Annotated in this window: 57 protein-coding genes and 1 riboswitch (1 of these 58 running past the window's edge); of the genes, 25 read left to right on the top strand and 32 right to left on the bottom strand. The window is 38.8% G+C overall.

The window, feature by feature from the left end; translation table 11 throughout:
• On the bottom strand, window positions 1-1,872 hold the 5' portion of the coding sequence (htpG, locus tag BT797_RS06060) for a molecular chaperone HtpG (protein ID WP_045109913.1). It extends 39 nt beyond the left edge of the window; 1,872 of the gene's 1,911 nt are visible here — the first part of the coding sequence; its start codon is at window positions 1,870-1,872; its stop codon lies beyond the left edge, outside the window.
• Window positions 1,873-2,146: 274 nt separating this feature from the next.
• Here htpG and BT797_RS06055 point away from each other — a divergent pair, with 274 nt between their 5' ends.
• The gene (locus BT797_RS06055; protein ID WP_045109912.1) at window positions 2,147-2,626 is read left to right on the top strand and encodes a glutathione peroxidase; all 480 of its coding nucleotides are present in this window, start codon (window positions 2,147-2,149) and stop codon (window positions 2,624-2,626) included.
• 182 nt (window positions 2,627-2,808) lie between these two features.
• Window positions 2,809-4,752: an exoribonuclease II gene (locus tag BT797_RS06050; RefSeq protein WP_075471350.1), complete on the top strand. Its 1,944-nt coding sequence runs from the start codon at window positions 2,809-2,811 to the stop codon at window positions 4,750-4,752.
• Between the two features lie 93 nt (window positions 4,753-4,845).
• Here BT797_RS06050 and BT797_RS06045 read toward each other — a convergent pair whose 3' ends face one another.
• Entirely contained in the window at window positions 4,846-5,418 is a 573-nt protein-coding gene (locus BT797_RS06045) for a GTP cyclohydrolase (RefSeq protein ID WP_075471349.1), read from the bottom strand.
• A gap of 216 nt (window positions 5,419-5,634) precedes the next feature.
• The gene (gene folE / locus BT797_RS06040; RefSeq protein ID WP_045109910.1) at window positions 5,635-6,285 is read right to left on the bottom strand and encodes a GTP cyclohydrolase I FolE; all 651 of its coding nucleotides are present in this window, start codon (window positions 6,283-6,285) and stop codon (window positions 5,635-5,637) included.
• Window positions 6,286-6,468: 183 nt separating this feature from the next.
• On the opposite strand from folE, the gene moeA reads away from it, so the two are divergent.
• Both moeA and moeB read left to right on the top strand, forming a co-directional pair.
• Complete coding sequence (gene moeA, locus BT797_RS06035; protein WP_075471348.1) at window positions 6,469-7,701, top strand: molybdopterin molybdotransferase MoeA; 1,233 nt, start codon at window positions 6,469-6,471, stop codon at window positions 7,699-7,701.
• Window positions 7,701-8,498 (top strand): molybdopterin-synthase adenylyltransferase MoeB, encoded by a 798-nt coding sequence (gene moeB, locus BT797_RS06030; protein ID WP_075471347.1) that lies wholly within the window; start codon window positions 7,701-7,703, stop codon window positions 8,496-8,498. The genes moeA and moeB overlap by 1 nt, the downstream gene beginning before the upstream one ends.
• 47 nt (window positions 8,499-8,545) lie before the next feature.
• On the opposite strand, the gene BT797_RS06025 is transcribed toward moeB, so the two are convergent.
• Window positions 8,546-9,346: a hypothetical protein gene (locus BT797_RS06025; protein ID WP_244534144.1), complete on the bottom strand. Its 801-nt coding sequence runs from the start codon at window positions 9,344-9,346 to the stop codon at window positions 8,546-8,548.
• 467 nt (window positions 9,347-9,813) lie between these two features.
• On the opposite strand from BT797_RS06025, the gene BT797_RS06020 reads away from it, so the two are divergent.
• Both BT797_RS06020 and BT797_RS06015 read left to right on the top strand, forming a co-directional pair.
• The gene (locus BT797_RS06020; RefSeq protein ID WP_045109906.1) at window positions 9,814-10,080 is read left to right on the top strand and encodes an acyl-CoA-binding protein; all 267 of its coding nucleotides are present in this window, start codon (window positions 9,814-9,816) and stop codon (window positions 10,078-10,080) included.
• A 686-nt stretch (window positions 10,081-10,766) separates the two neighbouring features.
• Window positions 10,767-10,976, top strand: a complete 210-nt coding sequence (locus BT797_RS06015) for a cold-shock protein (RefSeq protein ID WP_006030497.1) — start codon at window positions 10,767-10,769, stop codon at window positions 10,974-10,976.
• Between the two features lie 171 nt (window positions 10,977-11,147).
• Here BT797_RS06015 and can read toward each other — a convergent pair whose 3' ends face one another.
• The 5 genes from can to BT797_RS05985 form a co-directional block, all read right to left on the bottom strand.
• Window positions 11,148-11,771 carry a carbonate dehydratase gene (gene can, locus BT797_RS06010; protein ID WP_075471345.1) on the bottom strand — a complete coding sequence of 208 codons (624 nt, stop codon included), beginning with the start codon at window positions 11,769-11,771 and terminating at the stop codon, window positions 11,148-11,150.
• Between the two features lie 204 nt (window positions 11,772-11,975).
• On the bottom strand, window positions 11,976-13,169 hold the full coding sequence (gene nhaA / locus BT797_RS06005; protein WP_045109904.1) for a Na+/H+ antiporter NhaA: 1,194 nt from the start codon (window positions 13,167-13,169) through the stop codon (window positions 11,976-11,978).
• 555 nt (window positions 13,170-13,724) lie between these two features.
• Window positions 13,725-14,444: a 6-phosphogluconolactonase gene (pgl, locus tag BT797_RS06000; protein ID WP_045109903.1), complete on the bottom strand. Its 720-nt coding sequence runs from the start codon at window positions 14,442-14,444 to the stop codon at window positions 13,725-13,727.
• A 22-nt stretch (window positions 14,445-14,466) separates the two neighbouring features.
• Entirely contained in the window at window positions 14,467-15,948 is a 1,482-nt protein-coding gene (gene zwf, locus BT797_RS05995; RefSeq protein WP_045109902.1) for a glucose-6-phosphate dehydrogenase, read from the bottom strand.
• A 297-nt stretch (window positions 15,949-16,245) separates the two neighbouring features.
• A complete protein-coding gene (locus BT797_RS05985; protein WP_045109901.1) occupies window positions 16,246-16,752 on the bottom strand; it encodes a type II secretion system protein in 507 nt (168 codons plus the stop codon).
• Window positions 16,753-16,939: 187 nt separating this feature from the next.
• Between BT797_RS05985 and BT797_RS05980 the strand changes: the two genes are divergently transcribed.
• Window positions 16,940-17,605, top strand: coding sequence for a glutathione S-transferase (locus BT797_RS05980; protein ID WP_075471343.1), 666 nt, complete (start codon window positions 16,940-16,942; stop codon window positions 17,603-17,605).
• Between the two features lie 61 nt (window positions 17,606-17,666).
• On the opposite strand, the gene udp is transcribed toward BT797_RS05980, so the two are convergent.
• Window positions 17,667-18,434 carry a uridine phosphorylase gene (gene udp / locus BT797_RS05975; RefSeq protein WP_045109899.1) on the bottom strand — a complete coding sequence of 256 codons (768 nt, stop codon included), beginning with the start codon at window positions 18,432-18,434 and terminating at the stop codon, window positions 17,667-17,669.
• Between the two features lie 335 nt (window positions 18,435-18,769).
• On the opposite strand from udp, the gene BT797_RS05970 reads away from it, so the two are divergent.
• Window positions 18,770-19,798 carry an endonuclease/exonuclease/phosphatase family protein gene (locus BT797_RS05970; protein ID WP_075471342.1) on the top strand — a complete coding sequence of 343 codons (1,029 nt, stop codon included), beginning with the start codon at window positions 18,770-18,772 and terminating at the stop codon, window positions 19,796-19,798.
• A gap of 95 nt (window positions 19,799-19,893) precedes the next feature.
• A riboswitch (yybP-ykoY riboswitch) is annotated at window positions 19,894-19,997 on the top strand.
• 82 nt (window positions 19,998-20,079) lie between these two features.
• Window positions 20,080-21,102, top strand: a complete 1,023-nt coding sequence (locus BT797_RS05965; protein WP_045109897.1) for a calcium/sodium antiporter — start codon at window positions 20,080-20,082, stop codon at window positions 21,100-21,102.
• 29 nt (window positions 21,103-21,131) lie between these two features.
• Here BT797_RS05965 and BT797_RS05960 read toward each other — a convergent pair whose 3' ends face one another.
• Genes BT797_RS05960 through BT797_RS05950 form a run of 3 tightly spaced genes read right to left on the bottom strand, consistent with a single transcriptional unit; the run spans window position 21,132 to window position 23,253 of the window.
• On the bottom strand, window positions 21,132-22,508 hold the full coding sequence (locus BT797_RS05960; RefSeq protein ID WP_045109896.1) for a hypothetical protein: 1,377 nt from the start codon (window positions 22,506-22,508) through the stop codon (window positions 21,132-21,134).
• On the bottom strand, window positions 22,508-22,819 hold the full coding sequence (locus tag BT797_RS05955; protein WP_139291642.1) for a DUF2249 domain-containing protein: 312 nt from the start codon (window positions 22,817-22,819) through the stop codon (window positions 22,508-22,510). Before BT797_RS05955 ends, BT797_RS05960 begins: the two co-directional genes overlap by 1 nt.
• The gene (locus BT797_RS05950) at window positions 22,819-23,253 is read right to left on the bottom strand and encodes a hemerythrin domain-containing protein (protein WP_075471340.1); all 435 of its coding nucleotides are present in this window, start codon (window positions 23,251-23,253) and stop codon (window positions 22,819-22,821) included. The genes BT797_RS05955 and BT797_RS05950 overlap by 1 nt, the downstream gene beginning before the upstream one ends.
• Window positions 23,254-23,452: 199 nt before the next feature.
• Here BT797_RS05950 and BT797_RS05945 point away from each other — a divergent pair, with 199 nt between their 5' ends.
• Window positions 23,453-24,268 carry a sterol desaturase family protein gene (locus BT797_RS05945; RefSeq protein WP_075471339.1) on the top strand — a complete coding sequence of 272 codons (816 nt, stop codon included), beginning with the start codon at window positions 23,453-23,455 and terminating at the stop codon, window positions 24,266-24,268.
• A 46-nt stretch (window positions 24,269-24,314) separates the two neighbouring features.
• A complete protein-coding gene (locus tag BT797_RS05940) occupies window positions 24,315-24,722 on the top strand; it encodes a hypothetical protein (RefSeq protein ID WP_075471338.1) in 408 nt (135 codons plus the stop codon).
• Between the two features lie 3 nt (window positions 24,723-24,725).
• Here the strand turns inward: BT797_RS05940 and BT797_RS05935 are convergent, their stop codons facing one another.
• The 9 genes from BT797_RS05935 to BT797_RS05895 form a co-directional block, all read right to left on the bottom strand.
• A complete protein-coding gene (locus BT797_RS05935) occupies window positions 24,726-25,970 on the bottom strand; it encodes a tetratricopeptide repeat protein (protein ID WP_139291641.1) in 1,245 nt (414 codons plus the stop codon).
• 44 nt (window positions 25,971-26,014) lie between these two features.
• Entirely contained in the window at window positions 26,015-26,629 is a 615-nt protein-coding gene (locus BT797_RS05930) for an energy transducer TonB (protein ID WP_075471336.1), read from the bottom strand.
• Window positions 26,629-27,033: an ExbD/TolR family protein gene (locus BT797_RS05925; RefSeq protein WP_045109889.1), complete on the bottom strand. Its 405-nt coding sequence runs from the start codon at window positions 27,031-27,033 to the stop codon at window positions 26,629-26,631. Before BT797_RS05925 ends, BT797_RS05930 begins: the two co-directional genes overlap by 1 nt.
• A 2-nt stretch (window positions 27,034-27,035) precedes the next feature.
• On the bottom strand, window positions 27,036-27,578 hold the full coding sequence (locus BT797_RS05920; protein WP_075471335.1) for a MotA/TolQ/ExbB proton channel family protein: 543 nt from the start codon (window positions 27,576-27,578) through the stop codon (window positions 27,036-27,038).
• A gap of 3 nt (window positions 27,579-27,581) precedes the next feature.
• Window positions 27,582-29,051: a MotA/TolQ/ExbB proton channel family protein gene (locus BT797_RS05915; RefSeq protein WP_075471334.1), complete on the bottom strand. Its 1,470-nt coding sequence runs from the start codon at window positions 29,049-29,051 to the stop codon at window positions 27,582-27,584.
• Window positions 29,048-29,854, bottom strand: coding sequence for a DUF3450 domain-containing protein (locus BT797_RS05910; RefSeq protein ID WP_075471333.1), 807 nt, complete (start codon window positions 29,852-29,854; stop codon window positions 29,048-29,050). Before BT797_RS05910 ends, BT797_RS05915 begins: the two co-directional genes overlap by 4 nt.
• A 115-nt stretch (window positions 29,855-29,969) precedes the next feature.
• Window positions 29,970-32,066, bottom strand: coding sequence for a TonB-dependent siderophore receptor (locus BT797_RS05905; protein ID WP_075471332.1), 2,097 nt, complete (start codon window positions 32,064-32,066; stop codon window positions 29,970-29,972).
• Window positions 32,067-32,315: 249 nt separating this feature from the next.
• Window positions 32,316-33,713, bottom strand: coding sequence for an ATP-binding protein (locus BT797_RS05900; protein WP_045109884.1), 1,398 nt, complete (start codon window positions 33,711-33,713; stop codon window positions 32,316-32,318).
• A complete protein-coding gene (locus BT797_RS05895) occupies window positions 33,710-34,381 on the bottom strand; it encodes a response regulator transcription factor (RefSeq protein ID WP_075471331.1) in 672 nt (223 codons plus the stop codon). Before BT797_RS05895 ends, BT797_RS05900 begins: the two co-directional genes overlap by 4 nt.
• A 229-nt stretch (window positions 34,382-34,610) precedes the next feature.
• Here BT797_RS05895 and BT797_RS05890 point away from each other — a divergent pair, with 229 nt between their 5' ends.
• Complete coding sequence (locus tag BT797_RS05890; RefSeq protein ID WP_045109882.1) at window positions 34,611-34,961, top strand: hypothetical protein; 351 nt, start codon at window positions 34,611-34,613, stop codon at window positions 34,959-34,961.
• Here the strand turns inward: BT797_RS05890 and BT797_RS05885 are convergent.
• Both BT797_RS05885 and ohrR read right to left on the bottom strand, forming a co-directional pair.
• On the bottom strand, window positions 34,958-35,710 hold the full coding sequence (locus BT797_RS05885; protein WP_075471330.1) for a DUF4377 domain-containing protein: 753 nt from the start codon (window positions 35,708-35,710) through the stop codon (window positions 34,958-34,960). The genes BT797_RS05890 and BT797_RS05885 overlap by 4 nt on opposite strands.
• Before the next feature lie 310 nt (window positions 35,711-36,020).
• A complete protein-coding gene (ohrR, locus tag BT797_RS05880; RefSeq protein WP_045109880.1) occupies window positions 36,021-36,464 on the bottom strand; it encodes a transcriptional regulator OhrR in 444 nt (147 codons plus the stop codon).
• A 312-nt stretch (window positions 36,465-36,776) separates the two neighbouring features.
• Between ohrR and BT797_RS05875 the strand changes: the two genes are divergently transcribed.
• Both BT797_RS05875 and BT797_RS05870 read left to right on the top strand, forming a co-directional pair.
• Entirely contained in the window at window positions 36,777-37,673 is an 897-nt protein-coding gene (locus tag BT797_RS05875) for a methyl-accepting chemotaxis protein (RefSeq protein WP_045109879.1), read from the top strand.
• 19 nt (window positions 37,674-37,692) lie between these two features.
• Window positions 37,693-37,989 carry an MGMT family protein gene (locus BT797_RS05870; RefSeq protein WP_280173709.1) on the top strand — a complete coding sequence of 99 codons (297 nt, stop codon included), beginning with the start codon at window positions 37,693-37,695 and terminating at the stop codon, window positions 37,987-37,989.
• Window positions 37,990-37,993: 4 nt separating this feature from the next.
• On the opposite strand, the gene BT797_RS05865 is transcribed toward BT797_RS05870, so the two are convergent.
• Window positions 37,994-38,266 (bottom strand): acylphosphatase, encoded by a 273-nt coding sequence (locus BT797_RS05865; protein WP_075471329.1) that lies wholly within the window; start codon window positions 38,264-38,266, stop codon window positions 37,994-37,996.
• A 210-nt stretch (window positions 38,267-38,476) separates the two neighbouring features.
• Complete coding sequence (locus BT797_RS05860; RefSeq protein WP_075471328.1) at window positions 38,477-39,604, bottom strand: M14 family metallopeptidase; 1,128 nt, start codon at window positions 39,602-39,604, stop codon at window positions 38,477-38,479.
• A 319-nt stretch (window positions 39,605-39,923) separates the two neighbouring features.
• Here BT797_RS05860 and BT797_RS05855 point away from each other — a divergent pair, with 319 nt between their 5' ends.
• Together BT797_RS05855 and BT797_RS05850 are read left to right on the top strand one after the other, a co-directional pair.
• Window positions 39,924-40,511 (top strand): TetR/AcrR family transcriptional regulator, encoded by a 588-nt coding sequence (locus tag BT797_RS05855; RefSeq protein ID WP_045109875.1) that lies wholly within the window; start codon window positions 39,924-39,926, stop codon window positions 40,509-40,511.
• 108 nt (window positions 40,512-40,619) lie between these two features.
• Window positions 40,620-41,465, top strand: a complete 846-nt coding sequence (locus tag BT797_RS05850; protein WP_045109874.1) for an alpha/beta hydrolase — start codon at window positions 40,620-40,622, stop codon at window positions 41,463-41,465.
• A gap of 92 nt (window positions 41,466-41,557) precedes the next feature.
• Here BT797_RS05850 and BT797_RS23805 read toward each other — a convergent pair whose 3' ends face one another.
• The gene (locus BT797_RS23805; protein WP_170860724.1) at window positions 41,558-41,713 is read right to left on the bottom strand and encodes a hypothetical protein; all 156 of its coding nucleotides are present in this window, start codon (window positions 41,711-41,713) and stop codon (window positions 41,558-41,560) included.
• A gap of 185 nt (window positions 41,714-41,898) precedes the next feature.
• On the opposite strand from BT797_RS23805, the gene BT797_RS05845 reads away from it, so the two are divergent.
• Entirely contained in the window at window positions 41,899-42,276 is a 378-nt protein-coding gene (locus tag BT797_RS05845) for a MaoP family protein (RefSeq protein ID WP_045109873.1), read from the top strand.
• A gap of 111 nt (window positions 42,277-42,387) precedes the next feature.
• Here the strand turns inward: BT797_RS05845 and BT797_RS05840 are convergent, their stop codons facing one another.
• From BT797_RS05840 to BT797_RS05825, 4 genes are all read right to left on the bottom strand, one after another.
• The gene (locus BT797_RS05840) at window positions 42,388-43,419 is read right to left on the bottom strand and encodes an arginase family protein (protein ID WP_244534143.1); all 1,032 of its coding nucleotides are present in this window, start codon (window positions 43,417-43,419) and stop codon (window positions 42,388-42,390) included.
• Window positions 43,420-43,593: 174 nt separating this feature from the next.
• Entirely contained in the window at window positions 43,594-44,130 is a 537-nt protein-coding gene (locus tag BT797_RS05835; protein WP_082293676.1) for an Hsp20 family protein, read from the bottom strand.
• Window positions 44,131-44,298: 168 nt separating this feature from the next.
• On the bottom strand, window positions 44,299-44,751 hold the full coding sequence (locus BT797_RS05830) for an Hsp20 family protein (protein ID WP_075471327.1): 453 nt from the start codon (window positions 44,749-44,751) through the stop codon (window positions 44,299-44,301).
• A 294-nt stretch (window positions 44,752-45,045) separates the two neighbouring features.
• Complete coding sequence (locus BT797_RS05825; RefSeq protein WP_045109870.1) at window positions 45,046-45,237, bottom strand: hypothetical protein; 192 nt, start codon at window positions 45,235-45,237, stop codon at window positions 45,046-45,048.
• A gap of 244 nt (window positions 45,238-45,481) precedes the next feature.
• Here BT797_RS05825 and BT797_RS05820 point away from each other — a divergent pair, with 244 nt between their 5' ends.
• The 5 genes from BT797_RS05820 to BT797_RS05800 all read left to right on the top strand — a co-directional run bounded on the left by BT797_RS05820 (window position 45,482) and on the right by BT797_RS05800 (window position 49,810).
• Window positions 45,482-45,859: a MaoP family protein gene (locus tag BT797_RS05820; protein WP_045109869.1), complete on the top strand. Its 378-nt coding sequence runs from the start codon at window positions 45,482-45,484 to the stop codon at window positions 45,857-45,859.
• 194 nt (window positions 45,860-46,053) lie between these two features.
• Window positions 46,054-46,275: an envelope stress response membrane protein PspB gene (gene pspB / locus BT797_RS05815; protein ID WP_045109868.1), complete on the top strand. Its 222-nt coding sequence runs from the start codon at window positions 46,054-46,056 to the stop codon at window positions 46,273-46,275.
• Complete coding sequence (gene pspC, locus BT797_RS05810) at window positions 46,272-46,661, top strand: envelope stress response membrane protein PspC (RefSeq protein WP_075471326.1); 390 nt, start codon at window positions 46,272-46,274, stop codon at window positions 46,659-46,661. Before pspB ends, pspC begins: the two co-directional genes overlap by 4 nt.
• Before the next feature lie 175 nt (window positions 46,662-46,836).
• Window positions 46,837-48,804, top strand: a complete 1,968-nt coding sequence (locus tag BT797_RS05805; protein WP_075471325.1) for a bifunctional 2',3'-cyclic-nucleotide 2'-phosphodiesterase/3'-nucleotidase — start codon at window positions 46,837-46,839, stop codon at window positions 48,802-48,804.
• A 151-nt stretch (window positions 48,805-48,955) separates the two neighbouring features.
• On the top strand, window positions 48,956-49,810 hold the full coding sequence (locus BT797_RS05800) for an alpha/beta fold hydrolase (RefSeq protein ID WP_075471324.1): 855 nt from the start codon (window positions 48,956-48,958) through the stop codon (window positions 49,808-49,810).
• Between the two features lie 5 nt (window positions 49,811-49,815).
• Here the strand turns inward: BT797_RS05800 and BT797_RS05795 are convergent, their stop codons facing one another.
• A complete protein-coding gene (locus BT797_RS05795; RefSeq protein ID WP_075471323.1) occupies window positions 49,816-52,065 on the bottom strand; it encodes an ATP-binding protein in 2,250 nt (749 codons plus the stop codon).
• A 306-nt stretch (window positions 52,066-52,371) separates the two neighbouring features.
• Here BT797_RS05795 and BT797_RS05790 point away from each other — a divergent pair, with 306 nt between their 5' ends.
• From BT797_RS05790 to BT797_RS05780, 3 genes are all read left to right on the top strand, one after another.
• Window positions 52,372-53,226 (top strand): PfkB family carbohydrate kinase, encoded by an 855-nt coding sequence (locus tag BT797_RS05790; RefSeq protein ID WP_075471322.1) that lies wholly within the window; start codon window positions 52,372-52,374, stop codon window positions 53,224-53,226.
• Window positions 53,227-53,356: 130 nt separating this feature from the next.
• Complete coding sequence (locus tag BT797_RS05785; protein WP_075471321.1) at window positions 53,357-55,012, top strand: Lcl domain-containing protein; 1,656 nt, start codon at window positions 53,357-53,359, stop codon at window positions 55,010-55,012.
• On the top strand, window positions 55,012-57,627 hold the full coding sequence (locus BT797_RS05780) for a cytochrome c peroxidase (protein ID WP_075471320.1): 2,616 nt from the start codon (window positions 55,012-55,014) through the stop codon (window positions 57,625-57,627). The genes BT797_RS05785 and BT797_RS05780 overlap by 1 nt, the downstream gene beginning before the upstream one ends.
• The last annotated feature ends 44 nt before the right edge of the window (window positions 57,628-57,671 follow it).

Genomic DNA, 57,671 nt, shown 5'->3' with positions numbered 1-57,671 from the left:
TGGATCATCTAAACTACCACGCTCGGTAAGCTGAGCTTGCTCTAGCAATAATTGAACCCAGTCAGTGAATACTGTTTCATCTGCTTCATCAGCAACACGTTTGATCATTTCATGTTCAGGATTTAGCTCAAAGATATACTTTTGTGACGGTACAGCTTGACCTGCAGACTCCATTAACTTAATCATTTGGCTGCTCATGCCATTTTCGTTTGTAACAACACAAGACGGGGTTTCAGTTAGACGATGAGTTAAGCGAACATCGGCTACTTTTTCACCTAGCGTTGTTTTAACACGCTCAATGAAACTTGCAAATTCTTCCGTTGCTTCTTCTTTCGCTTTTTTAGCGTCTTCATCATCTAATGCACCAAGGTCAAGATCACCCTTAGTAACAGATACAAGTTGCTTACTATCAAAGTCTGTTAAGTGTGAAAGTAACCACTCATCAATACGATCAGTTAATAATAGTACTTCAATGCCTTTTTTCTTGAAGATTTCAAGGTAAGCACTGTTTACAGCTGTTGTGTAGTTGTCTGCTGTGATGTAGTAAATCTTATCTTGGCCTTCTTGCATGTTTTCGATGTACTTATCGAAACCAACTTCTTGTGCAGGACCACCCACTGATGTTGAAGAGAAACGTAATAAAGAAGCAATTTTTTCTTTATTTGCCATATCTTCTGCTGGACCTTCTTTCAGTGCTTGACCGAATTCATTCCAGAATTTGAGGTATTTCTCATCATCATTTTTAGCCATGCGCTCAAGCATCGTAAGTACACGCTTAGTACAAGCAGTACGTAAAGATGTGGTGACTTTATTATCTTGTAAGATTTCACGAGATACGTTTAGTGGTAAATCGTTTGAATCTAACACACCCTTCACGAAACGTAGGTAAGTAGGCATAAACTGTTCTGCGTCATCCATAATGAATACACGCTGTACGTACAGTTTTAGACCGTGTTCTTTTTCACGGTTCCACATGTCAAATGGGGCGCGAGCAGGAATATAAAGTAGGCTTGTATATTCTTGCTTACCTTCTACACGGTTATGGCTCCATGTTAGTGGATCTTCAAAGTCATGTGCAATGTGCTTATAGAACTCTTGATATTCTTCATCTTTCAATTCATTTTTCGATAATGTCCACAATGCGCTTGCACGTGTTACTGATTCCCATTCACCTGGTACTGCTGGTGTTTTTTCACCGTCTGGACCTTCTGACTCAGGTTGTTCTTCTTTCCACATTTCAACAGGGATGCTGATATGATCAGAGTATTTATTTACAATTTGACGCAGTTTCCATTCATCTAATAAATCATCTTCACCTTCACGTAAGTGTAAGATAATTTCAGTACCACGACTTTCTTTGGTGATATCAGCGAGACGGTAGTCGCCTTCACCTTCTGATTCCCACTGTACTGCTTGGTCAGCTGCTGCGCCCGCTGCACGTGTATTTACTGTCATCATATCTGCTACGATGAAACCAGAATAGAAACCAACACCAAACTGACCGATTAATTGCGAATCTTTCGCTTGGTCACCAGATAGATTGTCAAAAAATTCAGACGTACCTGAACGTGCAATCGTACCTAGGTGTGAGATAACATCTTCACGTGACATGCCGATACCGTTATCAGCAATAGTAATTGTACGCGCTGTTTTATCCAACGATACACGTACACGTAATTCACCATCATTTCCATATAAACTGTTGTCTGATAATGCTTTAAAACGAAGTTTATCGGCTGCATCTGCCGCATTAGAGACGAGTTCACGTAAAAATATTTCTTTATTTGAATATAAAGAGTGGATCATTAATTTAAGCAGTTGCTTAACTTCAGCTTGAAAGCCGTGAGTCTCAGTATTAACTGTATCAGTCATTACTTGTTCCTTTGTTCTAATGGGTGATTCAGATTAAAACTATCTGAATTTATTCGTTAATAGATAGATGGGTTTGTTATCAGTGTTTTCAAGGGCAGTTTATAATTTTTATCTGTGACCTTTAACGCAACAACTATAAAATACACTACAAAATAATATTAAACATAAGAAAGTCCTTGCATATTAGTATACTAACCACCAATATATTGTGCGCAACTTAAATTAATTAATACACATTAGCACTCGTGCTCATTCTATTATTAAGGTACTTAAAATGACTAAACTTTATGATTTCGAAGTAACTACAATCACAGGTGAACAAAAAAAACTCAGTGATTATAAAGGTCAAGCAGTGTTGATTGTAAATACAGCAAGTAAATGTGGATTTACTAATCAATATGCTGAACTAGAAGAGTTACACCAAAAATATGGCAGCCAAGGATTAGCGATTTTAGGCTTCCCTTGCAACCAATTTAAACAACAAGAGCAAGGCTCAGATACAGACATCAACTCATTTTGCCAACTTAACTTTGGCGTGACGTTCGATATGTTTAGTAAAATAGATGTTAACGGTAATAATGCAGATCCTCTTTATAATTGGCTTAAAACAGAAGCTAAGGGCATATTAGGCAGTAAAGGCATCAAATGGAATTTCACTAAATTCCTCATAAACCGTGATGGAGATGTTGTCGATCGATTTCCACCAACCTTGTCACCAAAAGGCATGGTTAAAGACATTGAAAAACTACTATAGATTTCCAATTAAAAATAAAGTATTTAATATTTACAATAACTTAGTTTAATAGCCAACCTTTTTTTTAGATAAAGCTAACTATTTAACCTCGTTTATTTTTACATTAAACAACCCTCATAAGGGGTGGAACTTAACCTTCCTCTGTCGTATAGTAGGCGTAATTCATTACAGGAAGGTTTTACATGTTTCGCGACAATCCACTACTATCTCAATTAAAACAAAATATGCGCCAAAATACGCCTAGTGTAGAAGGCACAGTTAAAGGCACAGAACGTGGTTTTGGCTTCCTTGAAGCAGATGATGGCGAGAGCTATTTCATTGCGCCGCCTCACATGAAAAAAATCATGCATGGCGATAGAATTAAAGCGTATATCGAAACTAACGGTGATAAAACATCAGCAGAACCAGATACCTTAGTTGAAGCTAAGTTAACGCGTTTTATTGCGCGTATCAGTATTACTAAAAATAAACTAACAATTCTTGCAGATAGCCCTGTTATCAACATGCCAATCAAAGCAAAATTAGTCGGTTTGGATGGCCAAAAAGTAAATGAAGGTGACTGGGTTGTTGCACAACTTAAATCTCATGCATTAAAAGACGGTAATTTTACTGCAGAAATAACAAGCTTCGTCGCGACTGCAACCGATCCCAATGCACCATGGTGGGTAACATTAGCACGTCAAGACTTAGCTAAAGATGTACCAGCTATGCCTGATTCGGTTGAATTCAAAGATGACACAACACGTGTGGACCTGACAGATAAAGCCTTTTTCACTATCGATTCAGCATCAACGCAAGATATGGATGATGCACTGTTTATTGAAAAAACAGCGGAAGGTAATTTAAAAGTAACTGTCGCAATCGCCGATCCAACATCATATATCCCTGCCGATTCAGAACTAAACAAAATTGCAGCAGAACGTGCTTTCACCGTTTATCTACCGGGGCGTAATATCCCAATGATGCCACGTGAACTCAGTGACAGTGTTTGTTCACTTGTTGCTGGTGAAAAACGTCCAACATTATGCTGTACTTATACCATCCAAGAAGACGGTGCATTAGCTGAAGAGTTTGAATTTTTCACAGCCTGGATCACATCACAACACAAACTGTCTTACACACAAGTTTCAGATTGGATTGAAGAAGTATCAACTGAATGGCAACCTGAAGCAGAATTGGCTGAACAGTTACAATCACTGGCTACTTTTGCACGTCATCGTCAACAGTGGCGCAAGAAGAATGCAATCGTATTCCCAGACCAACCTGATTACAGCTTTGAACTAGATGAAACCGGTAATGTACTTGCTATTCATGTTGAACACCGCCGAATTGCTAATCAAATGATTGAAGAAACAATGGTTGCGGCAAACATTACAGCTGCACGTTTATTCCGTCAAAATGGTGATGTTGGTGTATTTAATACGCACGCAGGGTTTGACCCAGAGAAAATTGATCTGGTTGTCGAATTGTTAACCGAGCATGGTATTGAATGTACCAAAGAGCACATCCAATCACTACCAGGTTATGTTGAATTACAGCGTACACTCGCTGAAAAAGCCAATCCAGCTTTAGACAGTCGTTTACGTCGTATGCAAAGCTACAGCATAATCAGTGCAAGTGCAGAACGTCACTTCGCGATGGGCTTAGACGGTTATGCAACATGGACTTCACCTATTCGTAAATATGGTGACATAATTAACCACCGTCTAATCAAGGCAACATTGACAAATGGTTCAGCACCGTCAGCGACTGAAGATGAAGTGATCTTAATGTCAGAACGTCGTCGTCAACACAGAATGGCTGAACGCGATATTTCATCGTGGTTATACGTTGATTACCTAACACCTGCAGTAGAAAGCAAACAAGCATTCGAAGCAAGTATTATGGATGTTAACCGTGGTGGTTTACGTGTGCGTTTACTTGAAAATGGCGCGGTTGCATTTATTCCTGCTAGCTTATTACATGATAATAAGAAAGAAGTTAAATGCTTAATTGAAACTGGCCAAATCAGTATTAAAGATCAAGTCGAATACAGCCTAGGTGATGTGATTTACGTTAACATTGCTGAAATTAACAAAGAAAAACGTAACATTGTTGCTAAACCGATAGAAAAAATCGCGGGTTAATCGCTACCACGATTAATAACAAATAGTAGTCACGTATTCGTTGTTATTGTTTTTATACAATGCCGTTAACGAGGGTAAGGTCATTTGCCCTCGTTAAATAATAAACCCTGCCTCACCCCAATGTCGTTGTCGTTTAGTGTTCAATTGCACAATTAATTTAAGCGCATTATTTGGATCTACCTGCCAGTTGGCACTAATATCCGGATTTAACGCCGTAAACTCCGCCAGCATGTTTTTTAAATGTGTCAGCATTACCATCGTGACTTGCTCACGTTTCGGCATATCAATCACAAACTTAAATGCTTGTAACTCCATCATTTGGTATTGCTGTAACACAAATTCTAAATCTGCTAACTTTTCTTCAAATTTAAGCTGTTCGTACTTTACCTGTTCCTTCACCAACGCGACATCCACCATAGCTTGGTTATCAATATTGATTGCATCGGCATAAATACCCTCCATATTAACGAGTCCCTGTGTTGAGTTGTCATCATAAATAGACAATAAAGCCATGTTTTTAGCGTTGGCGCTATTTGAATAGGTCAGGATTAAATTTGTTGTTGCCGTTAGGCAAACTAGGAAGCAACTCAGTAATAATAACGGCGTAAATTGTTGGTGCCCGTCGTGTAATGTCCATAATGTATTTAGTTTTAATATTGGGTTCATTTAAAGCGGCTCATTAATCATCAATGAGGCTATTAAACCAAACAAGTGTGGCGATAAAATTTCATTAAAGTGATGAAGAAAGATGAATTATGACTAAATGTGGCAAAGTGCTCATTAGAAGATGTGCTAAAAATGATGAACAAGCCCGAACTACAGAGTGGAAGCACTCGAGAATTGTAGTTCGGGTTAACGTAATAAACTGTTAATAATCAATTTCTATCGGCAGTGCAAGAACTCAGCTCTTGTTTCTGGACGTGATTTAAAGATACCACCCAGTGATGTAGTTGTCGTTTCACTAGTTGCATCCATCACACCACGAGCCTTTACACAATAGTGCGTAGCAGTAATGCTAACAGCAACATCTTGCGAATCAAGCAAGGTTTGCAGCGCAACTAAAATTTGTTGCGTTAAGCGCTCTTGCACTTGTGGTCGACGTGAGAAAAACTGCACAATACGGTTAATCTTTGATAATCCAATCACTTTGCTACGAGGAATATAAGCAATCGTAGCCTTTCCATCGATAGTCACAAAATGGTGTTCACACGTACTCGTTAACGTAATATCACTCACCTTAACCATTTCATCCACTTGCATTTTATTGTCAATTAAAGTGATTTTAGGGAATGACGCATAATCCAATCCTGAGAATATTTCATTTACATACATTTTTGCAATACGGTGTGGCGTTTCAACCAAACTATCATCGCTTAGATCCAGCTCTAATAATTTTAGAATCTCGGTAAAATGCGATTCAATGCGTTCTTTCTTTTCTGAGCTTGTGAGTCCAGTTCCGATCATCGGTGTTTCTAACCCTCGCTCTTCCAAGACTGAACGGACTAATAAAGCTTCTTTACTTAGGCAGGTCATTAATTACTCCACAAACGGATCGACTTAAGATAAGGGCGCATATTAACATCTAACAATTAATAAGATAAACAAATTAGCATAAATAGCGTTAATTAAGCTTTTTATTGTTATAGATCCTATCGTCGACCTGCTGAGTTTGTCATAATTACCGATATATTAAAAAATAACCAACAAGGGTATACAATGGGATGTTGTGACGTACAAGGGCTAAAGCCGCTGGATTTAGCGATGCAAGAGATGTTAGCCGATATTGATGCAATAAAAGAAACACTCACATTAGATTTAGCTGATGCTCTCGATTATATTCTTGCTGAAGACATCGCCTCACCAATAAATGCCCCACCTTTTGATAATTCAGCGATGGATGGCTATGCCGTTCGAATCACAGATCTAAACCAATCAATGACTCTACCACTTGCTGGCAAAGCCTTTGCCGGTCAACCCTTTAATGATGAGTGGCCAGTCGGTACTTGTATCCGCATTATGACTGGCGCACCAGTACCAGCAGGTTGTGAAGCCGTTATCATGCAAGAAAGAACACAAGTAGACGGTGATCAGGTTACCTTCAAAAGTTTACCGCCAATGCATGACAACATTCGAAATGCCGCAGAAGATATCGCCATCGGTCAAGCTGTATTAACTAAAGGTCGTCGTCTAACACCCCGTGATATCCCAATGCTAGCCACCATCGGCATTGATAAAGTAACCGTTTATCGCCGCCTAAAAGTCGCTGTATTCTCAACTGGTGATGAACTAAAAAGCTTAGGCCAACCACTTGCAAACGGTGAAATTTACGACAGTAACCGTTATAGCATCAATGCGATGTTGTCGCGTTTAAATTTAGACATTATCGATTTTGGGATTATTCCTGATAACGAAGACCGACTTCGCGAAACATTTATCAAGGCAGATGCAGTTGCCGATGCAGTGATCACCTCAGGGGGCGTATCAGTTGGTGAAGCTGACTACACCAAAATATTGCTTGAAGAACTGGGCGAAATTGGTTTTTGGAAACTCGCGATAAAACCAGGCAAGCCATTCGCATTTGGTACATTACCAAGCAGTAAGTTCTTTGGCCTACCAGGTAACCCAGTATCAGCAACCGTGACATTCCATCAACTTGTGGTACCTGCATTAGCCAAAATGACCAATCAAGTTTACACACCAACACCACGTTTCAATGCTATTGCGGCAACAAAATTGAAAAAGGCACCAGGTCGTATGGACTTCCAACGAGCCGTTTATAGTGTCAATGCAAGCGGACAACTTGAAGTTGTATCAACAGGTAGTCAAGGATCTGGTGTATTTAGCAGCATGAGTCATTCCAATTGTTTTGCCATCATTGAGCAAGACCGCGGGAACGTTGAGATTGGCGAAACCGTGACTATCGAACCATTTAACGAGATCTTAAATTAATGACAACCCCATCTCCTGATGGCGACTCTTCTTCCGAAGACATCTTATCTTCGGAAGAAGAGTTACGCTATAACCGCCAAATCGTCTTACGCAACTTCGATTTCGATGGTCAAGAAGCATTAAAGCAAGCCAAGGTATTAATTATTGGTGCAGGCGGTCTTGGCTGTGCAAGTAGCCAATATTTAGCGTCAGCCGGTATGGGGCGGATGACATTAGTCGATTTTGACCATATTGAATTGTCGAATTTACAGCGTCAGTTACTCCATCGTGACAGCCGAATCGGTGAATTTAAATCACTTTCAGCTAAGTACGAGCTGGAACAAATAAACCCACACTGTAAAGTTCAGGCTATTACTAGAAGGCTGTCTGAAGATGAGTTAACAGACTTAATAAAACAACATGATATAGTGCTTGATTGTACTGATAATGTCGATACACGTGAACAGATAAACCGTGCTTGTTTCGCTTTACGCACACCATTAGTATCAGGTGCAGCAATACGTATGGAAGGTCAAATCAGTGTGTTTACTTATGCCGATGATGAGCCTTGCTACCAATGCCTAAGCCAATTATTCGGTAACGGTACATTAAGCTGTGTAGAATCAGGTATTATGGCGCCGATGGTGGGTATTATTGGTGCGATGCAGGCCATGGAAGCAATTAAGGTTATTGCTGATTTTGGTCAACCAATGACCGGAAAAGTATTAATTATTGATGGTCTCACACTTTCATTTCAACAAATGAAACTACCAAAACTACCAACCTGTACCGTTTGCCACACTTCAAGAACAGCATAACCGTTATATTCTAGCGCAGTTATCAACCAACAGTTAATCGCGCTAGATTATAAGAAGATATTTGCCAGATAAGACACTAATAAACAATATACCACGTTGCCAATGATACTCGCCTCCAACCCTACAAACCAATATAACAAACTTAAAGCCATGGATGTAATTACCGATATAGTGACACTAAACAGGATAAGATTTATTGAGAGCGTGGACGTGATAATAGCAATCAAAAGTGCGACAAAGAGCGAGGCGATAAGTGATGACGTAAGAATAATTCTAGTTGCGAGTTTAACCGGCGTCACGTTCCCTTCCCGCTTAGATAGCTGAGATAGAAAAATAGATAGCGGTAACATGAATAAGCCCAAATAAAGAACACTTAAGACGATACCGCTAAGTAGAATTAATGCGATATCTAACGAACCAAATAATTGATGATATTTAAGAAATTCCTGTGGTAAATATGGTTCTGCAACCACAAAGATTAAGCTACACAAAGTCGCCGTTAATAAACCAAAGCAAGCACCAAATACCAGAGAAAGCTGTAATTCAGATAAAAAACATGAACGTTCTGTTTTTTGATGGGTAGGCGCAGACATTTTAGTTACGTAAACAATGCAAAAATAAGCCGCACTAGATAACATAAGTAGGCCAAGCACCACCAACGGTGCCACAAAAGTATTCGTTAAACCAAGTCCAATAGGTAAGTTCGAGAAAAAAAACGATGATATATTTGATTTTTCGGTAAACATAATGGCAGCCATAACTAAAAAAGCGCAAGTAAATACCACGCAACGTTGTAAAGTTGAGCCATTATTTAATGCCGTCTCGAGTAATGTTGTCTGTCTCTTCAATTGCTGCCCGATCATATTTTATTTACAATAAATGAGTTTAACGCTACTTCTCTCTCGTATTATAAGGATAAACATATCCCTAACACCCAAAAGGACGTAACTACAAATGGGTAATGATATATTTTATTCCGTATATATCAAGTTTAATTATCGTTTTTAGCCTAGATTCCTAGTATTTATGCGTTAAATCAATATTTGTAATACTCTTAGGTATCACATTTTGAGCACATGATGGTTCTAAAATTTAGAAAATTCATACTTATTATAAATTTACTAGTTTGAAATATAAGGATTTTTCATCATTTAATTTAATACTTAAAATTGAAATTAAATGATGTATTAATACCGAAATAAATGTAATATTCGAATTGTGACCTAACTACTCATTAGTAGGTGTATTACAACATTGCTAGTTGTAATTATATTTAAGTACTTATTGATTCAACAATTAGATAAAGGAATATAAAATGACAGACCTACGCGCTAAATTCGAAGCTACAGTAGACCAAGTTCAAAATGGCACAGCTAAGAAAAAGCCTTCACAAGAACTAAAATTAGAGTTTTATTCATTATTTAAACAAGCAACTGAAGGTGATGTGACATCTAAGAAACCATCTATTTTTGATATGGTTGCTTTCGCGAAATGGACTGCATGGGATAAAGTTCGCGGTTTATCTACAGAGCAAGCGATGGAAAAATATATTGCTCGTGTAGAAGAAGAAAACGCAGCTTAATTAATAAAAAATGACATTTTGTCAGTAAATAAGCCTATTTACTGACAATTTTTAGAGTAGATTATCTATTCATTAAGAAATAGACTTTAAATCTCAGGCCTATTATCTATTAATGAAGCGTTTCACAACTTCTTTTGGCTAAAAACCACTGCCTGCGGACACGATCACTCATAATTATTCCTTAAATTCACCTTGTAAATATCGATTACCTGCCAAAAAACAATCCAGCTACATCGGTCACCGACACCAGATACAAACCTTTTATATCAAAAACTTACAATTAATGAATGTAATATAACACACAACTAGGTTGCAATTATCAATAACTAATCAACCATTAAAAATTTAAATTTACTGAAAAACTAGGCCACAATATAAAGTGGGTGTAATATGAACGCATATTGCACGAAATAAGTGTTACAACGCCTAAAAAGGCACCAAATAAGCCTTGGGAATGTTGATTTTGTTAATGAAAACAACAATTTTATAAAAATAACGAGTGGGTGTATTGCTATGAGCCTTCAACCATGTATAATTCGTCTTAAGAAATTAGGCTAGTTTATATCGGTAGAATAAGCTTTAGTTAATACTTGTATTGATTATTGTGTTTTGTATTGTTTATATAAGTTACACCCTGGTTTTTTAACAAATTTTTTAATAACGTATATATATACAGGGTTTTTAATATGTCTAATACAGTAATCGGTAAAGTAAAATTCTTCAACGAAGCTAAAGGTTTCGGTTTCATCGAGCAAGAAAATGGCCCAGATGTATTCGTACATTTCAGCTCTATCTTAGTTGATGGCTTTAAAGTACTTACTGACGGTCAAAAAGTTGAGTTCACAGTAGGTCAAGGCCAAAAAGGTCCACAAGCTGAGAACGTTAAACCTCTTTAATAGTTTACTATTAATCGGTTAAACAGTTATCAAAAAAGGTGAACTTAGTTCACCTTTTTTATTACCTAAAATTAATGACACCTGATGTGATTTATATTTAGGTACTAAAAAAGCCAATGAGGTATCTCATTGGCTTTTTTATCGCTATAACTACACGCTTAAATACTGAAACTATTTAACAATAACTTCTAATTGCTTCTCTCTCGAACTAATACTCTCAGTTAAGCTTTTCAATACACCATTACTGATATTAAAAATCCAACCATGAATCGTTAACTCCTCCCCCTTGCGCCAAGCTCGCTTCACAATGGTCGTATTACAGACATTCCTAACCTGCTCTACAACGTTTAATTCACACATACGGTCAATTTTATCTTCTTCACTGACATCCTTTAAGTCGTCTATGTGGAAGCGTTCTACATCTTTAATATGACGTAACCAATTATCAATTAAACCATGCTGCTCATCGCCCATAGCGGCCTTAACACCACCACAACCATAATGTCCACACACAATAATATGCTTAACTTTAAGCACTTCAACAGCGTACTGGATCACTGATAAACAATTTAAGTCTGTATGCACAACAACATTAGCAATATTACGATGCACGAAAACTTCCCCCGGAGGCAGGGCCATAATCTGGTTTGCTGGTACGCGACTATCGGAGCAGCCAATCCAGAGATAGTCAGGTGATTGTTGCTTAGAAAGTTGTTCAAAAAAGTCAGGGAACTGTTCATTAATCTGTTCTGACCATGCGCGATTACGTTCAAATATCGATTTAATAGTACTCAAGGCTACGCTCTCTGATTAAATAACTACATTTTGAACCCTTAAACTAGCTTGTTTAATCAATATATTCAACTGATAAATAAGTAATCTCCGGATATAAGCCACTGGACTTATGAGTGCAATTATTAAAAAACACGGTACAAACTGGCTATAAAAAAGCACCCAATCAAGGGTGCTTTTTATTATCACAAGCTGAACACTAAATTGTTATTTAGCGACTTCCTCTTGTTTTGACAGGCATGATTTCAACATAAAGAAACCAACAATACCGGACAGTAATGAACCTAAGATAATACCAAGTCGCTCATCAAATAATGAATTTGAACCTGTATCCCCAAAGGCTAATGAACCAATAAACAAGCTCATTGTGAAACCAACACCACATAGAATGGCTGTACCGTATAAAGAACACCAGTTCATACCTTTTGGCATTTGTGCGACTTTACATTTAATTGCTATCCAACACAGACCAAAGATGCCTACCTGCTTACCAATAAATAAGCCTAATGCAATCCCCATAGGTACAGGGTGTAAAATTTGCTCTAGACCAACACCTGATAAATTAATACCCGCGTTCGCAAAAGCAAAGATAGGCAAAATAACAAATGCAACAACAAAGTGCAGGCCATGTTCCATCGTCTTCAGTGGTGAATGTGACTTATCTTTTGACTGCATCGGAATAAACAGCGCAAGAATAACACCCGCCAATGTCGCATGAACACCAGATTTCAGCATAGCAACCCACATGACTATACCTACGATGATATACAATGCTTTTGAATCAACATTACGTTTATTGAAATAGGCCAACACAGGAATACATAATGCCGTAACAATAAGCGCCAAAATCGAAATCTTCGATGTATAAAAGAAAGCAATAATTAAAATCGCACCAATATCATCAAAAATAGCGAGCGATGTTAAGAATATTTTCAAACTTACAGGTACTCGAGAACCTAATAGACTCAAGATACCTAACGCAAATGCAATGTCTGTTGCCGCAGGGATAGCCCAGCCGCTTAACGCAGCAGGATCATCCATATTAAAGTAAACATAGATAAGCGCAGGGAATAACATACCACCGATAGCACCCACGCCCGGCAGAATAATATTTCTAGGATCCGATAACTCCCCTTCTACTAACTCTCTTTTTAGCTCAAGTCCAACTAAAAAGAAGAACACAGCCATTAAGCCATCATTAATCCAAAGTAACAGTGGTTTCGCTATCTCTAAACCACCAAGCTTGATCTCTACTGGAATTTCCAGAAATGATGCATATAGATCTTGTGCAGGGCTATTAGCTAAAATCATAGCTAATACAGCTGAGAACATTAAGATAATGCCACCTGCTGATTCTAGTTTAAAGAAACTAGATAAAAATGATTCTTGTGTGTTGTTCATATTTTTCCTTTATATCAACATTTTCATTTATAAGGGGTAAGCTCAATGCAATGATGCCTATTACACCCAATATAGAATGAAGATATTTCAGTATTATCAATTTATATAAATTAAAGCATAATTATATTTAATGCTATTAAGACGCTCTTCTAATGCTATCGCCTCCGTCTTACTCGACATAATATGACAAGTAATATGACACATAATAATAATAAATCACACATATAAATATCAAACATGATTCTAAAAAATAGTCATAAATAGCGAAAAACAGTGATAAAACCGATTAAAAAATAAAAACAACACAGAATGGAAATAAAAGCCTTTCCACAAGCCACTTATTAAGCTCTATAAGAAACGATCTGAGTACAACTAAAACTAATATCAGCTGATTTTTTAATGGCGCTTTAATGGCCTTTTAGGATAATTTAATGAAGAGTTAAATATTTAAGCTAAGTATGAAAAACAAACAAATGAACAAAAAAAGACCTGTTAGTATAAACTAACAGGTCTTTTACTCTAAGCTCAATGAGCAATCGTAATTACTTATAAGGATTAACCGTTAATTAACCTAGCTGCATCCGCATCTAAAAACCACTCAGTTTTACCTTGGCTGGCTTTTACTTGTGCTGCAGGGTATGCAAGTGCAGCATCATCATTATCATGAATTTGCTTGATCACTTGTGCTTTACCTTCACCCATTACTAAATAGCTAATACGCTTTGCATTTGCTAACAGGCGTGCCGTTTTAGAGATACGATACTGTCCTGACTCTGGGTGCTGCGCAATAATTGCAATATTTTGATCATTATAATCAGTTTGGCCTGGAAATAATGATGCAGTATGTCCATCACCACCCATGCCAAGCAAGATCCAATCAAAACAAGGTAATCCATTATTGGCAGGAATACATGCTTTCATTTCTTGTGCAAAACGAGCAACTTCTTGCTCTGGCGCATCTTCACCTAAAATACGATGAATATTCTCAGCAGGTAATGCAACTTGAGAAAATAATAACGTTTGAGCTTCACCAAAATTACTTTCAGCATCATCAGGTGCTACACAACGTTCGTCACCCCACCAGAAGTGCAAATTGCCCCATTCAATACTTGTAGCAAAGGGTGCCTTTGCTAATACTTTGAATAGTAGCTTTGGCGTACTGCCACCTGATAATGAGATATGCACAGGCTTATCTTGTTTACTGTATTCAACGAGCGAATTAGCCAATGACTCAACAACTTGTTGAGGTGTTTCAAAAGTACGATAATCCATCATAGTTCCACTTCTAAAGTTTAAATTAATTAATCACTTCTTCGCTAGAAAAGCGCCACTCACGACCATCTTTCTCTAACATTTCATCGGCTTTGTTCGGACCCCAAGTACCACACTTATAACCAAATAAAGATTTCGCTTCTTTTTTATAGTCTAAGATTGGTTGTACGTATTCCCAACATGCTTTAACCGCATCAGAACGAGCAAATAGCGTTGCATCGCCCTTCATACAATCTAGCAGCAAACGTTCGTAAGCAGTGAGCAGATTATTCTCTTCTAAGCTATTATAATCAAAACTCATTGATACTTGTTGAGCGGTGAAGCCTGCACCTGGTTTTTTCAAACCAAAGTCCATCTGAATTGATTCGTTTGGCTGAATGCGTAAAATCATTTTATTCTCAGGTGCATTCTGACCAAAAACTGGATGTGGTGTTTTCTTAAAGTGAACAACGATTTCAGTTAAACGTTCAGGCATACGTTTACCGGTACGTACATAGAAAGGCACACCGTTCCAACGCCAATTATCAATCATCATCTTCATACCAACATACGTCGGTGTACGAGAATCTTCATCTACGTCATTTTCACTACGATAACCAGGTAATTCTTCGCCATTTACAACACTCTTAGTGTACTGACCTAATACGAGATTATCACGTAAGTCTTGTTCTTCAAGTGGACGTAGACTTTGGATCACTTTAACCACTTCATTACGCATTGCATCCGCGTTAATTACCGCCGGTGGTTCCATCGCAACAAGTGCTAATACTTGCAACAAGTGGTTTTGCAGCATGTCGCGTACTGCACCAGAGTGATCGTAGTAACCACCACGCTCTTCTACACCTAAGCTTTCAGCAGCCGTAATTTCAACATAGTCGATAAAGCTACGGTTCCAAAGCGGTTCGAATAAGCCGTTAGAGAAGCGATATACCAATAAATTTTGAACTGTTTCTTTACCTAGATAATGATCAATACGGTAAACCTGACGTTCACGGAAACAAGCATGTAGATGCTCATCTAACTCATTTGCCGACTTAAGATCATAACCAAATGGCTTCTCAACGATTAATCGTTTCCAGCCATCACGGTCTTTATTTAATTTATATTTTGCTAAATTAGATGAGATTGCAGCGTATAGACTCGGAGGTGTGGCCATATAATAAATAGCATTACCAACCGTATTATGCGTTTCAGATAATGTCTCTAAGCGCGCTTTAAAAGCACCATAACTATCAGCATCGGTCATATTCATCGAGATATAGTATAAGTGCTTACAAAAGTCTTCAGCTTGTTGCTTATTGACACCTTCACTTTTGATCAAATCATTAGTTACTTTTTCACGGAATGAATCATCCGTATATGCAGTTTTACTCGCACCCAAAATAGAAAAATCTTCAGGTAACAGTTCGTTGACATAAAGGTGATAAAGCGCGGGGAGTAGCTTTCGTTTTGTTAAATCACCCGAAGCACCAAAAATGACAATACTGTTATTCTCAGGTTTTACCATGGTTTTATTTCCTAAAGATTTTATCGAAAAGATTAGAATATATGGCTTTAGTCCGTTTGTACTACGCACAGATAACAGACTAAGGCGCGGCATTATCACTCAAAATGATCGAAAACTAAAATGGTTTCAGCAATATATTACTCAAATACCTACAAGTGAGTACCCAAGTGAAAGTACATCTCGAATAAAACCTCAAACCACTTTCGAATGAAACGAAGAAACGAAAGTTTAGAAAGTAAGGACTCAACGTTAAATATTAAAATTGTGCAATTTATCTACGCTACAAACAGGGATTCACTATTCTAGGCATTCTCCGACAAGTTTAATGTCTACAGAGGTGATAATGTCTTCGTTATATCGTGCCCTATAAGATAATGTGCAATCTGTCGATTCAAGTTTATTCATCTTTACCCAAGAATAACTTTTATTTTCATTTTTGCAGGTATAAGTGGCATCGATAGAATCCACTTCAATACCTTCGACAAGAGGACGTGTCGTTAAACCTAAAATATGGCATATTTCTGTTGGATAAAGTAATTTTCCTGACACCCGGTAGCTTTTGTGGGTATCGTATTGAACAAAGGTTAGTCCATTCGGGCGCGTTTGTTTTCGCGAATCGATATTTGAGGCTGTTTTTAAATTATCTACCGCGTTGTTCAACTTGCCACGCATATCATTAAGCACTGCAATTTTAGCTTCTCGATGTGTCTTTGTATATTCAGGTATGGCGAACATAGCGAGGATAGAAAGAATTACAATAACAAACGTTAATTCGATCAATGAAAAGCCCATTTTATCTTTCATCTTTATGTAAAACCTTAATTAATATCAATTAACAGGGCAATATTAACACACATAAAAATGATAAGGGTGGATAAATCAAACTAATTAATCCATCATCTTAATATAAGTTACATGAGTATTTGATACTGTAACTAAATCGAGATATCTTAAGTTATTGACCTTAAACATTTGATGCTGGAACCTATTTATGAGAGCCAACCGCCCTGCTGTTTTCTATTCATTCCGACGTTGCCCATATGCAATGAGAGCACGACTAGCTATTCGTTATAGCCAAGTTGAAGTTGAGCTAAGAGAAGTTGTTTTAAAAGATAAACCAACAAGCTTGTTGGCTTATTCTCCAAAAGGAACAGTGCCTGTTCTTGTCACTAACGACAAACAGATTATTGATGAAAGTCGCGATATTATGCAATGGGCGCTATCACAAAACGACAGTAATAATTGGCTTCGTAAAAACCTGCCTCAATTACAAAAACAAATCACCGCACTGATCGATGAAAACGATAACGAATTTAAAGCCATTTTAGACAAATATAAATACGCGGATCGCCATCCAGAATATACTGAAGCAGCATATCGCGAACAAGGCTGCCATTTTCTAAATCAATTAGAGCTCCTGCTAACATTGCACAGTAACCTTATTGACGAAGAAACTAGCCTGGCTGATATTGCTATTTTTCCTTTTATCCGCCAATTCGCAAGTGTGGACAAAGATTGGTTTGCACAGTCACCCTACCCTAAATTACGCGCATGGTTAGCACAACACACAAGCTCTCCTTTGTTTACTGATATTATGTACAAATATCCACAATGGTCAGCTGGCGATAAAGCAGTATATTTAGCATCAGTAAGTTAGGCATATAAAAAAGCCAGAGCTACCTAAGTAGTCTGGCTTTGAAATTTAATTAATGCGATTATTATATAGCCAACATACGACGTGCTGCATCGACTACAACTTTAATTGATGATGTTTCTACCGCCTTCATCGCAGCCTGATCCGGGATCTCTTTTTGAGTGCGGTTAATGATAACACCAGCAACACAACCTGCTTTTAAACCTTGACTTGCACACATAGTAAAGAGAGTTGCTGATTCCATTTCAAAGTTCAGAACCCCCATTTCTTGCCACTCTTGCATTGAACCTTGGAAACGACGAGTAACACGACCCGAAAATGTGTCATAGCGTTCTTGCCCAGGGTAGAAAGTATCACTTGATGCGGTTACGCCCATGTGTACTTTAATGCCTTCTGCATCAACAGCAGCTTTCATTTCTGTTGCAACAGCAAAGTCAGCAACAGCAGGATATTCCATAGGTGCAAAGTGTGAACTTGCACCATCAAGGCGTACTGATGCAGTTGTAACAATCATATCGCCAACATTAATGTGTTCTTGAATTGCGCCAGTAGTACCCACTCGTAAGAATGTAGTCACACCTAGCTGAGCAAGCTCTTCAACTGCAATCGATGTCGAAGGGCCACCAATGCCAGTTGAGCATACAACAACCTTCTTACCTTCTAATTCTGCTAAATAAACAGTGTATTCACGATGACTTGCTAAAAACTGTGGGTTTTCCATTTGCTGTGCGATCTTTTCAACACGCGCAGGATCACCTGGAATGATAGCCAATTCGGCACCTTGTAAATCTGATTTGTTGATACCAAGGTGAAAAACATTTGCAGTCGTCATAGCGTATTCCTTAAATTCGGAGAGTTCAGTTATAATAAGAATTATATAATGGTATTAAAATAACTGGAAATATTAAGAAATAATCATAATGCAGCATGTATCTCTATAAAGTGATAGTAATCACATATCTCATACATGGTGCCTTTATATAACGACATTGATGAATTTATGAACAATACATATATTTATTTCAAGTGAAACCAACTTTAAATACATAACACTAAAGATTTTTCTACTTCAAACGCCTAGAGGTATTGTGAATACTTACTTGCTCCATACTGTTAAGCTTGTTATAACCTAAACTGTTATTTCATATACTCTGGTATTTCTTACCTATGCTAAAAATTGCCACCTTTAATCTTTTTAATTATATTGAACCACCGTTTGCTTGCTATGATTTTGACCGAATCTATGACGAGCAACAATGGCAGAAAAAGCAGAAGTGGATACGTGATTATCTTGCCGACCATCAGCCTGATGTCATCGGTTTTCAAGAAGTGTTTAGCCCTGACTCTTTAAAAGCATTAGTAGCGGAATGTGATTACCCGTATTTTGAAGTAGTCGATAGCGCCGACGTTATCGAAGACTATATTTTTCGCAGCCCAGTTGTGGCTATCGCATCTCGCTATCCGATAACAGACATCACAGCAGTCATGCCTGATACCGACCTTGCCATCAGCATGGGCTTATCATCAGAGTATCAGTTTAGCCGTAAACCACTGCGCGCCAGTATTGAATTACCGCACCTAGGCACAACAGATTGTTATGTCGTGCACTTTAAATCTAAACGACCAATGCTAGAAAGTGAAGATAATGAACTGGCGACAACCAAAGCTGTGCTCGATGCTTTTACCAAACAAATGTGCGGAAGTTGGGGATCATCAATGCAGCGTGGTTCCGAAGCAGCATTATTATTCCAACAGATGATTCAACGTCGTCTAGAAACCAATAACCCGATGATACTAATGGGCGATTTTAACGATGTACTCGATAATAATAGAGATGGCGTATTATCACACCTAACCATGAATACATTACGTTTCAATTCAGATCCTCAAGCGCAAGAAATTGTAAAACAATATAGTTTGCAAGACAGTTGGCATTTATATCAACACGCAGCAAACGGTTCGGTGGCAAGTTGTACACCAGCGCCCCGCCCCGCGACACATTACTTTTGTAATAAAGGCTCAGTCCTCGATTACATCTTATTATCGTGTGAGTTTAATACCGAATACCAACGAAGCCTTTATGAAGTCAGCGATTACCACACGTATGATCGTCATCTGATTAACCCTATCTATGAGCGTGATAGCGAAAGTACCGATCATGCAGCTGTACAAATCAATTTACAATTGAGAAATTAGCACTTACATAAGGTGATTTAAATCATTCTGTAATTAAATTACATATTCTACTTGCGTTAACCCGATTCTATTTTATAATGCGCCAATCTATTCGAGGGAGTAGTCGCTTCACGCAAGTGAGGGAGTACATCAACATAACTGACCCGCAGGTCATGGTGTATTCAACTTAGTTCGAGATTAATAGTCCGAAGCTAAGTTTGATGAGACTTGAACAAGTAAACACCTACTTTCGAGGGCCGGTGTCGCTTGTTTATGTCTAAATGCCCTCGTACGAGAACGTTATGTCTTTATTACTACCTATCATTGCAGTGTTAGTTGGCTTTATTTTACTGACCCTAAGTGCCGATCGTCTTATCTTAGTATCATCAACATTAGCGAAACAGTTTGGTGTTTCGGTTATGTTTATTGGCATGACTGTTATTGCATTTGGTACTTCATTTCCAGAACTCGTTGTCAGTGCTATTGCATCATTTAATGGTGCAGAAGGTCTTGCTGTCGGTAATGCTATCGGTTCTAACATCATCAACAGTGGTTTAGTATTAGCGCTTTGTGCCTTATTTATGCCGCTTGTTATTCAAGTGCGCTTCATTAAACGCGAATTACCGATTCTAGTTATCGCTCTTATTGCTGTAATCGCGTTAATGTCAAATGGTTCAATTACGATGTGGGACAGTATTATACTGCTCATATTACTCGCGCTGTACTGTGTATACCTCGCTAAATCGTCATCAGAGGAAGATGTTGAAAATGAATTAGAGTTTTTGGATGTTAGCCAGAAACGAGCGTTGGTCGAAACGATTGCAATGCTTGTTATGCTGGTAATCAGTTCACAAATCATGGTTTGGGGCAGTATTCAACTTGCGAAAGCAATGGGTGTTAGCGACTTATTAATCGGCTTAACTATTGTCGCATTTGGTACAAGTTTACCTGAATTAGCAGCCGCTATTGCAGGTGTTCGTCGTGGCATGCCTGAAATTGCATTTGCGACGGTTATTGGTTCAAACACTTTTAACCTGTTAGGTGTATTAGCATTCCCAGGTCTAATTGGTGACGGATTACAACTGCCAGCAGAAGTACTCAATCGTGATGTCCCAATGCTTTCAATCATGACTGCATTTATGGTTATCTCATTTACCATGACTTACATGGCAGTGACTAAACGTCGCTCAGCTTTGACACCAGCACAACAAACAGATAAGGCAATCGCAACAGACTGTAAACTAAACTACCGTTTTGGTCGCCTTTCAGGTGCTGTACTGTTAATTATGTTTATTGGTTATACTTGGGTACTGTTTACGGCTTAAGGCTGTTTGCAGTTCAACATTATTTATAACTAAAATGAGACCTTATCAATAGCTTTAGCTATGCCATGATAGCGATAACTAACATTAGCCATCAACAAAAACAAATATCCAAACTGCCCTATTATCGCTAATGATAATAACCAGTAATACGCAGGGTTATATAATGTGGCCAGCAAGGTTATTAAGCTAAACACATGACTATATAATAAATATTGCATACGCGACTTGCTTAATAGCTCGTGCATATTAGGCAATAACGCAAATGCTTGCATATGAAAACCACATTGGCGTTGTAGGTGCAGGTATGCCAAAAAAGGCACAATTTTTATAATCATGGCCATGATTACACTTAATATCCAACCATAGATAAATACTGACGCTAACGTCAACGGTGACCACCCGAAACGCAGCAAAAAATCTTCAGTACCCGGTATAAAATTCATCATTAAGCTCATAATAAAACTAATAGAACAGCAAAGTAACAAACAACTTAACGCGATTAACCAACAGGTTACACTGATATCACTAATCTTTCGCTTACGTCTGGATAAACAGCTAATGGCTGTCACGGCATATACCATTAGAACTAACTTTAATAACCCAATGCAAATAGCTTGTGTTAGATGCCACATAGCAACATTGACAAGATCAAGTTGTGTCATACCGAGTGTCAGTAATGTATAAAACAGTAATACGATGAACATAAAACCGGGTAAATAACGAGTACACCATAATGGGAATGCAGGTGCTACATGAAACATGGGTAAGACTTGAAAGCTAACACCAATAATCACTAAACTAATCCAGCCGATCAAACCCCAACTAGCATGATTATCGGTAAGTTGTTTAGCCATATTGAATTGGCTATCGAATAAATAATCCGCTAAAAGTAAACTTGCAATAACGCCAACAATTAGCATAGCAATACAGCCTAGTCGTATCGTATTTATTGAAAAACGGACCTGACTACGCTGCCTAATCAACCATAATATCCCACAGATAAAACCACCCAATCCAAGTGTAAACAACACGCCAGCAAGAGCAAAGAATAGACTATTGTTAAACCCAAACACACTCGCTAAAAATGCAATAATTAACGAGATGGTTCCCACAGACATCATCACTAACGTAAATACTGATATAAGCTTTACTTTAGGCAGAGACTTGCCCGCCAATACCGGTAATAACTGTAAAATTGCCCCGCACATAATCATAGAAATAACCCCCAGCACAATAGCATGGGTAACAGCGAGCGTTGCAGGGTGCCATCGTGTAAACCACATAGACTCCCCTGCAAAGCCAATAATCAATGCGCTGATGATTGCAAATAAAGGTGCGACAAAAAAGAACCGCATGGGTACTGAGAATTCCGGTATTTTATCAAAATCTAATCCCACGAGGTTCATTATTTTTTCATCCTAGTCAATGCAGCTAATTCCAATTCATCTGCTTTAAAAGCGATCTTAATAACAACTGATAAATCTTCACAATAGTCATCTACACAGGTCTTTGTACTGTTTTTATTATCAATATCAACTCGGTAGACAAACCCTAGCGCTGTTAATTTGGGGTATAATGGGACTGGATTTTTACGGTGGTAAATAACCAGACACTGTCCATGAGATAATGCAGCCAAGGCAACTAATGCTTGTCGCATTGGCTCTGGCGCTTCTAACTCGCTGACATCAAGGTGAAGAAGGTGTAAATGACTCGTCATTATGAGTATGCTTTAACTTGCTTTAGCACCGAATCTGCATCTGGAAGGTGAGCCTGTGTCATTGGATATAACATCTGCTCTTCTTTCATATTATGCTGTTGCATTAGAATCATTAAGGTTTCAGATAATCCTAAGAATTCATTTCTATTTTGCGAAGACAGTTGTTGACTCATTTCAGCGACCAATTGACGCATTTGAGCATGCTCAGCACGCATGACTTGTGTTGGTCCCATCGTCATGCCAGTCGCTTGCTCAAACGCTGGAAATAAAATATTTTCTTCTTGTTCTAGATGTGTTTTAAAATCGGTTGTAAATATAAGCCACTGGCTAGCCGCTTCCGTCCAATTTGTTGCCGATACTGCCGATTCAGCAGCAATAAAAGAATCATCACAATGGCGGTGCTGTGCGGTCATGAAATCAGGAATCGTGTGCATAAAAGCCTCAAAATAAGAAACAGTAACAATATAACGACCATAGTACTGATCGAGCGTGTAGCTGTAATTGATTTATGTCTATTTTAAGGAAAAGACTGGACTCATTTTACTTTAAGAAAGAAGTCACTATCATCGGACTTGGCAAGCCCACTTTTATCACGCACAATGGCAACTTCAGAGGTACTTAGCAGGAATTAAGATGAACGACTGGTTTATTGTTAACGGCAATGCGCTTCGCCTAACTGCTTTTATCGGCTTATTTATACTATTATCTATTTGGGAACATTATCAACCCAGACGACCGCTAACAGTTTCAAAAATCCAGCGTTGGGGAAACAACATCGCGATCGTGATGCTTAATAACCTAGTACTAAAGTTACTTATGCCATTTCTGGCTATCGATGCGGCCATGCTTGCCGAGCGACAGCTGTGGGGGTTAACATATTTTACCAACCTAAACGGCTCAATAGGCACATTTATAATTATAATTTTCGCGATAATATTGCTCGATGCCGCAATTTATTTCCAGCATAGATTATTTCATCGAGTTCCCGCACTATGGCGTTTACATCGTATGCACCATAGTGATCTTGATATTGATGTCACCACCGCTATCCGTTTTCATCCAATTGAGATAATCCTATCGATGCTAATTAAAATTGCAGTGATCATAACACTTGGTGTACCCGTTATCGCTGTCGTTTTATTTGAGTTATTATTAAATCTGACCGCTATGTTTAATCACAGTAATATTAGGCTACCAGCTAAGATTGACCGCTACATGCGCAACATTTTAGTCACGCCTGATATGCACCGCGTTCATCATTCTGTAAATGGTCACGAAACCAATCATAATTTTGGTTTTTGTTTACCATGGTGGGATCACCTGTTTGACAGTTATCAAGCTCAGCCCAAATTAGGTCATCAGCAAATGCAAATAGGTCTACCTTATTTTCGTGGACCGAAAGAATGCCAGGTGCAGCGGATGCTAACCCAGCCGTTCAGAAATAAATAAACGATATTAAATAATAGTAATAGCAACATTTAAAGGTACTAATTACGTGACTCATTCTAAAAACACTTCAACAACATCGACTATTTCTAACGATGACGCACGTAAGCTCAGTCGTAAGGTGACTGCTGATGTCGCAACCAAACAGCTCGATGAGATCTTTATCGACAATAACGTATCTATTGATATTCAAATAGCCGTGACAGAATACCAAGGCAAAGAGCCTGTACAGTACTTGGAAATATTAGCAGCTCACCTACGCCCTGCTTATTTACGGATTATCATCGAATCATTACAAACACAAAACTTAGCCGCTTTAGATCCCAATAGCCACTACCTCAAGCTCAGTAAAACGCACAAAAATATGCTTGAGACATTGAAACAACATGAGAAGTATAAACAGCTCAATGATACCCAAATCATTGAACTGGCATTATTAGCGTTATTAAGACAGTAGGTACTAACTATTTATTTTACGTACTTGTTGTAAGTATTTAACCCAGCCTTTTGCACTTGCAGATGGGGCTATATGCAGAGCTAACTTCGCATGGCTAATCGCACGATCAAATTGCGCTAATTTGTAGTAAGCTCGAACTTTGGCTAACTCAATTTCCGCTTGTTCCTTTTTACTTTTATCTTGTTTAATTTGGTGGTGGTTTAGCTCTGCCAGTGCCGCCTCAAAATTCCCCTGCTGTAATAACAGTTGTGCTAATGGCCAGCGATATTCTGCTGTGTCATCTGTAGACAAGTTAATCAGATCACGCCATGTACTAATGGCCTTGTTCCACTCTTTCGCCATCTGCCAATATTGCGCTTGCTCAGCTAACATTTTTTGTCGTTTATCATTCTCAGTGATATCTTTTACTAACAAATTTAATTCACGCGCGGCCTGTTCAGGAATACCTTGCTGTGCATATAACTGCGCTAGAGTACGACGCTCTTGCACACTTAGTACAAGCCCTTGGCGCTGCGCTAAAATTAATGTGGTTAATGCAGCTTGTGGCTGTGAAGTACGCAGTTGCAAACCTGCTAACTGCTGCCACCACAATAACTTATCTGGTTCCACAACAATAATACGATCTAAAGTATGAATTGCAGCAGGCCATCGCTGCAATTGTGATTGTGCAGCCAACTGTAGATTTAGCACCTGAACTTGGTCCCCTTGCGTATTTAACTCTTCATATGACTCCACCGCACTGAGTACCTTCTCCCATTCATGTAAGTGATAATGGGTTTGGGCAATACGTAACCACAACACCGTGAATTCTTTGGTCTTAATATCTGATGCTTTTTTCTTGCGTTTCGTTACCGCTTTATGGCTCTCTTTGTCACTGTCTGCAGCCGTATTAACAAGAACATAGTAATGCGGCAACGCTTGTTGATATTTTTGCTGACTAAGTAAAATATCCGCCACCATTCGCTGCGTAATCCAAGCCTGCTCCGTTGGTAATAACTTACTTTCAACGGCCAATGATAAGTACTTAACCGCTTGGTCGGTGTTTTCTTGCTGCCAATGAAATATACCCAATACCCGTTGTACAAAAGCTTGGTCGTACGCTTGTCTCGGGGTAAGTTCAGTTAACAACTCAATTGCATCTGTATAGCGTTCTTGCTGCTGTAACGCTTGCGCGGCCTGGATCTTACCCGCAATAAATTGTGTTAACTGTGGCTGATTAGCATAGGCAGATGAGGTAACAAAGCACATTAGGACAAACAACCAACTGCTTTTCAGCTTATTTAAATAATGAATCATCGTTCTAATTTAAACTCCAAGGTGACCGTCTGATTAACTTGCATGATCGCTTTCCCCTCTTCCAACTTTGGCTGGTACTTCCATTTTCGTAATGCTTTCATTGCCGACTTTTCAAATAAACGTCTTGGTTTCGCATCAATTACTTTGATATCAATAGGACGGCCCAAAGTATCAATGGTAAATGACAGTTTGACCCAGCCCTGTGCGCCTTGTTTCATGGCGCGTGATGGGTAACGCGGTTCAACACGATACAAAGGCATTGCTTGCTGGTTAGCACTAAACTCACCAATTGCAGGCAAGCCAACTTCGACACCAATACTGGCCATATCAATACCAAGTACAGGCATAACAGGTAATGCTAGCGCTTTAACCTCTGCATTCGCAACGGATATACTGTCTGTGGGTGGCGGTGCATTTTTTGGTTGTTCGGGCAACGCACGTTGACGGCGGTTAACATCACGCTCTTGATCGATCATAACAATGTCGAACGCTTGTGCAGTCGATGCTTCAGGTTTACCTGAATGGCCGTTATCCACCATCCACGCCATTACGGTGAACAAAACTAATGTCATCGCTAAAGCCAGCGGTACAGCCAGTAAAAAACGTAACATTAAGACTTCTCCACCGCCAATGCGATACCGCTCACACCCGCACCATTCGCCGCATCCATCACTTTAACAACAGTGCCATTGAAGGCATGTTCATCGGCTTGGATAACTAAAGAGGCATCAGGTTGAGACAGTAACAAGTGCTCTAATGTTGCCTGTACACGCTCAACATCTACCATACGTTTATCAATATAGATGTCATTGTTCGCGGTAATAGCAATAAAGATACCAGCACCCGCTTGGCTAACCACATGACTTGCCTGAGGACGGTTAACTTCCACACCTGATTCACGTACAAATGAACTTGTTACGATAAAAAATATCAGCATGATAAACACGATATCTAACATCGAGGTCATATCAATTTGCGCATCTTCACGCGCGGCTGAACGACGATTAAATCTCATATTCATTCCTTAATAGATTGTCTTAATAATTTTTCTAATCTGCTATAGCGTGTGTCACAAGCCTTCGTTAAGCGGGCGTGAGAAAACATACCTACAAGTGCTGCAACCATACCCGCCATTGTTGGTAAGGTTGCTAACGAAATCCCTGCTGCCATTAACTTAGGTTCACTGCTACCTAATGTCGCCATAACATCAAACACACTGATCATCCCAGTTACAGTACCTAACAACCCTAACATAGGGCAAATAGCCACCAGCACTTTCAAAAAACTGAGGTTTTGCTGCAATGCTTGCTGCGCCTGTAGCAACCAACCAGCCCGAATGGCTTGAGCATGCCATGACCCTTGCTCTGAACGTACTTGCCAACGTGTCAACAAGTCACTTTGTAACGCAGGGAAATAGCAATACAAATACAACAACCGTTCCATCACGCAGAACCAACACAACATAACAATAGCAGCAAGCCAATACAGTATTGGTCCCCCCTGTTGCATAAATTGATTGACGCTTTCAAGCCAATCAACTGACGTCATATCAAAATGCATAACTTAGCCCATTTGCTGTGTAAAAGGAGTCACGTTCGTGTCATTAACGGCTGCAACAGTGAGTTTTTCAGCTTCTTCTGCAACTAAGCTAATGCCCTGCTTTTCTAAGATATCGCGAATATTATCGGCTTGCGTACTCAGTATGTTATGCGCAAGTAATAACGGCATTGCTGCAACTAAACCTAATACCGTCGTGATCAGTGCCATTGAAATACCACCGGCCATTACTTTTGGATCGCCATTACCAAACTGCGTGATCACTTGGAAGGTTTCAATCATGCCGGTTACTGTACCCAATAAGCCAAGCATAGGTGCAAGTGCAGCCAGCAATTTCAGCATCGACAAGCCTTTCTCTAACCCTTGTTGCTCATCGACCACGACTTCCATCAAGCGCAGTTCTAACGCTTCAGTGCTATTATGCAATGCCGATTTAACATTGCTATCTACGTATACTTGTAGAATACGGCCTAATGGGTTGTCACCTATCAGACTAGGGTTCGCTAGTTGTTGTCGGATCTTACGTCGAGCAAGCATTAGCTTCACGCCCTGTACCAGTGCAATCAACAAACCAACCGTCAACAATGAAATGATCACGTAGCCCACTGTACCACCATTTTCTAAGCGGTCTTTCAAGGTAGGGGTATTTTCTAATTGCGTTAGCATCACACCGCGCGAGGGGTCCAATACAAGGATATTACCGATTACATCAGCATTGATAAGATCTGCCGCAACAGGACCTTTTTCTGGCTGCTTTAGGTAAGCTGTCGCAGTTTGTTTTTCACCATTCCAAGTGAGATAACCTTTCTCACCCACTAGTCCAATACTACCGATTCGCACGGCTTGTTTATCTGCTAATTGCCCTGCGCCATCAATCACAGCAACATTCACCGTTTTGATTTCGCCACTTGCTTTAATTTGTTCTGATAACGCTGACCACAGTCCTGCTAGCTGCAACATTGAAGGTAAGGTTTTTGCTGCAACCACACCCACTACAATCGGCGCAAACGTTGCACTATCAATCGCGGTTACTGCGGTGCTAATTTCGCTATTTAACTGTTTTGCTGATTGACGTACAACACCAAACAATTCACCTAAACTACCGGTTTCTAACCGTAAATTAGTTTCTAGCTTCGCTAATTTTTCTTCGTTACGCGTAAACTCTTGGTTTAGCGTTTCAGTTTCATTTTGCAATTGACGTTGTTGCGCTAATAACGCCTGACGTTGCTGTTTAATTTCTTGTTCTGTTAATTTAAAGCCAGCTTCTCGTTGCTTTAACGCTTTTGTAAGCTGTTTATTATCTTGTTTTGTATCCTTGAGTAATTTTTCACTTACGACTTGCGCGTCATTATTCAGCGTATCCGCAGCTACAACAGGATTAATAGTCAAAGTATATGCACTAACGGTAAGCGCGCTTAATAGCAATGTCTTTGTTAAAAATAGTTTGGCTTTATTCACTGAAAATCGAGAGTTCATTGGGCATTACCTACACGTTGCGCAGTGGTCACTGGAAGAGAAATTAAGCTGGGTGCTATTTGTTTATTCGCCATTTTAAAGGCTTTATCGATATAATTTGTTTGTTCAGAAATAGCGACCCATGCCTGACGCTGGTCGTGCCACTGCCAATAATTTTGGCTGTCTAAACTGCGCGCAACAAATGCGATACGGCCAAGGTGCAATAAATCCACAATGATCCTGTTATTTGATGGAACAAGCGTAATTTCGCTTTGGTATACACCCAACTTAGTCCCATAGTCGATTTCAATTTGATATGCTTCTAAAATACGGCGGTATTTTTCAGCATCGCTGACATTCGCCTGACCCATCATGGTGTTTAATTTTGCTAATCGCGCTAGACGTTGTTCTTTTTTAATTGGTTTACCGGTATTGATAATGTCACCTAAACCAGCCAACATTTTGTACATCAAAGGTACTATGCCTTGGCGAGTCGTTTTAATACCTTGTAGTTGTTCGTCTAAGCTATCTAACTCTTGGTTTTGATTGTTCACTAATTTAGCAAGATGGTCGCGATATACCGCTAAGTTGTCGACTTCTTCTTGCAGACGCTCTATTTCTGCTTGCATGCTTAAAGTACGATCTGCGCTATTATCAATTTTATACTGGCTACTAGCCGCCGTATTATTCATTTTTTGAGTCAGAGCTTGTGCATGAGCAATCGCTTGCGCACTATCATTAGCTTGTGCAAACACGAAAGGACTAAACGTAGCACTGCTCAGTGCAGCCACGAGAACCAGAGAGTAAGATTTATTTAAAAGCATAATTAATCAACATTCGAATTAAAATTTAAAAGGAATAAAACCACAAAAAGCAATAACCGACATCTATGGAATCAAGAGTCGATTATTGCTGTTTATGAAGGCTTAGATTATGTTATTAATAACGTAATTGGATTGAAGCCATGTAGTTACGACCTTCACCAATGATAGTTTTCTCTTCACCACCACCCGCTAAGTAATCCGTATCAAACAAGTTTTCGATGTTGAAACGTAATACTAGATCCATGTCTTTATCGTAATTGATTGTGTGCGAGATACCGGTATCAAAACGCGTGTAAGCGTCTTTCTTATAAGTATTATCTACATCACCGAAACGTTCTCCAACATAGATAGCACCTAAGTTTACATCTGTGTTGTTCGCAAACGAGTAACGACTCCAAATACTTGCAGAAAACTCAGGTACATCCGCAGGACGGTTTCCGTCACGCTTAGGCTTTAATTCATCATGAATTTCAGCATCTAGATAAGTCATTGAACCGCTTAATGAGAATGCTTCGGTGACATAACCCATTGCATTAAATTCCGCACCACGGTGAACTTGTTTACCAGCCTGTGTTGTTTCAGAGTCGTAATCAGGATTGCCTTTAATTTTTTGGCTAATTACAATATTTTCTTGAGTAATATCAAAAATTGCACCCGATACAAATAACTGGTTATCCATTAGTTCCCATTTCGAACCAATCTCATATAACCTACCTTTTACAGGATCTAGTTCCATATTTTCATTAACATCCTTTTCAGTACGCGTACTAACAGGAGCTTTAGGCTCGAAACTTTCTGAGTAAGTCACATAAATAGAACCATTTTCTTTTGGATGATAAATCACGCCTACTTTTGGTAATATGTTGTTATACGAGTGGTTCTCGTTTACTTCACGGTCAAAACGTAAACCAGCAAGCACTTGCCATTGATCATTAACCGTTACCATATCTTGCACATAGATACCGTACGAGTCACGCTCAGTTATGCTCTTAGTACCATTACTGTAATGCGTACCATCTGGCTTATCAAAAGATTGGCCAATAGTGCCTTTATACCCTTTTGTACTATCACTTAATTTTGAGTAGTAATAACCTAACCAGTTTGCACCTATTAATGTTTGGTGTTGCATACCTAACGCTTCAAATTCACCAACAAAATCAACAAATGCAGTATTGAATACCCAATGGTCCATACGATCATAAACTTGGTAATCGACTGTACCGGCATCATTCTTAAAGTAACTTTCTGGGTCAGTAAAACTTTCTGTATCATGGCGTCTGAAATCTTGATTGTTATAGCCTAGTTTCATATTCCAGTTGTCAGATAGCTGTGCTGCAATATCAAAACCAACATTTTCAACGTCATTTTCAATCGTAGACCACTGTGCATCCCAGATGTGCTCTTCACCAAGAATTGGTTTGCCAGTGTTAATGTCAATATAAGCACCTGAATCAACACTACCGTTATCGTTAGTACGATCGTAATGCACAGATAAGGTTACTTTGTCATTTAAGTCGTAATCAACAAACAGACCACCCACAAAACGTTCTGTTGATGGTGTACTACCATCGCTATATGAGCGCCATGAATCGTAGCTCTGTTTTGATACAACAGCACGTGCACGTAATGTTTGCGCATCATTTAATGAACCACTTACATCCGCAGTCGTACGAGAATCATTGTTAGAGCCTAAATCTTGGCTAATATTAATTTGGGTTTCGTAAGTTGGCTTTTTAGCAACCATATTCACTAAGCCGCCCGGTGCTGATTTACCGTAAAGTAGACCAGCAGGACCTTTTAGTATTTCAACACGTTCAAGTAGCTCAATCGGCTGACGGTAATGAGACCAATGCTGTTTACCATCACGTAAGAAACCACTGCTACTTTGTAAATCAAAACCACGTAGCTTAAACGATTCACGGTTACGGCTTACACCACCAGCAGAGATACTTGAATCATTTTTAAGTACGTTACCTAACGTGCTTGCTCTTTGCTCATCAATTAGCTGCTCATCAATAACAGTTACTTGTCCCGGTGTTTCAAGCTGTGTTGCTTCAACACGCATTGCAGTGCTATTAGTATCAACTTTATAGCCATAGTCACGACCGACAACTTCCATGTGCTCATCTGTATCTACCGTTTCAGTAGAGTAAGCGCTTGGCGCTGCAAGTACAGCCGCAACTACGACAGCTAATCGAGTTTTACAAAACATATTAAGTTATCTCCGGTTCATTTTTCATTAATTTAAATGTCACGCCTACCACGTAGGTCGACTTAATGAACAGGAGTCTAATTAATAATCATTACTATTTGCATCAAATTTACATTCTTTGCATTCGAATCGGATTTAAACTGAATAAAGGAAGTTAATAGGTTCTTTATTAACTAGGTTTGAATGTAAAAACACCTGATTTCAATATAAAATAAGGCATTTTTATAAAACATGAGTGATTAATAGCTATTATTGGATAGGAAATCGTAATTTTACCGTGACGCCCTTATTTACATTTAGTTCCGCAACGGCTTCACCGCGCATGATTAACATTGCTTCCTTTACAATGGCAAGGCCGAGACCATACCCTCCAGATTGTTTGTTCCTTGCTTTCTCAATGCGCACAAATGGATCAAAAACACGCTCTAACTGCGGTGTAGGTATTCCAATACCATCATCAGCAATAATTACCTCAACATATTGGTCTTGTTCAACAACAGTTAGTACTATGTTGGCCTTGTCGCCTGCATACTTAATCGAATTCTCAAGCACATTTTTAATCGCCCTCAAACAAAGTCGACTGTCCGCAAGTACCATCGCTGTCGTATTATCCAATTCAACTTTTAATGATTGCTGTGGTTTTAAATCCATTTCACTTTGCATGACTTGGACCTGACACAATGACTCAAGCTGTATTAACACCAAATTAACGGATACGTTTTCATGCTCTAAGCGGCTAAATTCCAGTATTTCACTCACTAGATTATTCATTTCAGCAGATTCATTATCAAGTTTATCTAATAAATCACCTACTTCATCAGGGCAACGTTTACGTAATAAATGCAGGATCAAACTATGCCTTGCAAGTGGTGTTCTTAATTCGTGAGAAACGTCGGTAATGAGCTTTTTCTGTTTACCAATTAAATTATTAATATGTTTAGCCATATCATCCAGGTCTTGCGCAAGCTGATTAAACTCCGTCACGCTATTACCCACTTTATGAGATGCACGAATACTAAAATTTCCTTCCGCTAGGGCGCGACTAGCTGCTTGTAACCGATGCAAAGGTTGTTGTAAATGCCGCGCGAGTAGTAACGAAAAGATAGCAAGTAATATACTAGTGATAACAAATTGGATAGCGGCAAAATAATAAGGGAAATTATGTGCGGGATGCTGCTTATCGGAAAACTGAACGATTAACTGATAGCCAGCTCGCAAGGGCAATGAAATAACAGGTTTATTAACTTTGTTCTCTAAAATTGTATCGAGTGGTCTAATATAGCGTAATTTGAACTTAAAGTGTGGGTGCATGACTCGCGTACTCACCTCATCAAGGTTATCGTTAAGTACAAATAGATAACTTGATTGTGCCTCTTCCCACTCTGCTAATTTAGTTCTATCTATATTCCCTTCACTGTCTTTACTATCAAGTAATGCATCAGCTTGTTTAGCAAGATCTAACATTTCAACTTTAACCGTCGCAGGCAGATGCAATAATACACGTACCAACGCCATTTCAGCGATACTCTGTAGACTAAGAATCAAAACAAGGGTAATCGCAAAATAACTAAATAAACGGAATGCCAGCCCTTGGCGATCACCTAAAAAAAATAATTTTTTACATGCATTCAAACATCTGAGCTTCATACTGCTTGATTACCTACATGCTCAAAAAAACTATAACCTTTACCACGTACCGTTTTAATATGTAATTTAGATAGACCAGATTGCACCATCTTGCGGCGGATATTACTAATGTGCATATCCAAATTACGATCAAATGGGCATAAATCTTTCTTTAATACTTGTTTTTGCAATTCACCTTTCGATACCACAATTTCATGGCGTGACACGAGATACTCAAGTAACTCAGCTTCTGTACCAGTCAGTGATAGACGTGATAGTTGTGTGAAGATTGAACTTTCACCACCCAGGTTTTGCCTTTGCTTTTCTAAACCAACACGACGTAACATCACTTGAATACGCGTTAATAATTCAGGTACATTATAAGGTTTTGCTATATATTGATCCGCACCAGCTTGTAAACAATCAAGCATTGCTGTTTCATCCGCTAATGCAGTCAACATTAAAATAGGCGTTGCAAAGCGCTGACAAATACGTTTTGCCACTTGTAAGCCATTAATATTGGGAAGCATGACATCGAGTAATACGAGGTCAACAGGGTGAGTCTGTATGTAATCGAGCGCGGTTTCACCACAGTGCACACTGTGCACCTGATAACCATCTTCAATTAAAACTTCAGTGAGTAATTCACACAGTTGTATATCATCATCCACGATGAGAATTTGCGACACGGTTAAAAACACCTTAATAATAACAATTCGTATTAGTATTTTAATGAAGTAAAGGCTGAAGCACAACACACATTCAACTACGTTTTATTCAAATCAACACCATAAAGACTAGTTTGTTACTATTTATCTATCATTTATCAGGCTATTTCATTAATTTTAAACTAGATTTGAAGTGGGCAACTACAGAAACCTGCTAGTTTGTAACTATACATAAAAATATGGATATGCAATGTTTAGTGTAAAAAAAGACCTATCGTTAAAAATTAACCGTGAACACTCACGCTTTAATTATGGGGGACAATTCCCCATATTATACGTGAATAAATTAGGACTCTTTGATTTTTTTAAAATACCAATTGAAGTACAAAACATATCTCAATCGGGATTACTGGCAAAAGTAAAAACAAAAAGAAAATTCACTGTAGATGAAAACTTAATGATGGGGTTTAATAACTATTTTACTGACGTAATCAAAACAACCATAGTGAGATGGGATCCAGATCAAGATTTACTTGCTATTAAATTCAGCAGGGAAATAAAATTAATAGAACGCATCGCACTAAGGTGTAATTTCGATTAATCCCAATCTTCGGCAACAAACTGGATCATCAATTCATCATTTTGATACATATTTAAAAATGGCCATTGCACTTGAATGGCATTCACAACACCAAGTGCTTGCTGTAATTTTTGCTCAACAGTATTCGCATTTGGATCTGCACAAGCCATTAGTGTTGAACCAACAGGTCCTAGTTTTAATAATGTATTTTGCAATTTTTCATCTTCAAATAAATGCTGAACCTGACCAAACATATTATTACAGCCAGAGAATCCAGACAAACGATCACCAGAAATAGTTATATTAACGGGTTGCTCAAGCATTAATGGATTGGCGTTATTCAAACCAACAAGTTGTTTAAGATTCCACTTTCGGTTTTCTGTTAACATGGTATTAGAGGCATAATGACGTGGTGTTTTATCTACCTCTGATATCAATGTATACGATAAACTTGACGCGTCGGCAGGCGGATTTGCCGCTTCAGACGTCAGTACCGACAACTTATAAAAAAAGCCTGGTACAAATTCAAAGCCAGCAATATCGTTATAAAATAATTGCCACTCAGTGGCCTTACCATCAATCACTTGATTAACCACCAAGCACTGCATAGGTACAATCCCCTGACAGCCAACACGTTCAGGGGCAATCCAGTATGTTTCATGCGTCGTTACTTCACTCCCCTCAACAGCTCCACTATCACTTGAACAACCAATAAGTAATCCGCTTAATATTCCCGTTAATAATAACGATGCTGGTAATTTAAATCTCATATTGATAAACCTTTTTCCGTTTTCCACTAAACTTGATATGTTAATAACCACTAGTTTCAACTCGTTGACCAAGCTCTGAGGATTGTTATGCATCCATTCTCTCACCTGTTCATAAGACTGTGTGTTTTTGCTATTTATACAGTATGGCATCGTATAGCCATAGTAGTTCAGTCATTAACGTCGGGCGTTACTCAACATACATAACAATCAAGAATGGCAACAAGCTCTCAATCAGTATTTCTCTGAATACTAAATACAAAAATGGGGCTGTTATTCAACAGCCCCATTCATAATTTAATGGCAGTAATGATTAATTTTTTAAATTATCTAACAATGCTTCGCAACTCGCCTTCATCATCAACAACTCTTCTTTTGGTAACCCAGCCTGACAAAACATATTGATAGGAATATCTTTTGCTTGATCTTTTAAAGCTAAGCCAACATCTGTTAGGCACAGTATACGAGCACGTTCATCTTCTTTACTTCGATCTCGACGAATAAGTCCTTTCAATTCCAAGCGCTTTAACAAGGGTGTTAACGTACCAGAATCAAGGTGTAATTGTTCACCTAATACCTTCACACTAATTTCATCTTGCTGCCAAAAAACCAACATAGCTAAATATTGCGGGTAAGTAAGGTCGAGTGCTTTCAACATTGGTCTATATGCGCGAACCATCGCATTCGTCGCACTGTATAATGCAAAACAAACCTGATTATCTAAGCGCAACATCGTCTCTTCATTCGTTTCTGACATCAGGGTCACCTCTCTTAACTGCCTTGCGCACAATATACTTAACTTTTTATAAATGTCGATAGATTTTCAAAAATATAGCAAGAATGATTAAGTAAATAACAACTGATGCCGATAATACAAAAGACGATAAATATGATGGCTTAACTATAGCCAAATAGTTGTCTCAAACATAAAGAATAACTAATTTAATTAATAAGAAAAATAAATTATCTCTTATTACAATTTACGGTCTAGTTATTGCTTAAGAGTATTCAGCGGGATCCACTCTTGCCGCTATAAATTATAAACGACTAAAAAAGGCAGATCTAAGCTATGTTTAATTTTTTTAACACTAATAAAGTCCCTCTTGGACAAGTTCTTATCTCAGAAACAGACTTAGCAGCACTGCAAAGTAAATCACAACTTTTAGATCAACTACAAAATAGTGGCGTATTATCTATTGCCCAAGAAATCACTAAAAATGCACATAAAGTCAATCAATCCTCGGCAAATAGACTTAACAATATCGAACAGAATTTCGATTTAATTCAGGGCTTTATGGAACAGTCCAAAGGGATAGAAAACCTTTCAAATGATTCATTTAATTCTGCACAAAGTACCGCAAATATCTCTCAAACAGGTATTCAACAGCTTGAAGAATTAACGGGCAACATTACCAACTCTGCACAATACATAGCTGAATTTACCGTACTGTTAGCTAACCTAGACGAGAACAATAAAAACATTGGTCAATTAGTTGACTCTATTAAAGGCATTGCCGACCAAACCAACCTACTTGCTCTAAATGCGGCAATTGAAGCGGCACGAGCAGGTGAACATGGTCGTGGATTTGCCGTGGTGGCCGATGAAGTACGCGCACTTGCGAATACAGCAAATCAATCAGCAGACCAGATCCAAGGTGAAATGAAAAAAATCATGGATATTTCAGCAGCGATCATTGATAAACAAAAACAAGTAACAAATATTATTGATGACAGTGTTGATATTGCGACAGTGACAATGCAAAGTCTACAAGAACTCGTATCTCAAGCTAATTCAAGCTCGAGCTTAGTAGAACAAACCATTAGTCAAGTACAGCAACAGCTAAGCCATTCAAGCAGTATTAAAACCGGTATGGAAGCATTAATTAGTGATACTCGAGATGCACTTAGCGGCTCATCAAGTAATGTTAATCTAGGTGAAGAACTGGTGACGAAACTGCGTTTTTAATTCATCAATATGAATAATTTTGATTTGCAAGTATTTGCAAGTATTTGCATTGGTGTATCAAGTACCCGAAGGTAAGGTTGCCACCTATGGCGATATCGCAAAGTTAGCGGGAATGCCAAGTCATGCGCGTCAGGTTGGTAAAGTGCTTAGTCGCTTACCAGCCGACAGCAAGCTGCCTTGGTATCGCATTGTGAATAGCCAAGGAAAAATATCACTGCAAGGTAGCCGTGGTGATTATCAAAGACAACAACTTGCCGCTGAAGGTATTCGACTCTCTGCACACGGTACTATTTCACTAAAAATATACAGAATGTAATCAATTAGCCCTGAGTAAAATTTGGCAGTTTTTTATAATCAATTACAGTAATTTCTAATGCATCGACCTGTGCCGCATCGGGTCCCTCTCGCAACCATAAAATAAGCTTATCTCGTTCAGTTTTATCTCCAAAGACCTGTACTTCAACATCACCGTTTTTCAGGTTAATAGCGTGACCAGTTAAGCCGAGTTGCTGCGCTTGTTCCACAGTTGCATAACGAAAGCCGACCATTTGTACTCTACCATGCACTATGATCTGGTTACCTTCTTGTGACATAACCCTATACCTCTAGCAAATTTGGTCAATATTTATTGAGTATATGTCTAGATTCGCCATTTAGACCACGTTAATTTATCCAACAAACTGATATAGCTCACAAAACCTTTGTGGTTACGAATTTTAGATACAAAAAAACCCGCAAATACTGTTTTTAAAACAACAAGTATGCACGGGCTTTATGCCTTAGCCTTTAATAACTAAAGTCGATTAACGTAAATCGTCAACCACGGCTAACATAGCCACTAATGATGCTTCACCAAGCTTAATAGATCGCTCCGGTGACCAACCCATCATAGGGTCAGGTAAGTTATCATTGTCTTTAAATGGCATTTCCATCGTATTAGCTAAACAATCAAACGTTTCAGCAACCCAGTGTGTGGCGACTGTCATGTTCGCTGTACCTGGTTCATCGACGTCATAACCAAATTCAGATTGGAAGTCTGCACTTGCTAATTTAAACACATCAGAGAAACGATCTCGCAATTTTGCTAATCTATCGTTATAGCTTGGTGTACCTTGCGAACCCGCAAGGAATACATAAGGTAGTGCTTCATCACCGTGCACGTCATAGAATAAATCCACGCCAGTTTCATGCATTTTATTAATCACATGGAACACTTCAGGACTTTTTTCTAAACTTGGGTTTAACCATTCTCGGTTAAGATTCACGCCTAATGCATTGGTACGTAGATGACCACGTGCGCTACCGTCTGGATTCATGTTTGGCACAATGTAGAAGTTAGCTTTATCTAATAATGCTTTACCCGTTGGGTTATCACTATCAAGTAAGCTATGCATTAAACCGTCAACTAACCATTCAGCCATCGTTTCGCCTGGATGCTGACGTGCAGTGATCCAAATATTACGTTTGCCTTCAGCGCCATCACCGATCTTAACTAAGGTTAAATCACGCTTATCAATCGTTTCACCAAGGTGCTCTAGGCTTACTAATGGGTGCATTTGCACTGCAGCAAGTAAATCTTGATGGCGCTCGTAGCTGTACGGTGCAAAGTAAGCAATTTGCATTGACTCACAATCCATATCAGCAATAATCGTTAATTTACCATTTTTATAGAAAGTCGGAAGACGGAACCAGTGCTGACGATCGTATGATGCAACAGCTTGATAGTTTTCCCAGCCTTCTAGGTAAGCCGCTTCGCCAGCATTAAGGATATTCAGTGTGTATTGTTCACCGACGACACCTTCAACACGGAAGTTAAACCATTGGAAAAACTCTTCACCTACATCAGGGCGAATTGCAAGTTGTACATCATTTTTGTCATCTAAATTAATGACTTCAATATTACCAGCATCAAAATTAGCGGTGATCCGCATACGACTTCCTTAATTCATTTTTGAAATTAACTTAAGCATAAACGATCCAGTTGTAACTGGGTAGAGAAGATGTTTACTAATAACGCCAAATACCTTATTTAATTTCCAATCAAGAACAAAAACCAGTATAAATCCGTAGATACAGGAATTGATAAGCCATAAACTGCTTAGCCAATACCCGAATAATTTAACGTCTCACTCCCCCTCATATTAAATACCTATTTAGTTATAAATTTACGACTTAGTGAATTTGGCACTAGCACTAAAAGAACGGTCGTGCTAAAAGTACGATATATCCTAAATACATAAAGTGAATCCGATGAGTAAAGGCCGTATTACCCGAGAACATATTCTAAACATAGCCTTCACCATCGCCAGTGAAACAGGATTAGATAGCTTAACAATTGGCGTACTTGCAAAATCCTGTGGCATGTCTAAAAGTGGCTTGTTTTCGCATTTCAATTCCAAAGAAAACCTGCAAGTAGCAGTGATTGAATATGCGGGAGAGTGCTTTAACGAACGCGTGATCATCGCCGTTCGACGCGAGCAACATACCGATATTAGTGCGCGCTTACAGTCATTGTTACACCACTGGTTAGACTGGAATCACTCATTTCAAGGTAGCTGCATGTTTATGGATGCTTGGAAAGAAAGCAATCATAGCCAAGATGTATTACAACGAACATTACGTAAACAACTGCATACTTGGATCAGTTATTTAGAAATTCAGATTAGCAAAGGTCAACAACATGGTCTATTTCGCGAAGACTTAGTACCAAGGCAGGCAGTATTTCAATTTTACGGCCTGTATTTGAGCAGCCATTTGTTTCATTCGATTGAACTTGAAAACAATGAACGAGCGCTATTTTGGCAAGGTGTCAAACAATTGTATAAGCAATGGCAATAACATAAATACGAATAACATAAACTAATTAACACGGGCGTGTTGACGCCTTTAAATACAATGAAAATAGCACGACCGTTCACTTAAAGGGTGTTATTTAAGGAGTTTACGATGAGCAGTAACATTTATTTTAATACTCGAAAAAAATTTACGATGCGTCGCAGCATGATCAATATCGGTTCTCGATTACATCACAGCATTGCACCCGCTCATGCGTTAAAAACAGCGAAAAATTTATTGTTAACCCCTGTACGTAGTACATCCAAACATGAAGATCCAGTTGGATTATTAAGATCCACACACATGACATCTGAAGGCCGACTAAATACTTATCAAATGGGTAACGGTCCAGTTTGGATCCTAAGCCACGGTTGGTCTGGTAGTGCCAGTCAATTTTTTCCGTTGATGGAACATATTGCCGAACAAGGTTTTACTGCACTCGCTTATGATCACCCCGCACATGGTCAAAGTGAAGGTCGCCATGCTCACTTACCTGCATTTGTACAAGCATTCGATGAGCTCGTCGATAATGTCGATGACGTAGTCGGTATCATTGCACATAGCATGGGCTCAGCCTCGGTATTAGAAAGCCGCCACCCTAAGGTACAAGCGTTACCATTCTTATTAATCGCACCGGTACTCAACTACGTTGATAACTTGTATGAGATGGTGGGTAAATCAGGGTATTCGATGAAATTATTTGGCGCTCTAGTTAAAAATATTGAAGATAAATATCAATACAGTTTAGAAACCATCAAGCCTTACGAAAAACTGATATCTCGCCAACATAAAACCGTTATAGTGCATGATAAACGTGATAGATTTGCTAATTTTAACACTTCTGAATCGGCTGCCGGTGAAGCGATTAATATCAACTTAATCCCCACAAAAGGACAAGGTCATGGCCGTGTGATCCAATGTGATTCAACCATGGCAGCATTTGACAGCTTAGTCTAATAAAGCGCCAACATCACACCTCAGTAAGGCCACTTAAGGCATGATATATTTAAATAGGCTTGTTAGTTAAACAAGCCTATTTACCGACTCAATTAATGAGTATAACTTTCATCGTCAATCGCTTTCTTGTTTCTACGCATATCACGACGCGATCTCTGAGCCTCTTTACGGACGGGAATCCCTAATTCATTTTCATCATCAAATCTAAATACTGGTTTCTTTTTAAATTTAAGATCTAATTTAGTCACTTTCTATTCCTTCACACCCTAAAATTTATATTAATCAATGTATCGGTGACTAGCACCTAATATAAATATTACACCGTCATCGTAAAAAATATAAATCAATTTATTCATCCTCAGTAACAATTTTTTTTGTTGTACAAATATTAAAAACTAAACGATTATCGGCAAAAATTGATGAGGTCTATGAAATGAGAAATATCGGTGTATTCTTGGATGAATTACATTTTCCCTTTGGTTTTACTGCTGATGATATGTTCGACACCAAAGAAGTGACAATACTAGAAAATTTTGGATTAACGATGAGTAAGTTACAGGAAGGTAGTTTACTGCCACTCACCGCTGCAGAGCATTATTTCTTGGCCGAGTTAGATGGTGAATTTCCAATAACATCCGAATTTTCACGCTGCTGGCGTAAGTACAACAGCAAAGTCACACGTCTTGATAATAATGCCCGTGTCCGCCAAAAGTTAAAACGAAAAGCTTCTTGTGACGACGAACCGGAATTAATCAAGATAGCAGATGACGATGACGATGACGGATACACAGAGTTAGAATTCGAATTATAAGAATACGGAAAGATTTGACTTTCCTCCTTGGTAATTTCAGCCTCACGAGCTCAACCGTAAACTAGCGTCGATAACAACAGGTTTATGGTCAAGCTCTTAAAAAACGCCTAATTAACTGGATACTTTTAGGTTTTCTAATACTGTACATATAATTGACGATACATAACTCGTTGTTTTATCATTGTGTTCCAAATCAGGGTTCAATGTCACTATATCAAGTATCTTCAATTTTCCACTACGCGCAATAATCGATAGTGCAAACCTAAGTACCTCTATCGTGATCCCCTGTATTTGACTTGCATGCCTACTGTCATTTTCTGTCAGCAACGCTTGATGATAAATAACAGCTAAATCAATGCTTAAGTGGATATGATCAACTTGCTCAATAAAGCACGCTAATACTTCAGCAATTAAGTCATAATGTTGCGCACTCATATGCTTATCAATCAGCCAATCACAACCAAGCTGCTTTGCATATTCAAATGTATCGAGTGAGTTTGTTCTTTTACAAATGCCTAATCCTAAATAATTAAAAATTTTAAATGTTTCTAAACAATACTGATTAACAGCATTAAATCCAGAGTCTAACTTGGGTGACGGCGTTAATCTTAATTCAAAATTTGGATCAAAATTAATGATGCCAATTTTATTATTGCCAGCATCGTACTCACAGCCATACCATTTATTATGTTGATGGTATTGCTGCTGGTATAAGTGTGCTGAGAGTGCTTGGTAGCTCGCAATTGAAATAAAATCGCTACTACCAACCGTAATAGGAAAATGACCAGCCATTAAATACAGCAGCACCTTTAGATATTGCTCTAATTGAATATCCTCAATATCTAAATCATCAAACCCATCTATATCATCAAGCATTCCTGCGTTATAAACCCGAATATTGGTTTTGGTGAATGCTGCATACATGACACTTCTAGCAATACTTTCTAACCCACCAGGTTTTGATAACACATTGATACCATTTTTATCCGAAACAACCACATTACTCGGGAATCGCCCATCAGCCGCAATACCAAGCAAAACAGCACCGGGAGTTGATTGCGGCCGATATGGCCGCAATACTTTAATTGAACAAAACCAAAGATTTAAATTATGACGTAATCGCTGATAAGATGTCACTTCCACCTATCCCCTTTTAGTTGCGAAATAATGCGATTAAACGCTTTGGGTCAAGGTTTAGCAAATGAGTTATTTTTATCGTGAAGATAAATAAAATTACTCTATGTGTAAAATAAAATAACAAAAAAGCGCATCAATATTGATCCGCTTTGGACAATAAAAAACACTTATTATGATATTTTAACTACCGATAGCGACTTTACGGGGTTGCAATGCTTCTGGCACCTGACGTTGTAGATTAATCGTCAGTAATCCTTGCGCCATCTCAGCACCCAATACATGCACATGGTCGGCGAGTGCAAATTTACGGCTAAAATCTGCTTGATTAATACCTTGGTGTAACAATGTCGATGTGGCTTCTACGGGCTGCTTTTTACCGGTAACAACCAACTCATCAGCCGTCACAGTAATATCGATCTCTTCGAGTGAGAAACCAGCTAGCGCCAGTGTGATTTGATAATCTAACTCACCAATGTGAGTAATGTTATAACGTGGATAGTTCGTATCAACCAGTGTTTTAACCGCTTGGTTTTTTGCTTGCCCACTGTTAACTTTTTTGTTTTTATCCATCGATTTTTTAGCCTTGCACGTATCCAACATACGCTGCGATGCTAATTGCTGTTCAACTAATTTTTGCGCCATATTAGCAAAACGATCAAAACCAACAGCATGGCGATATAGGGGGGCGAAATCAAATGTAGTAGTCGTTGTTGTCATCTCTATTTTCCTCAAACAATAGATAGCTATAAGCCTGCTGAGCAGCACTTATATACCCAAGGCCTTCAGGTACTTGGGGGGAACGAGCTTAGTGAGATTATCCCCACTAAGCCGAATATAATTTATAGGGTTAATGGCACTGTTAATCTATAAACAGTGTTTACAATGTTATCCTGCAGATAGGGTTTTAGCCCCGTTAATGGCAATTTTACGTGGTTTCATTGCATCTGGTAGCTGGCGTTCTAAATCGATATACAACAAGCCATTTTTCATGTCTGCCCCGTTGACAAAAACATGATCAGCAAGCTCGAACTTACGTTCAAAGTTACGCTCTGCAATACCGCGGTGTAAGAAAGTTCGTTGTTCGTCTTCTTTCACCACCGATTCTTTCGTCCCTTTTACTAATAATTCATTATTTTGGGTTGAGATATCAATTTCCGCTTCGTCAAAACCTGCAACAGCCATCGTAATTCGGTAGTTGTTATCATCAATTTGTTCGATGTTATACGGAGGAAAGTTATTACCAGATTGGCGATTTGATGCAGCCGTTTCAGCAAGTGCTGCTAAACGTTCAAAACCAATCGCACTGCGGTATAGAGGAGTAAAGTCAAAAGTACGCATAATTATATTCTCCATTGAGCAATATTATCATAGCCACCAAGCCAAATTAGTTTGCGCCTAGTCATGATATATTTTATTCAGATTTATATGTAATAAGTAACAACATACTCCGTTAGGCAGTTGCTGTTTACTTTACGTTAGGCCTCGTAAGCGCCTAATTAATAGATGTGGATGACAGTATTTGTTTTCAAGTGAAAAACTTAAAACAATTAAACGTGAAACGGTAATAGGTTGAAATATAAGAAGTAAAAATTTAATTTATTACTTTAATTTTCCTTTCTAATATTGCCTTGATTAAAATTGCATACTGTTTTCGTATGACGAACTCTCATACACATAAGTGTTGTCCATCAGCGCATACAAATCCTCTTTTTGACGATTATCACGTCGTGTACGTTTATGCGCCTTACGATCTGATAGCATAATATCGTCATCATCAAAATGCTGCGCTGATTTCTTTTTAAACTTCTGGTCTAATTTAGCCATGTTCATTCCTGCTTATTTCTTTCATTAATAATGTAAAAGTAAAATTGTGACGTTTGATTACAAAAAAATTATTATTGTCATTAAACTGTCAACATCTGCCGTTAGTTTAGAGACCAACTAAGTCTGTAATTAAAATTATAAAGATTGAATATGACATTGCTGTGACAACACTAAGATTGTAATGCAGTGATAAATACTGCCAATGATTGTTGTTACACGGTTAATTTAACGAAAGGTAATCGATATGAGAAGCATGGGTATATTTTTAGATGAAGTGCATTTTCCACTTGGTTTTCAACAACAAAATGCGTTTAATTTAGATGAATCAAAACTTTTAGAAAATTACGGTTTAACAATGCTGCGGCTACAAGAAGGTGATCTTTTGCCAGCCACTGCTGACGAACACTTTTTCCTTGCAGAGCTTGATGGTGAATTTGAGTTAACCTCTGACTTTGCGAGATGCTGGCGAAAGTATAATCATAAAATTACTCATCCTCATTCATTACGTAATACGACACATAAACGCAGTTCAAAACAACCCAGTCGTGATTACTTTGTTGATGAAATATCGACAATAGAAGACATTGATAGCACTTATGACGAGTTAGATTTGGATTCATAATCAGCCTTCAAATCGCATATTTAAAAACGCACCTTCATTAAGGTGCGTTTTAGTTTTAAGCATAATGAAGACAGAGTCCGTCGAGTAAGAAAATGTAATTTCTGCGGGTTTTAACAATACAAACAAGCTATATGTGTATAAAATACAGTAATAAACCATAATAAGTTGTGCGATTATATCAATAAGGAATCTCCATGGATTTTATTCAAGTACCACTCACCGTATTTTTAGTTTTCGTCGCACCTCTGTGGCTAATTTTAGCCTATCGTAGTAAACGCCAAAGCAATCAAGGGTTATCAAAGAAAGACAAAGACAAGTTACAGACATTGATTAGCCGTACCGAACAATTACAAGATCGTGTTATCTCGTTAGAACAAATTTTAGATGAAGAATCACCTAAATGGAGAGACCGATGAACGCTAAATCCCTATATCGAGACACCGAAAATGGCAAGCTAGGCGGTGTGTGCGCGGGCTTAGCAGCGTCCTTCGGGGCTGAAGTTTGGCTTGTGCGATTACTGTTCGTATCCTTATTTTTATTCACGGGTTTCTTTCTTGCCATTCTTATTTATATCATTGCCTGTTTACTGCTCGACAAAATGCCGATTGAAAAGCAACAACAACGAAGCATTTATGCCAACCATTCAATGAAAACAAAACCATGGCAACAAGGTCATACTGCAGAAAAATTGCTGGAGAATATTACCGCAGAACTCGATGATATTGATCAAGGTCTACAGAAAATGGAAAATTATATTATTTCTTTTTCATTCAAAATGGATCGTGAATTCAAGCAAAAATAAAGACAACCGAATCAGTTTTATCCCCTACTCGTTGATAAAAAATTAAACGTAATGAATAAAAAAATGGATAAAACAAGCGATTAACAACATTAAAACGCCAAGCTCAGTATATTTATGCTACCTTGGCGTTTTCTGTATCTATTCCTACCTACTTCTTATTAATTTGGAGAAAACAATGTCATTGTCTATCAAACCTGTGGCTATTGCAGTACTCGGAGGTCTGCTTACCATGGCCGGTCCTACTTATGCTGACACCATCAAATTACGTATTCTAGAAACGACGGATATTCACACTAATGTCATGGACTATGACTATTACAAGAACAAGCCGACAAAGAAAACAGGCCTTGTACGTACAGCCACATTAGTAAAAGAAGCCCGCGCTGAAGTAACCAATAGTGTACTGGTTGATAATGGTGATTTATTGCAAGGTAGTCCAATGGGCGACTACATGGCAGCTAAAGGTCTTAAACCCGGCGATATACACCCTGTTTATAAAGCAATGAACCAACTCGATTATGAAGTAGGTAATTTAGGTAATCATGAATTTAACTACGGGTTAGAGTTCTTAAAAGAAGCGACGAATGACGCGAATTTCCCCTATATTAATGCGAACGTTATCGACCTTAAAACCGGTAAAAACATGTTCACCCCCTACATTATCAAAACAAACACGTTTAAAGATACAGATGGCGTAGAACACCAAGTTAAGATTGGTTATATCGGTTTTGTACCACCACAAATCTTAATCTGGGACAAGAAAAACCTAGAAGGTAAAGTTGAAGCGTTAGACATTAAACAAACCGCCGAAAGATTTGTACCACAAATGAAAGCGGAAGGCGCAGACATTATTCTGGCGATCCCGCATTCAGGCGTATCAGCTGACCCATATAAAGTAATGGCTGAAAACTCAGTCTACTATCTAACACAAGTATCGGGTATTGATGCGATTGCATTTGGTCATTCACACGCAGTATTCCCAAGTAAAACCTTTGCTAAAATACCAGGTGTCGATATCAAAAAAGGGACTATCAACGGTATACCTGCTGTTATGCCTGGTCGTTGGGGCGATCACGTAGGTATCATGGATTTGGTGTTAGACAAACAAGGTGATACTTGGAAAGTAACGAGTGCACAAACAGAAGCACGTCCTATCTTTGATAAATTAACGAAAAAATCATTAGTAGCCGCCGATGAAAAAATGGTTGCAGCAGTACAAGCTGATCACAAAGCAACACGTAATTTTGTTAACCAACCTATTGGTAAAGCAAATGACGTGATGTACAGCTTCCTTGCGCTAGTACAAGACGATCCAACAATCCAAATCGTTAACCTTGCACAACAAGATTACGTAAAACGCTTTATTCAAGGTGACCCTGATTTAGAAGGCATCCCTGTACTTTCTGCAGCTGCACCGTTTAAAGCCGGTGGCCGTGGTAACGACCCAACGAACTTTACTGAAGTTGAATCTGGTCAGTTAACATTCCGTAACGCAGCTGATCTTTATCTTTACCCGAATACCCTCGTTGCCATGAAAGTAACAGGTAAAGAAGTGAAAGAATGGTTGGAATGCTCAGCAGGTCAATTCAATCAAATTAATCTAAACAGTACGGCTCCACAAGGGTTAATTAACTGGGAAGGTTTCCGAACTTATAACTATGATGTGATTGACGGTGTGAAATACAGCATCGACTTATCGCAGCCAGCACGTTATAACGGTGAATGTAAGATCATCAACCCTGACTCAAATCGTATTACCGACTTAACGTTCGAAGGAAAGCCCGTTAACTCTCTCCAACCTTTCATCGTAGCAACCAATAACTACCGCGCTTACAGTGGTAAATTCGCGGGTACAGGCGAAGCATTTGTTGCATTTGCATCACCTGATGAAAACCGTACTGTACTTGCAGATTACATTAGCCGCGTTAGTAAAGAACAAGGCCAAGTAACACCAAGTGCAGATAACAACTGGCACTTCACACCATTACAAAGCAACAAGAAGCTAACCATTACTTTTGAAACAGCACCAGGTAACAAAGCTGCACAGTTCATCAAGGACAAAGGCCAATACCCAATGCAATACATTAAAGATGATAAACTTGGTTTTGCCGTATACAGCCTAGATTTACAAAATAAAAAATAACGTTTAATTCAATTTAACTAAACCTAAACGTGTAATACCGCAGCCAGTCTGCGGTATTTTTATAGCTGGCGACAAGGCAAATTTATCGAACCAAAAGCACTATCATTGAGCATGCTATACTTAAACAGTATTAACCAAGACAGGACGTCCCATGAGTACTAACAGCAAGCGTCAGATGAGTAATAATCAAATAAAGAACAATAATAACGAAAACACCACCACAGTACCTTGTTACTATGAACAACAAGGTAGCGGTAGTCCTATTGTATTTATTCACGGCTCATACGCAACAACGTCAACGTGGAAGAAAATAGTCCAACAACTTGCAAACACACACCATTGTATTTCTATTAAATTACCCGGTCATAGTGGTATGCCAGATCCCGATGATTTTTCAGCACCAAACATCAATACAGAACTTCATATTATTGAATCGGTAGTCACAAAATTAACTAATCAGCCAATCCATCTCATCGGGCATTCCTTTGGGGGGGTAGTGGCATTGGCCTTAGCGCTAAAAGGTTCCATAGAAATACAAGAATTAACCCTATTTGAACCTGTATCGACATGGGTACTCGAGTCTGTTGAAGATAGAGGTATGATGGCTCGGGTAAACGAGTTTGTTCAAGATTATCGCCAAGGTATTAGTAACAATGAACCTTATGTATGTGGAAAAGTAATAGACTTTTGGGCTGGTAAAGGTGCATTTAATCTCCTACCCGACTTCATCAAAGATGCTATGGTACCGTTAACAGCGAATAACAATCGCCACTGGACACTGTCTATGAACATCCATCTGAATCGAAAAACACTAAACGCATTAACGATTCCAACAAGGTTAGTCTGTGGGTCTGTATCAAATCCAGTTGCGCAAGCCATCGTTAATCATCTGAGTAATGAATTAGCAAACAGTAAAAAGTACATGATACAAGGCGCTAGCCACTTTTTAGTGACCAGCCACGCCACTCAATGCCTTGATATTATTTCCAAGACTATTCAGCGGTGATATGCTTAACTGTATTTGTTAATTTTATCCCTAAATATCTCTTTTTTAAATGGCTTGGGTAAATAGTCATCCATACCTGAATCAAAACAGCGTTGAATATCGTCTTCTAAAATACTGGCTGTTAACGCAATAATAGGAATACGAGACAACGAATACGTTTCTTCATATTCACGAATACCGATCGTGGCATCAAAGCCATCCATCACTGGCATCATGCAATCCATAAATACGAGGTTAATGTTTTGATGATTTTCAGCATAGATATCTATCGCTTCTTGGCCATTTTGAGCAATCAGTACATCAAGCCCTAACTGATTAATATTAATCGACGCTACTTTTTGGTTAATTAAATTATCTTCAACTAACAAAATAGCACGATTAATTTTAGGAAATTCCAAGTCTTTTTCGGTATTTACAGCAAGATTAAGATCATTAATCATATTCATTAATCTTAAGCCCAATAACGGTTTCGTAATATAAGCATCCACTAATTGCGCATAGTTAAATTGTTCGCTGTGATTACTGCGAGACAGAAAAATAGGTGTTCCACCTACTTTTTGGCGTAATATTTGTAACTCTATTTTAGCCAATTCAACTTCTTGTTGATTATAAATAATAATCGAATTGGGTTTCAGGCTTGCCGAAACACGGTTGATATCAGCACATTCTGTTGATGCAATGCCGAGGTGTTTTAATTCGCGTTGTAAAAGTCCGGTATTTTCAGGATGAACAATGATTGCTTGGTGTGGTGATACAGCCTGTTTAGGCTGTATTTTTTCTATTCCGGCGACAATATTAAAGTGAAAATCACTTCCTTCCGTTTGAGCTGACGTAACCGCAATATTGCCGCCCATGAGATTTATGATCTTAGCACTAATAGACAAGCCTAAACCCGTACCACCAAAGTGACGCGTCGTATCGTTATTTTCTTGCTGGAACGCTTCGAATATTTTTTCATGCTTATCTTTATTAATCCCAATACCCGTGTCTTTCACCGAGAATAACAACTCAATATTTTCCGCATCAATAAGATTAGTTTGTAACGAAAATACGATTTTACCGCTAGCAGTAAACTTAATCGCATTAGAAGCGAGGTTCATTAATACCTGCCTAAGTTTATACTCATCAAGCTTTAATAACTCAGGGAGATCAGGACTAATTTGAATATCAAGTTTAATCTCTTTCTCTTGTGCTTTTGCGGCGATTAAAGAAGCCGTATCAAACAGTACCTCTTTCACATTAGACGTGTGTGGTGAAATAACTAAGTTACCTGATTCAATTTTCGATAAATCGAGTACATCGTTAATCAACATAAGTAATGTTTGTGACGACGAATCAATCGTCATCAGGTAGTCTTTTTGAATGGGTGATAACTGAGAGTCTTTCAAGATCTCAGACATACCAATAATACCGTTTAATGGCGTTCGTATCTCGTGGGACATATTAGCCAAAAATGTACTTTTAGCGCAATTAGCTTTATTCGCATTATCTTTTTCTTGTGTGATAGTCGCAATATTTTGCTTTAACTGAGTTTGCAACGCAGCCAGATGCGCAAAAGAATCACTCATTTCATCATCTATACTATTCTGAATGCGCTTATCGTGATCGCCCGCTGCGATATAGCCTATATTGCGGTTCAAATCATGTAATCGCGCAATAATACTGTGTTTAATCAATCCATAAATACACGCAATGGCGACCAATAAGATCGTAAAGACAATTAACAACCAAATGAACTCTTTAAATAAATGACTATGAAAATCATTAACCGCCTGTTCAGACCTCGTATTAATTTGATCATATTCTTGATTTAAGCGTTGCCTTAAAACTTGAAATTCTTGCCTAATTGCCCATGAAATGATCATTTTTGCTTCAGCATCAGTTTCGTTCATGTAATCTTGTGTTAATTGACGCCATTGAGGCATTAGCGATAAAATATTGTAACTGTCTTGTTTATCACCCAAAGCAATGTATTTTTCATAACGCGTTTTAATTTGATCAAGATTTTTATTAATAACAGTGAAGGCTTCATCATCACCGTCAATAATGAATTGTTGAAAGGCAGAATATGCTTGATAAGTATCACGATCAGCGTTGAGAATAAGCGTACTCGCATGACGGTAAACATTCGCTTGTTGATCTACGGCTGTTTTTCCATAATCAATAAGACGGGAGCCTTCATAAATAGAGAAAAGTAAACAAAATATAAAAATTCCTATCAACAAATTTAATTTAGCGCGTATAGATATAAACATAAAAATCCTTTAAAATTCTATTTCATCACTTTATAGGTATGAAATGTCGTATACCAAGCGACAACGTCATCCCAACACTATAAACCTAGCACTAAAACATAAAAAATAGTGTAACACCCCTCCATGTTATTCACTACGTACTTTCTCGTGACCCAACTTGGTAATAACAAGATCACATTTTGATTAAAATTAACGTACATTGCGCCTCATATAGCTCAGTTTTGTAGCACAACACTGGCTGATATTTTCTTTTCTCGCTGAAATAAGAGACAATTATCATCAACACATAATCCAAGGCTATTACCTATGTCAAACGTCCTATTACTTGCCAATTTGAACTGTGATCGAGTATTACAATTGGATAGGCAATTGATGACAGGAGGCCGCCACTATTATGCTGAGAATGGCCGTCGGTTAGGCGGAGGTGGTGCCAATACTGGATTAGGTTTGGTTTATGCCGGGCATAAAGTAGCCCTAGTCAGCCAAGTCGGTAATGATAAAACCGCAGACTGGTTATTAGCAGAAGCCTGTCTGCAAGGATTAGATTGTAGCTTATTACAACGTAATGAACTCGATACACCCGAATTATTATTAGTCATGACACCCGATGGTGAACGCACGATTATTCGTCCACAACGCCCTATTTTCACGTTAGGCCCAGAACCCAATTTTAAGCATTGGCAAGCGCTGTATATTAACTCTTCAGCAGTCGGTACCGAACATTGGGCACAAGCTGCACTTGAACACACTTTGGTGATAGCCCAATTAGCTAAAGACAACCGTTCACGCCCTTGCCACGTCTTAATCTCCTCTCGTTCAGACCTCCGTAATCATGGTATTGATGTGAATAACAGCGAAGAATTATGGTGCTATGGTCAGTCTATCGCAGGTCAAACCTTACGTTATTTTATTCTAACTGATGGTGAAAAAGGCGCCGTCGCTTATCACCACCAGCAGCATATTTCAATTGCAGCAATCTCAGCTAACGTTGTTGATACAACAGGAGCTGGCGATGCATTTGCATCAGGATTAATCCACGGATTACTCACCGACCATGATATAAAACAAGCCATGATAACCGGATCCGAATGGGCTGCGATTGCAGTCTCAACGGCGAGTTCCATTCCTGGCACTGAACTACAGCTGCATTTAAGTAAATAACCTCCCTCACCTTAACCAGATAACCACACATAACAATGTAAATGATAATTACTATTATTTGCACTTGCGAACTCATTCCCGATTCTGTATTATCCCCCCCCCAACTTGCAAATCGGATAAACTAAAAAAAATGAAAAAAACAGCATTATATATAGCTTTCATAAGCATACTCCTAAGTGCGTGCGATGATTCAAATTCAACAGCCGCACAAAAACCTGTGGAGCCGACTGTACCTTCGAAACCCACAGAACCTACTATTCCTACGGTAACTGCCCATATAAAAACCACCGATATAGCACTTGTATCACCAACAATGCTTCGTTTTACCGCCCCCGGTGTTACCGCTACCAATGCAAGTAAAGTAACAGACATCAAGACTAACTTCGGTGAAGCGAGTGTTGAGCAAACGACAGGGACTATTACTTTCCAACCTTATACTCCTTCTACGACTAATCCTTTAAGCGCTGAAATTATTGCAGCCCAGAACGATTACCAATTTGCAATTAGCTATCAAGTTGAGAATACAATTTATCAACTTGATGGTTTAGCATTACCGCTGTATAACGATAAATCAAATAAGCCAGCGCTACGCTTCAGCAAAGTGAGTAAAGATGGCACACCTTTATCATCAGAAGACCAAGCGCGACCAGCAAATGCTAGTGATTGGAGCTGTGTAACAGATAACAACAGTGACCTCATGTGGCAAGTACCTCAAGCACATGGCACATACGCATTTGATTCAACCTACTACTGGGGTGATCGCACTATCAATCATCGTGATTCCAGCAAAGCAATCTGCACACTTAGTGGTAACTGCAATACCAAAAACTTGGTTGCAGAAGCAAACAAAAAACAACTTTGTGGACGCTCAGACTGGCGTTTAGCAACTCGCACTGAGTGGAAAACGCTATTAGATAAAAAACTTTTCGATAAAGACTCAAAACACTCGCCAATTAACAGCTTCTACTTCCCTTATGTCGACTCTAATTACGGTGAAGCTTATTGGACTGATTCATTTACTATTTATCCAAATGGCCATGATAACAATGCCGCAGATGATGATTGGCAGGGCTCAAATGCCCTTGTTGGTGATGCATATGTGATGTGGATGGACGACGATTTTGATTTTGCCAACATGCCGCCGCGTTCAACAAACGAACCTCACTTTACGATGTTAGTAAACGGTACTGTTATTCCTGATAACAAGGACAATGATGTACCAGCACGAGACACCGTGTTAGCATCAAAAAGTGTAGCTGTTGACGTTGACGAAAATCTTAATTGGCAATCGCGTTTTGTTAAACATGGCGCACTCGGTCAAGCTCTGGTAGAACAAGCCAGTACAAAATGGACTTGTACATCTGACCTTGCATACAGAGACTTGTTACCAAATACACAGATTCTATGGCAACGTATCAGTAAAAATGAGCAACTGAAAAACCACGCTCAGGCTGTAGAATACGCCGAAGAAATCAACAAATCAGCATTGTGTGGACAAACTAACTGGCGTTTACCCACAGAAAATGAATTAAAAAGCCTATTACTGAGCCCCCAACCATTCTTATATCGTGCTAGCTATATTACAAGTGTGCTTGATGACACAGTCATTGGCAAAACTTTCGAAGGTATAAACAGCTATTACTGGACTTCAACAGTCGGCTCATACTTTCCAGACACAGAACACAGTGCAGTTGCATTTCAAGATCAGTATGCTGACAGTAGCGAAGAATCAAATACCCGTGAATACCGAGTACGCCTAATCTCAACAACGAAACTGCAAAAATAATGATCAAAGATACATTTAAAAGTATGCAACGCCTGTCAGTGATCATCACTGGCTGTGCGTTATTGGCTGCATGTGGTGGAGACTCCGGCTCCGGCACTGGTACTGGCACTAGTGCCGATTCCGGTTCTGGAACTAGCACTGGCTCTAACACTGCTAAACCGCTAGTATTGAACCCGAGTATACAGCTAACGCAAGGGCGTACGACAACTCAGCAGTACGTCTTAACGCCCACGCAAGAGCTACGGCTGATTCAGCCAGGCCTGTATGGTAATGCCAGCGTTCAAGGCAATACGTTTACCTATCAGGCAAATGCCGACGCACAGGGTTCCGACCATGTAAAATTGGCCATAATATCAAATGATAAAATTGAGACTATCAACTGGCTGATTAGAGTGAATCAGCCAACACCTCGCTTTGCAACATTAACGCTCGGTGACAGTAGTCAGAAGAAGAAATGGCAGTGCCTAACAGATAATAATATTCATCAAAGTGTCGTTTGGGCCAGTCCACTACAGCCATCAATGCAAACTTATGCTTGGGGTGACTGGCAACCAACCTTGCCTGATTTTCAAGCTCAATGCCAATTCACAGATAGTGATGGCAACAGTCAAGCATGTACAACAGATACGCTTGTTGAATACGCGAATCAACAAAACTGGTGTGGCCGCGATGATTGGCGTTTACCGTCAGACTATGAAATGAAAGGATTAATCAGTGAGCAAGATTACGCATTAGATAATAATCAAGCTGCCATTGACCCTTATTTTTTTTCTGCAACAGGTTTTGAGACTTACTGGTTAGCGAATGATAACCCTCTGTTAAATTCTGATAATATTGCACCAACGTTAGATTTTGCGACAGGTCGCCATACTACCGTTATGCAAAACAAACGTAAGCCTAAATCAGTGATGCTTGTTAGTGGTGTAAAACGTGATGCAACACTACCATCAGAACAAAAGAAGCCACAAGCAGAAAAGGACAGCTTTATACGGTTAGACAATAGCGGTCAACCACTACCAAAAGCACTGCAAGCTGCTGACTATGCTGATGCACCTTGGCGTTGTTTAGATGATACGCGCGGATTAGTACGTGATAACTTCTATTTACGCGATAAGCAGTTCTCTTACGTATATTGGTTAACCCCTGCTCCACAAGACATCACTAACACTAACCAGCAGTTATCAATACAGACGAGTGTACCAAAGGCTGTCTCAGATATTAATCAAGCGACATTTTGTGGCCGTGATGACTGGCGGCTACCCACAGCTGATGAGTTAGCAATGTTACTGCATAAAGGTGAACAAGAGAGTGATTACAGCTTATTATATGAAACATCACTCAACAAACCTGAAGCTGGTGATTATTGGGTTAAAACGGCCTCTGGTTATGGCTTGTTCAGTTTACCAACAACAGTAAACTTACAACCAAAATCAACGACTGACGCAGACATTGGGCGTATTTTATTAATAGCAACAGAGTTTGAAAGCAGAGCGACAGAAGATCCGCGTTCAGTGAACAACCACGCTCAACCTAACTTCAATAGCCTAAGACAAGCCTATGCCAATAATAGTGATTATTGGCCAACACCATTTGTCGATGATATGTCGAGCTATCAAGAACTGGGCACTATGCCTAAACCAAGCTTTCCTAACGAAAACCCTTATAGTGAGCTAAAAGTCGCATTAGGAGAAAAGCTCTTCTTCGACCCCTTCTTATCTCGAGCCGGTGATGTGGCGTGTTCGAGTTGTCATGACCCTAAATTAGGTTGGGGAGATGGACAAGAGGTTTCTATTGGCCATGATCGTCAACGTGGCAAACGTAACGCTCCTACAATTGTAAACAGTGCATTCTTACCTGTATTATTTTGGGATAGTCGTGCAGCAACATTAGAACAGCAAGCACTAATGCCAATTCAAGACCCAGTAGAAATGGCTGAAAATTTACCGCGTTTACTTTCACGACTCAATGCACATACACAATATCCAGCCTTGTTTAAACAAGCATTTCCAGAAGATGCGATGAGTGCTGATATCACAGAGCAACAATTAGGAATGGCACTTGCCACATTCCAGCGAACGATTATTAGTAACAAAAGTCGTTTTGATACATTTGTAGCTCAGGCTGATAGTACAGGCAATACTAGCGCACTTTCTGATAAAGAACTGTGGGGATTAGACATCTTCCGCCGCAATGGCCGTTGTGTTAATTGTCACATGGGGGCTGAATTTACTGATCACAAAATGCAAAATGTCGGACTGACTTATTATCAAGGTTTTTATGAAGATCTGGGATTGTATAATGTTGATAAAAAATCAAGTAGTGTCGGTAAATTTAAAACACCTTCATTACGTGATGTGATGAACAACCACCCATGGTTCCATAACGGTTTACTCGATACGATGGAAGGTATTATCTCAATGTACTCAGCAGGTATGGCAGATAATGCACCCTTTGGTTGGGGTAAGTATGATCCCAATTACCCGGTATTATCAAAGAAAATTAGGCCATTAAATCTAACGGTTACAGAAGCTGAAGCATTACAAGCCTTTTTAACCACAATCACGGCTCCAACGCCTCAAAAGCCAGCAACTAGATTTGAGTTAGGACTCCATTAACATCACTATATTATCGGCTTAAATGATTAGTAGGTGTTTATTAT

It is taken from the genome of Moritella viscosa (genome assembly GCF_900120065.1).
GTDB lineage: Bacteria > Pseudomonadota > Gammaproteobacteria > Enterobacterales > Moritellaceae > Moritella > Moritella viscosa.
Note: the sequence above shows the minus strand (reverse complement) of the source record. Positions and strands in the feature narration are given on the sequence as shown.

Excerpts from the sequence above, each read along its gene's own strand:
- BT797_RS06055 (WP_045109912.1), top strand. The coding sequence starts at position 2,147 with ATGACTAAACTTTATGATTTCGAAGTAACTACAATCACAGGTGAACAA.
- BT797_RS06050 (WP_075471350.1), top strand. The coding sequence starts at position 2,809 with ATGTTTCGCGACAATCCACTACTATCTCAATTAAAACAAAATATGCGC.
- BT797_RS06045 (WP_075471349.1), bottom strand. The coding sequence starts at position 5,418 with ATGAACCCAATATTAAAACTAAATACATTATGGACATTACACGACGGG.
- folE (WP_045109910.1), bottom strand. The coding sequence starts at position 6,285 with ATGACCTGCCTAAGTAAAGAAGCTTTATTAGTCCGTTCAGTCTTGGAA.
- moeA (WP_075471348.1), top strand. The coding sequence starts at position 6,469 with ATGGGATGTTGTGACGTACAAGGGCTAAAGCCGCTGGATTTAGCGATG.
- moeB (WP_075471347.1), top strand. The coding sequence starts at position 7,701 with ATGACAACCCCATCTCCTGATGGCGACTCTTCTTCCGAAGACATCTTA.
- BT797_RS06020 (WP_045109906.1), top strand. The coding sequence starts at position 9,814 with ATGACAGACCTACGCGCTAAATTCGAAGCTACAGTAGACCAAGTTCAA.
- BT797_RS06015 (WP_006030497.1), top strand. The coding sequence starts at position 10,767 with ATGTCTAATACAGTAATCGGTAAAGTAAAATTCTTCAACGAAGCTAAA.
- nhaA (WP_045109904.1), bottom strand. The coding sequence starts at position 13,169 with ATGAACAACACACAAGAATCATTTTTATCTAGTTTCTTTAAACTAGAA.
- pgl (WP_045109903.1), bottom strand. The coding sequence starts at position 14,444 with ATGATGGATTATCGTACTTTTGAAACACCTCAACAAGTTGTTGAGTCA.
- zwf (WP_045109902.1), bottom strand. The coding sequence starts at position 15,948 with ATGGTAAAACCTGAGAATAACAGTATTGTCATTTTTGGTGCTTCGGGT.
- BT797_RS05985 (WP_045109901.1), bottom strand. The coding sequence starts at position 16,752 with ATGAAAGATAAAATGGGCTTTTCATTGATCGAATTAACGTTTGTTATT.
- BT797_RS05980 (WP_075471343.1), top strand. The coding sequence starts at position 16,940 with ATGAGAGCCAACCGCCCTGCTGTTTTCTATTCATTCCGACGTTGCCCA.
- udp (WP_045109899.1), bottom strand. The coding sequence starts at position 18,434 with ATGACGACTGCAAATGTTTTTCACCTTGGTATCAACAAATCAGATTTA.
- BT797_RS05970 (WP_075471342.1), top strand. The coding sequence starts at position 18,770 with ATGCTAAAAATTGCCACCTTTAATCTTTTTAATTATATTGAACCACCG.
- BT797_RS05965 (WP_045109897.1), top strand. The coding sequence starts at position 20,080 with ATGTCTTTATTACTACCTATCATTGCAGTGTTAGTTGGCTTTATTTTA.
- BT797_RS05960 (WP_045109896.1), bottom strand. The coding sequence starts at position 22,508 with ATGAACCTCGTGGGATTAGATTTTGATAAAATACCGGAATTCTCAGTA.
- BT797_RS05955 (WP_139291642.1), bottom strand. The coding sequence starts at position 22,819 with ATGACGAGTCATTTACACCTTCTTCACCTTGATGTCAGCGAGTTAGAA.
- BT797_RS05950 (WP_075471340.1), bottom strand. The coding sequence starts at position 23,253 with ATGCACACGATTCCTGATTTCATGACCGCACAGCACCGCCATTGTGAT.
- BT797_RS05945 (WP_075471339.1), top strand. The coding sequence starts at position 23,453 with ATGAACGACTGGTTTATTGTTAACGGCAATGCGCTTCGCCTAACTGCT.
- BT797_RS05935 (WP_139291641.1), bottom strand. The coding sequence starts at position 25,970 with ATGTGCTTTGTTACCTCATCTGCCTATGCTAATCAGCCACAGTTAACA.
- BT797_RS05930 (WP_075471336.1), bottom strand. The coding sequence starts at position 26,629 with ATGTTACGTTTTTTACTGGCTGTACCGCTGGCTTTAGCGATGACATTA.
- BT797_RS05925 (WP_045109889.1), bottom strand. The coding sequence starts at position 27,033 with ATGAGATTTAATCGTCGTTCAGCCGCGCGTGAAGATGCGCAAATTGAT.
- BT797_RS05920 (WP_075471335.1), bottom strand. The coding sequence starts at position 27,578 with ATGCATTTTGATATGACGTCAGTTGATTGGCTTGAAAGCGTCAATCAA.
- BT797_RS05915 (WP_075471334.1), bottom strand. The coding sequence starts at position 29,051 with ATGAACTCTCGATTTTCAGTGAATAAAGCCAAACTATTTTTAACAAAG.
- BT797_RS05910 (WP_075471333.1), bottom strand. The coding sequence starts at position 29,854 with ATGCTTTTAAATAAATCTTACTCTCTGGTTCTCGTGGCTGCACTGAGC.
- BT797_RS05905 (WP_075471332.1), bottom strand. The coding sequence starts at position 32,066 with ATGTTTTGTAAAACTCGATTAGCTGTCGTAGTTGCGGCTGTACTTGCA.
- BT797_RS05900 (WP_045109884.1), bottom strand. The coding sequence starts at position 33,713 with ATGAAGCTCAGATGTTTGAATGCATGTAAAAAATTATTTTTTTTAGGT.
- BT797_RS05890 (WP_045109882.1), top strand. The coding sequence starts at position 34,611 with ATGTTTAGTGTAAAAAAAGACCTATCGTTAAAAATTAACCGTGAACAC.
- BT797_RS05885 (WP_075471330.1), bottom strand. The coding sequence starts at position 35,710 with ATGAGATTTAAATTACCAGCATCGTTATTATTAACGGGAATATTAAGC.
- ohrR (WP_045109880.1), bottom strand. The coding sequence starts at position 36,464 with ATGTCAGAAACGAATGAAGAGACGATGTTGCGCTTAGATAATCAGGTT.
- BT797_RS05875 (WP_045109879.1), top strand. The coding sequence starts at position 36,777 with ATGTTTAATTTTTTTAACACTAATAAAGTCCCTCTTGGACAAGTTCTT.
- BT797_RS05865 (WP_075471329.1), bottom strand. The coding sequence starts at position 38,266 with ATGTCACAAGAAGGTAACCAGATCATAGTGCATGGTAGAGTACAAATG.
- BT797_RS05860 (WP_075471328.1), bottom strand. The coding sequence starts at position 39,604 with ATGCGGATCACCGCTAATTTTGATGCTGGTAATATTGAAGTCATTAAT.
- BT797_RS05855 (WP_045109875.1), top strand. The coding sequence starts at position 39,924 with ATGAGTAAAGGCCGTATTACCCGAGAACATATTCTAAACATAGCCTTC.
- BT797_RS05850 (WP_045109874.1), top strand. The coding sequence starts at position 40,620 with ATGAGCAGTAACATTTATTTTAATACTCGAAAAAAATTTACGATGCGT.
- BT797_RS05845 (WP_045109873.1), top strand. The coding sequence starts at position 41,899 with ATGAGAAATATCGGTGTATTCTTGGATGAATTACATTTTCCCTTTGGT.
- BT797_RS05835 (WP_082293676.1), bottom strand. The coding sequence starts at position 44,130 with ATGACAACAACGACTACTACATTTGATTTCGCCCCCCTATATCGCCAT.
- BT797_RS05830 (WP_075471327.1), bottom strand. The coding sequence starts at position 44,751 with ATGCGTACTTTTGACTTTACTCCTCTATACCGCAGTGCGATTGGTTTT.
- BT797_RS05825 (WP_045109870.1), bottom strand. The coding sequence starts at position 45,237 with ATGGCTAAATTAGACCAGAAGTTTAAAAAGAAATCAGCGCAGCATTTT.
- BT797_RS05820 (WP_045109869.1), top strand. The coding sequence starts at position 45,482 with ATGAGAAGCATGGGTATATTTTTAGATGAAGTGCATTTTCCACTTGGT.
- pspB (WP_045109868.1), top strand. The coding sequence starts at position 46,054 with ATGGATTTTATTCAAGTACCACTCACCGTATTTTTAGTTTTCGTCGCA.
- pspC (WP_075471326.1), top strand. The coding sequence starts at position 46,272 with ATGAACGCTAAATCCCTATATCGAGACACCGAAAATGGCAAGCTAGGC.
- BT797_RS05805 (WP_075471325.1), top strand. The coding sequence starts at position 46,837 with ATGTCATTGTCTATCAAACCTGTGGCTATTGCAGTACTCGGAGGTCTG.
- BT797_RS05800 (WP_075471324.1), top strand. The coding sequence starts at position 48,956 with ATGAGTACTAACAGCAAGCGTCAGATGAGTAATAATCAAATAAAGAAC.
- BT797_RS05795 (WP_075471323.1), bottom strand. The coding sequence starts at position 52,065 with ATGTTTATATCTATACGCGCTAAATTAAATTTGTTGATAGGAATTTTT.
- BT797_RS05790 (WP_075471322.1), top strand. The coding sequence starts at position 52,372 with ATGTCAAACGTCCTATTACTTGCCAATTTGAACTGTGATCGAGTATTA.
- BT797_RS05785 (WP_075471321.1), top strand. The coding sequence starts at position 53,357 with ATGAAAAAAACAGCATTATATATAGCTTTCATAAGCATACTCCTAAGT.
- BT797_RS05780 (WP_075471320.1), top strand. The coding sequence starts at position 55,012 with ATGATCAAAGATACATTTAAAAGTATGCAACGCCTGTCAGTGATCATC.